Annotated in this window: 55 protein-coding genes (2 of these 55 only partly in view); 15 read left to right on the top strand and 40 right to left on the bottom strand. The window is 61.0% G+C overall.

Annotated elements, in window-relative coordinates; translation table 11 throughout:
* The 27 genes from fliL to INT12_RS03935 all read right to left on the bottom strand — a co-directional run.
* Positions 1–232, bottom strand: partial view of a flagellar basal body-associated protein FliL gene (gene fliL / locus INT12_RS04065; protein ID WP_017845386.1) — the 5' portion only. 269 nt of this gene lie to the left of the window's left edge; 232 of the gene's 501 nt are visible here — the first part of the coding sequence; its start codon is at positions 230–232; its stop codon lies beyond the left edge, outside the window.
* A gap of 290 nt (positions 233–522) precedes the next feature.
* The gene (locus INT12_RS04060) at positions 523–1,872 is read right to left on the bottom strand and encodes a flagellar hook-length control protein FliK (protein WP_193040764.1); all 1,350 of its coding nucleotides are present in this window, start codon (positions 1,870–1,872) and stop codon (positions 523–525) included.
* 98 nt (positions 1,873–1,970) lie between these two features.
* Entirely contained in the window at positions 1,971–2,315 is a 345-nt protein-coding gene (locus tag INT12_RS04055; protein ID WP_017845384.1) for an Hpt domain-containing protein, read from the bottom strand.
* Between the two features lie 30 nt (positions 2,316–2,345).
* Entirely contained in the window at positions 2,346–4,064 is a 1,719-nt protein-coding gene (locus INT12_RS04050; protein WP_193058766.1) for a fused response regulator/phosphatase, read from the bottom strand.
* Positions 4,061–4,366, bottom strand: coding sequence for an STAS domain-containing protein (locus INT12_RS04045; RefSeq protein WP_017845382.1), 306 nt, complete (start codon positions 4,364–4,366; stop codon positions 4,061–4,063). The genes INT12_RS04050 and INT12_RS04045 overlap by 4 nt, the downstream gene beginning before the upstream one ends.
* A 118-nt stretch (positions 4,367–4,484) precedes the next feature.
* Positions 4,485–4,934 carry a flagellar export protein FliJ gene (gene fliJ, locus INT12_RS04040; protein ID WP_017845381.1) on the bottom strand — a complete coding sequence of 150 codons (450 nt, stop codon included), beginning with the start codon at positions 4,932–4,934 and terminating at the stop codon, positions 4,485–4,487.
* A gap of 3 nt (positions 4,935–4,937) precedes the next feature.
* Positions 4,938–6,296 carry a flagellar protein export ATPase FliI gene (fliI, locus tag INT12_RS04035; RefSeq protein ID WP_017845380.1) on the bottom strand — a complete coding sequence of 453 codons (1,359 nt, stop codon included), beginning with the start codon at positions 6,294–6,296 and terminating at the stop codon, positions 4,938–4,940.
* On the bottom strand, positions 6,286–7,050 hold the full coding sequence (fliH, locus tag INT12_RS04030) for a flagellar assembly protein FliH (RefSeq protein ID WP_017845379.1): 765 nt from the start codon (positions 7,048–7,050) through the stop codon (positions 6,286–6,288). Before fliH ends, fliI begins: the two co-directional genes overlap by 11 nt.
* A 10-nt stretch (positions 7,051–7,060) precedes the next feature.
* Positions 7,061–8,080 carry a flagellar motor switch protein FliG gene (gene fliG / locus INT12_RS04025; RefSeq protein WP_010563975.1) on the bottom strand — a complete coding sequence of 340 codons (1,020 nt, stop codon included), beginning with the start codon at positions 8,078–8,080 and terminating at the stop codon, positions 7,061–7,063.
* A complete protein-coding gene (fliF, locus tag INT12_RS04020) occupies positions 8,073–9,851 on the bottom strand; it encodes a flagellar basal-body MS-ring/collar protein FliF (RefSeq protein ID WP_017845378.1) in 1,779 nt (592 codons plus the stop codon). The genes fliG and fliF overlap by 8 nt, the downstream gene beginning before the upstream one ends.
* Before the next feature lie 16 nt (positions 9,852–9,867).
* Positions 9,868–10,197: a flagellar hook-basal body complex protein FliE gene (gene fliE / locus INT12_RS04015; RefSeq protein ID WP_046382518.1), complete on the bottom strand. Its 330-nt coding sequence runs from the start codon at positions 10,195–10,197 to the stop codon at positions 9,868–9,870.
* A gap of 131 nt (positions 10,198–10,328) precedes the next feature.
* The gene (locus tag INT12_RS04010) at positions 10,329–11,705 is read right to left on the bottom strand and encodes a sigma-54-dependent transcriptional regulator (RefSeq protein WP_046488262.1); all 1,377 of its coding nucleotides are present in this window, start codon (positions 11,703–11,705) and stop codon (positions 10,329–10,331) included.
* A gap of 6 nt (positions 11,706–11,711) precedes the next feature.
* Entirely contained in the window at positions 11,712–12,923 is a 1,212-nt protein-coding gene (locus INT12_RS04005; RefSeq protein WP_076963048.1) for a sensor histidine kinase, read from the bottom strand.
* A gap of 111 nt (positions 12,924–13,034) precedes the next feature.
* On the bottom strand, positions 13,035–14,510 hold the full coding sequence (locus INT12_RS04000; protein ID WP_017845374.1) for a sigma-54 dependent transcriptional regulator: 1,476 nt from the start codon (positions 14,508–14,510) through the stop codon (positions 13,035–13,037).
* A 169-nt stretch (positions 14,511–14,679) separates the two neighbouring features.
* Positions 14,680–14,976 carry a flagellar protein FliT gene (gene fliT / locus INT12_RS03995; RefSeq protein WP_193040475.1) on the bottom strand — a complete coding sequence of 99 codons (297 nt, stop codon included), beginning with the start codon at positions 14,974–14,976 and terminating at the stop codon, positions 14,680–14,682.
* A gap of 41 nt (positions 14,977–15,017) precedes the next feature.
* Entirely contained in the window at positions 15,018–15,422 is a 405-nt protein-coding gene (fliS, locus tag INT12_RS03990; protein WP_076963044.1) for a flagellar export chaperone FliS, read from the bottom strand.
* 138 nt (positions 15,423–15,560) lie between these two features.
* Complete coding sequence (gene fliD / locus INT12_RS03985; RefSeq protein WP_193040476.1) at positions 15,561–16,964, bottom strand: flagellar filament capping protein FliD; 1,404 nt, start codon at positions 16,962–16,964, stop codon at positions 15,561–15,563.
* An 80-nt stretch (positions 16,965–17,044) separates the two neighbouring features.
* Positions 17,045–17,395, bottom strand: coding sequence for a flagellar protein FlaG (locus tag INT12_RS03980; protein ID WP_076963042.1), 351 nt, complete (start codon positions 17,393–17,395; stop codon positions 17,045–17,047).
* 73 nt (positions 17,396–17,468) lie between these two features.
* Positions 17,469–18,893 carry a flagellin gene (locus tag INT12_RS03975; RefSeq protein ID WP_193040483.1) on the bottom strand — a complete coding sequence of 475 codons (1,425 nt, stop codon included), beginning with the start codon at positions 18,891–18,893 and terminating at the stop codon, positions 17,469–17,471.
* 306 nt (positions 18,894–19,199) lie between these two features.
* Positions 19,200–20,129 (bottom strand): ketoacyl-ACP synthase III, encoded by a 930-nt coding sequence (locus tag INT12_RS03970; protein WP_076963040.1) that lies wholly within the window; start codon positions 20,127–20,129, stop codon positions 19,200–19,202.
* A 276-nt stretch (positions 20,130–20,405) separates the two neighbouring features.
* Entirely contained in the window at positions 20,406–22,037 is a 1,632-nt protein-coding gene (locus tag INT12_RS03965; protein ID WP_193040477.1) for a flagellar hook-associated protein 3, read from the bottom strand.
* 14 nt (positions 22,038–22,051) lie between these two features.
* Positions 22,052–24,100, bottom strand: coding sequence for a flagellar hook-associated protein FlgK (gene flgK / locus INT12_RS03960; protein WP_193040478.1), 2,049 nt, complete (start codon positions 24,098–24,100; stop codon positions 22,052–22,054).
* Positions 24,101–24,110: 10 nt separating this feature from the next.
* Entirely contained in the window at positions 24,111–25,376 is a 1,266-nt protein-coding gene (gene flgJ, locus INT12_RS03955) for a flagellar assembly peptidoglycan hydrolase FlgJ (protein WP_193040479.1), read from the bottom strand.
* Positions 25,377–25,380: 4 nt separating this feature from the next.
* Positions 25,381–26,469: a flagellar basal body P-ring protein FlgI gene (locus INT12_RS03950; RefSeq protein WP_193040484.1), complete on the bottom strand. Its 1,089-nt coding sequence runs from the start codon at positions 26,467–26,469 to the stop codon at positions 25,381–25,383.
* Between the two features lie 27 nt (positions 26,470–26,496).
* Complete coding sequence (flgH, locus tag INT12_RS03945; RefSeq protein WP_017845363.1) at positions 26,497–27,192, bottom strand: flagellar basal body L-ring protein FlgH; 696 nt, start codon at positions 27,190–27,192, stop codon at positions 26,497–26,499.
* A gap of 53 nt (positions 27,193–27,245) precedes the next feature.
* Positions 27,246–28,031 carry a flagellar basal-body rod protein FlgG gene (gene flgG / locus INT12_RS03940; protein WP_017845362.1) on the bottom strand — a complete coding sequence of 262 codons (786 nt, stop codon included), beginning with the start codon at positions 28,029–28,031 and terminating at the stop codon, positions 27,246–27,248.
* A 67-nt stretch (positions 28,032–28,098) separates the two neighbouring features.
* Entirely contained in the window at positions 28,099–28,839 is a 741-nt protein-coding gene (locus INT12_RS03935) for a flagellar basal body rod protein FlgF (protein ID WP_026139820.1), read from the bottom strand.
* 597 nt (positions 28,840–29,436) lie between these two features.
* On the opposite strand from INT12_RS03935, the gene INT12_RS03930 reads away from it, so the two are divergent.
* Complete coding sequence (locus tag INT12_RS03930; protein WP_193040480.1) at positions 29,437–30,225, top strand: hypothetical protein; 789 nt, start codon at positions 29,437–29,439, stop codon at positions 30,223–30,225.
* Positions 30,226–30,268: 43 nt separating this feature from the next.
* On the opposite strand, the gene INT12_RS03925 is transcribed toward INT12_RS03930, so the two are convergent.
* The gene (locus INT12_RS03925; RefSeq protein WP_017845359.1) at positions 30,269–31,852 is read right to left on the bottom strand and encodes a sigma-54-dependent phenylalanine hydroxylase transcriptional regulator PhhR; all 1,584 of its coding nucleotides are present in this window, start codon (positions 31,850–31,852) and stop codon (positions 30,269–30,271) included.
* Between the two features lie 256 nt (positions 31,853–32,108).
* Between INT12_RS03925 and phhA the strand changes: the two genes are divergently transcribed.
* From phhA to INT12_RS03910, 3 genes are all read left to right on the top strand, one after another.
* Positions 32,109–32,900: a phenylalanine 4-monooxygenase gene (gene phhA / locus INT12_RS03920; protein ID WP_046382503.1), complete on the top strand. Its 792-nt coding sequence runs from the start codon at positions 32,109–32,111 to the stop codon at positions 32,898–32,900.
* 105 nt (positions 32,901–33,005) lie between these two features.
* Positions 33,006–33,362, top strand: coding sequence for a 4a-hydroxytetrahydrobiopterin dehydratase (locus INT12_RS03915; RefSeq protein WP_017845357.1), 357 nt, complete (start codon positions 33,006–33,008; stop codon positions 33,360–33,362).
* Positions 33,362–34,558, top strand: coding sequence for an amino acid aminotransferase (locus INT12_RS03910; protein WP_126585475.1), 1,197 nt, complete (start codon positions 33,362–33,364; stop codon positions 34,556–34,558). Before INT12_RS03915 ends, INT12_RS03910 begins: the two co-directional genes overlap by 1 nt.
* A gap of 130 nt (positions 34,559–34,688) precedes the next feature.
* Here INT12_RS03910 and INT12_RS03905 read toward each other — a convergent pair whose 3' ends face one another.
* Entirely contained in the window at positions 34,689–35,498 is an 810-nt protein-coding gene (locus INT12_RS03905) for a UDP-2,3-diacylglucosamine diphosphatase (RefSeq protein WP_017845355.1), read from the bottom strand.
* A 137-nt stretch (positions 35,499–35,635) separates the two neighbouring features.
* Between INT12_RS03905 and INT12_RS03900 the strand changes: the two genes are divergently transcribed.
* From INT12_RS03900 to INT12_RS03890, 3 genes are all read left to right on the top strand, one after another.
* A complete protein-coding gene (locus INT12_RS03900) occupies positions 35,636–36,388 on the top strand; it encodes an AraC family transcriptional regulator (protein WP_193040481.1) in 753 nt (250 codons plus the stop codon).
* A 96-nt stretch (positions 36,389–36,484) separates the two neighbouring features.
* Positions 36,485–37,369 (top strand): DMT family transporter, encoded by an 885-nt coding sequence (locus INT12_RS03895; protein WP_126585477.1) that lies wholly within the window; start codon positions 36,485–36,487, stop codon positions 37,367–37,369.
* A 127-nt stretch (positions 37,370–37,496) separates the two neighbouring features.
* A complete protein-coding gene (locus INT12_RS03890; protein WP_017845352.1) occupies positions 37,497–37,778 on the top strand; it encodes a hypothetical protein in 282 nt (93 codons plus the stop codon).
* A 41-nt stretch (positions 37,779–37,819) separates the two neighbouring features.
* Here INT12_RS03890 and INT12_RS03885 read toward each other — a convergent pair whose 3' ends face one another.
* Entirely contained in the window at positions 37,820–38,107 is a 288-nt protein-coding gene (locus INT12_RS03885) for a SelT/SelW/SelH family protein (RefSeq protein WP_017845351.1), read from the bottom strand.
* Positions 38,108–38,191: 84 nt separating this feature from the next.
* Here INT12_RS03885 and INT12_RS03880 point away from each other — a divergent pair, with 84 nt between their 5' ends.
* Complete coding sequence (locus INT12_RS03880) at positions 38,192–40,381, top strand: patatin-like phospholipase family protein (RefSeq protein ID WP_104902702.1); 2,190 nt, start codon at positions 38,192–38,194, stop codon at positions 40,379–40,381.
* Between the two features lie 136 nt (positions 40,382–40,517).
* On the opposite strand, the gene INT12_RS03875 is transcribed toward INT12_RS03880, so the two are convergent.
* Both INT12_RS03875 and recQ read right to left on the bottom strand, forming a co-directional pair.
* A complete protein-coding gene (locus INT12_RS03875; protein ID WP_017845349.1) occupies positions 40,518–40,952 on the bottom strand; it encodes a MarR family transcriptional regulator in 435 nt (144 codons plus the stop codon).
* A gap of 121 nt (positions 40,953–41,073) precedes the next feature.
* A complete protein-coding gene (recQ, locus tag INT12_RS03870; RefSeq protein WP_104902701.1) occupies positions 41,074–43,200 on the bottom strand; it encodes a DNA helicase RecQ in 2,127 nt (708 codons plus the stop codon).
* 275 nt (positions 43,201–43,475) lie between these two features.
* On the opposite strand from recQ, the gene INT12_RS03865 reads away from it, so the two are divergent.
* The 3 genes from INT12_RS03865 (at position 43,476) to INT12_RS03855 (ending at position 48,070) form a co-directional block, all read left to right on the top strand.
* The gene (locus INT12_RS03865; protein WP_017845347.1) at positions 43,476–44,063 is read left to right on the top strand and encodes a YecA family protein; all 588 of its coding nucleotides are present in this window, start codon (positions 43,476–43,478) and stop codon (positions 44,061–44,063) included.
* 20 nt (positions 44,064–44,083) lie between these two features.
* Positions 44,084–44,467: a YbaN family protein gene (locus tag INT12_RS03860; protein WP_026139819.1), complete on the top strand. Its 384-nt coding sequence runs from the start codon at positions 44,084–44,086 to the stop codon at positions 44,465–44,467.
* 132 nt (positions 44,468–44,599) lie between these two features.
* Positions 44,600–48,070, top strand: a complete 3,471-nt coding sequence (locus INT12_RS03855; RefSeq protein ID WP_193058765.1) for a PAS domain-containing hybrid sensor histidine kinase/response regulator — start codon at positions 44,600–44,602, stop codon at positions 48,068–48,070.
* 8 nt (positions 48,071–48,078) lie between these two features.
* On the opposite strand, the gene rmuC is transcribed toward INT12_RS03855, so the two are convergent.
* Positions 48,079–49,443, bottom strand: a complete 1,365-nt coding sequence (gene rmuC / locus INT12_RS03850) for a DNA recombination protein RmuC (RefSeq protein ID WP_164887036.1) — start codon at positions 49,441–49,443, stop codon at positions 48,079–48,081.
* A gap of 175 nt (positions 49,444–49,618) precedes the next feature.
* On the bottom strand, positions 49,619–49,942 hold the full coding sequence (locus INT12_RS03845; protein ID WP_193058764.1) for a sel1 repeat family protein: 324 nt from the start codon (positions 49,940–49,942) through the stop codon (positions 49,619–49,621).
* Positions 49,943–50,399: 457 nt separating this feature from the next.
* Between INT12_RS03845 and INT12_RS03840 the strand changes: the two genes are divergently transcribed.
* The 4 genes from INT12_RS03840 (at position 50,400) to INT12_RS03825 (ending at position 53,568) form a co-directional block, all read left to right on the top strand.
* Positions 50,400–50,705 carry a hypothetical protein gene (locus INT12_RS03840; protein WP_102618102.1) on the top strand — a complete coding sequence of 102 codons (306 nt, stop codon included), beginning with the start codon at positions 50,400–50,402 and terminating at the stop codon, positions 50,703–50,705.
* Between the two features lie 443 nt (positions 50,706–51,148).
* A complete protein-coding gene (locus INT12_RS03835; RefSeq protein ID WP_017845341.1) occupies positions 51,149–51,373 on the top strand; it encodes a hypothetical protein in 225 nt (74 codons plus the stop codon).
* 280 nt (positions 51,374–51,653) lie between these two features.
* Positions 51,654–52,136, top strand: a complete 483-nt coding sequence (locus INT12_RS03830) for a hypothetical protein (RefSeq protein WP_017845340.1) — start codon at positions 51,654–51,656, stop codon at positions 52,134–52,136.
* A gap of 145 nt (positions 52,137–52,281) precedes the next feature.
* A complete protein-coding gene (locus INT12_RS03825) occupies positions 52,282–53,568 on the top strand; it encodes an OmpP1/FadL family transporter (protein WP_193040614.1) in 1,287 nt (428 codons plus the stop codon).
* A gap of 64 nt (positions 53,569–53,632) precedes the next feature.
* Here the strand turns inward: INT12_RS03825 and INT12_RS03820 are convergent, their stop codons facing one another.
* The 6 genes from INT12_RS03820 to cobC all read right to left on the bottom strand — a co-directional run.
* On the bottom strand, positions 53,633–54,184 hold the full coding sequence (locus INT12_RS03820; RefSeq protein WP_046488295.1) for a glutathione peroxidase: 552 nt from the start codon (positions 54,182–54,184) through the stop codon (positions 53,633–53,635).
* Between the two features lie 34 nt (positions 54,185–54,218).
* Entirely contained in the window at positions 54,219–54,341 is a 123-nt protein-coding gene (locus INT12_RS31615; protein ID WP_017845337.1) for a hypothetical protein, read from the bottom strand.
* Entirely contained in the window at positions 54,338–55,537 is a 1,200-nt protein-coding gene (locus INT12_RS03815) for an MFS transporter (protein ID WP_162231515.1), read from the bottom strand. The genes INT12_RS31615 and INT12_RS03815 overlap by 4 nt, the downstream gene beginning before the upstream one ends.
* Before the next feature lie 63 nt (positions 55,538–55,600).
* Positions 55,601–56,005 (bottom strand): MarR family winged helix-turn-helix transcriptional regulator, encoded by a 405-nt coding sequence (locus INT12_RS03810; RefSeq protein WP_017845335.1) that lies wholly within the window; start codon positions 56,003–56,005, stop codon positions 55,601–55,603.
* Between the two features lie 42 nt (positions 56,006–56,047).
* Positions 56,048–56,776, bottom strand: a complete 729-nt coding sequence (locus INT12_RS03805) for an adenosylcobinamide-GDP ribazoletransferase (protein WP_017845334.1) — start codon at positions 56,774–56,776, stop codon at positions 56,048–56,050.
* 2 nt (positions 56,777–56,778) lie between these two features.
* On the bottom strand, positions 56,779–56,815 hold the 3' portion of the coding sequence (cobC, locus tag INT12_RS03800; protein WP_193040615.1) for an alpha-ribazole phosphatase family protein. Its footprint extends 539 nt past the window's final position; the window shows 37 of its 576 coding nt (coding positions 540–576); the start codon falls outside the window, past its right edge; its stop codon occupies positions 56,779–56,781.

Here is a 56,815-nt window from a genome sequence, read left to right as displayed (position 1 = left end):
GGTTGAAGTTGGCGACAAAGGCCGGAAGCATCGGTTCGAAGATTGCCGGTTGCTTGACGTTACTGGCAGTTTCGGCGGCGGGCGCCGGTTTGCTCGCACTGCTGTGCATGATGTACCAAGTGCCGCCCACAGAGGCGCCGATGGCCAGGACCAGGGCCAGGACAATCAACAGGATAAGCTTGAGCTTACCCTTGCCTGCAGGTGCTTTTGCTGCGTCGTCGCTCTTCGCCATGCCAATAATCCGTCACTATTCGGGGATTCATAGATCTACGGAAAGGCAAGAGCAAGTGTTATGCCAGAGTTGTCAGGCAGAGCAGGACAGCGGCCATGCCACAGATCCATTGTGGGAGGGGGCTTGCCCCGATGGCGGAGTTCCAGTCGACCGATCCGTTGACGGGCACACCGCCATCGGGGGCAAGCCCCCCTCCCACCTTTGGATTGCGATCGACTCAGGCCAGGCTTAATGGTCGTGATCATCAGGGGCAAGCCCCCTCCCACACTCAGGCCGGTGTTGGCCCTGAATCAGGCGTAGTAGTCGACGGCGCTGGAGCCGATCACGGTGGACGTCACCGGCGCGACGGCCGCTGCCACTTCGGCGTGATCGGCAACGTCGCCGTTGTCACCCCGACCGCCACGGCCACTGACACCGTTCGCCTGGTTCTGTTGCTGTTGGCCCTGACCCTGGCCCTGCCAGCCGCGGGATTGGTCGGACACGTTGACGTCGACCTGCCCCATGCCCTGCTGGGCGAACATCTCGCGCAACCGGCCGGACTGGCTTTCCAGCGCGTCACGCACCACGGCGTGACCGCTCATGAACGTGACCTGGGCCTGCTGGTCCGCTGTCATGTTGACCTTGATATCCAGGCGCCCGAGTTCGGCCGGTTGCAGCTGGATCTCCGCCGACTTGAGGTTGGCGCTGGACAGGTACATCACGCGGTTGACGATTTCCTCGGTCCAGCCGCTCTGGTGCATGGCCAGCGGTGCGTTGGTCACCGGCGGCAACGCGTTGGCGGTTTTCGGCGTGGCGGCCTGGGTCAGCGCGGCCAGGCGGTTGGCGAAGTCATCGACACGGGTGTCGCTGCTGGCGCCCTTCAAATCCTTGAGGCCTTCTTCGATCAACCCGCCAAAGGCTTTGTCGCCACCCCGGTCGGTGCTGTCCTTGCTGGCTTGCTGATCCACCATGTTAGCCAGGCCCGTGGCGAAGTTCTGCGCGACAGTCGGCTGGTCCTGGGACGTCGGCGCGGCTTTCTGCGGCGTCTGGCTGCTAGCCGACACATGGCCGCCCTGCTCCATCGCCAGGCGTACCGCCGGCAGGGCGTCCAGAGGGTCGGCCGCGGGATCGAAGGCTGGCTTGGCCGCATCGGTCGCTGCCAACGGCGTCGTGACCAGCGGCTGGGCCTTGTCATCCTTGGCGGCGGCCGGGGCTGGCGTTTCCACCGGCACAGCAACTGGCGCGACCGTGACAATCAACGCAGGGTCAACCACCGGCGCAACCGTCGGGTCTGCCGCAGGCTGCTGCGCCAGGGCCGGGTCGGCGGGCGGAGTTTGATCACTGCTGGCGCTGTCGGCCGGCTTGGCCGGCGGCTCGGCAGGCAAGGGTTTGCCGCTATCGGCAACCGCTGGCGTACCGGCGGCAGGTTTATCGTTGTTCGCGACAGGCTTGGCGCTCGCGTCGGCAGGCTTGTCGCGCGTGGGTTTGGCCGAGTTGTCGTCGGCCTTGGCCGAGGGCTTCGAACCTTGGCTGGCGAACACCTGAGCAAAGCCAGGGCCCTTATCCCGTGGCTCCGCAGCCGCCGCCGGTGGATTGGCGGCAGGCGCTTGAGGCTTGGCCGCGGAGGCAGCCTGAAGGAGCGAATTAGGGGCGACTGGCATAGGTAAGGTCTCCACTGCATGGGGATCGGGGATGCAGTATCAGGAGATAGAGCAAGAGTCGGGCCAGCTCCTATCGAAAAGCCGTCCCGCGCCTGAAATTAAAGCTGGAAGCGCTGGCGCTCCGACTCATACAGCGGCTTGACCAGCGCAAACTCATGATCAATCTGATCGACCAAGGCCCCCAGGTCCGCCGCCGCCTCGACGGACTCAACCTCCAGGCGCTGGCACAAGTGCGCCAACCGCACCGCCCCGAGGTTGCCACTGCTGCCCTTGAAACTATGGGCGATAAGCGCCAATGCCTTGGCATCGTCGCGCGCCTTGCGCAGCGCTTCGACGCGCTTTTGCGAATCATCGAGAAAGGTATCGAGCAACTTGGGGTACTCGCCTTCCATGACTTCCTGCAAACCCGATAACACGTCCGGGTCCAGATGAACCTCAACCACTTGTTCGCTCCTTGATCAAGAATCGGCGGATTATGCCAGAGCCTCCCAGCAAACCTCCACGCAGACACTACGCCCGCCGTCGGACCAGCGTACATCGCTGCTCAGTTGCCGTACCAGGCTCAAGCCGCGACCGGACAGACGGTCGACATCCAGCGGGCGCGCCAGTACCTGTTCCACATCGAACCCGGGGCCGCTGTCTTCGATGCGCAAGCTCATCCTGCCGCCGGTAACGGTGGGCGCCACCTGCACCTGCACGCGCACATAACCGCTGTTGAGCTGCATCAGCCGTTCGTTGCGCTCGCGGTAATACTGCGCGAACCCTTTGGCATCGCGCTTGAGCCGCGAGTCCAGGCCCAGCACGCCATGCTCGAGGGCGTTGGAATACAGCTCGGCCATCACGCTGTAGAGCGCCCCGCTCTGCTCGCGCAGGCCGTGGATCTCGAGCAGCAGTTGCAACAGATAGGGCAGCGGGTTGTAACGCTTGAGGGTCTCGGCGCGGAATTCAAAACCCACCGACCAATCCAACGGGCACGACTGGCCGCTGTCGGCGTACAACGGCCCCGTCGCGCGCATCGACTGGCCGGCCTGCAGGGTGATTTCGACCATGCTCACATCATCCCGCACCTCACCGCGAAACGCCGCCAGAGCCTGCTCGATATCCTCGAACAGGCGGTCGGGCTCGCGATTGGCGGCAAACACCTGCTGCAAGCGCTCGGCGCCGAACAGCTGTTCGTTGGCGTCGGCGGTGTCCAGTACGCCGTCGGAGAGCAGAAACACGCGGTCGCCCAGGGCCATCGGCCAGACTTCGGTATGGTCCTCGAACGCCTGCGCCGACAGCACACCCAACGGCAAATGCCGTGACACCAACGGTGTCCGCTTGCCGGTGGCGACTTCATGTACATAGCCATCAGGCATGCCGCCATTCCAGACCTCCACCACGCGCCGCTGCGTGCTCAGGCACAACAGCGCGGCGCAGCAGAACATGTCCACCGGCAGGATGCGTTTGAGCTTGGCGTTCATCTCCCGCAGGATCTGCGTCAGCCCGTAGCCCTTGGCCGTCATGCCGTAGAACACTTCCGCCAACGGCATCGCGCCGACCGCCGCCGGCAGGCCATGCCCGGTGAAATCGCCGAGCAGCACATGCATATCACCCGCCGGCGTGTAGGCCGCCAACAACAAGTCACCGTTGAACAGCGCATACGGCGATTGCAGGTAACGGATGTTCGGCGCTGCGTTGATACAGCCGGAATGGGCAACCTTGTCGAACACCGCCTTGGCCACGCGTTGCTCATGCAGCAGGTAGTCGTGGTGCTTGGCGATCAGGTCGCGCTGCTGCAATACCGTGGCCTGCAGGCGGCGCAGGCGGTCCATCGCATTGATCTTGGCCGCGAGGATCAGCGGGTTGTAGGGCTTGGGCAAGAAGTCATCGCCACCGGCATCCAGGCATTCGGCCAGGGCTTCGCTTTGGCGCAGGGAGGTGAGGAAGATGATCGGCACCAGGGCTTCGCCCGCCAGTTGCTTGATCCGGCGCGCAGCCTCAAAGCCATCCATCACCGGCATCAGGGCGTCCATCAACACCAGTTGCGGGCGTTCGCGGGCGAACAGGTCGACCGCTTCCACACCGTTGCTGGCGGTGAGCACTTGGTGGCCCTGGCGCCGGATGATGGTCGACAGCAACAGCAAGTCGGTGGCGCTGTCTTCGGCGATCAGGACGGTCAGCGGTTCGAGGACCGGAGCCAGAGCGCTCAATTGATATCGAACAGTTTATCGAAGTTGGATATCGCGAGGATCTTGCGCACGTCGGAGCTGATGTTGATCACCTGGACTTCCGCATCATCACCCCCGGCATGATCGCGCAGCAGCAGGAGCATGCCCAGGGCGGAACTGTCCATGTAGGTGGTTTCCTTCAGGTCGACCACATACACGTCCGGCACCTTGTAGAAACGCTCGTAGGCTTCACGAAAGATCTGGTGGCTGCCGAAATCGAACCGGCCTTTGATTGCAATCGTCAACTTCGTCCCATCCAGGGATACTTCTGACACGACTGACATGTGACTGCTTCCTTGTCATGGGTCTAGATAGAAGGTGTAGCAGGCGAATGGGCTATGGGCAACACGACGAATCAAATATGGGAAAGCCCCCCTCCCACATTGAACAGCGGGTCTGGCGCTAGTAGGGATTCTGCCGCGGCAGGCGCTGGGACAACTCGTCGAGCAGCTTCTGCTCGCGCTTATCCTCGATCGCCCGCGCTTCGTCGATATAGCGCTGCACCAGCTTGCGCAAGCCTTCGACCCGGGCATACGCCTGCTGCCAGCTCTCGCGGGCCTTGTCGAGGTTGTTCTGGTGCCAGGCCAGGCTCTGGCGCTGCTGGCCGACGGCAGTCTCAAGTTGGTTGAGAAAGCCCTGGTAGCCCATCAGCCACTGGCCGGACACGCCTTTGGTGCCGCGCTCGATCCACTGCTGCTGGTACTCGCCGCGAAAGCGCTCCAGGTCGCCGAGCTTGCTTTCTGCCAGGCGCACCTGGCCCTGGAAGTAACCCAGGCGCTGGACCGCGGTTTTTTCGGCCTTTTCGGCCATGTCCACCACCGGGGCCAGGCGTGAGGAGCGGCTGCTGGCCATGGCTTAGCCGCCTGGCGCGGGGGCGAAGATGGACTGCAGGTGTGCTTCGCTTTCGCCCATGCTGATGTTGTCGTTGAGGCCCTGGCGCAGGTAGGTGACCAATTGCGGTTGCAGGGCAATCGCCAGGTCGGTCTCACGATCGCCACCGGCCACATAGGCGCCGACGCTGATCAGGTCGCGACTCTGCTGGTAGCGCGACCACAGCTGCTTGAACTGCTGGGCGCGGGCCATATGCTCGGGCGTGACCACCGATGGCATCACCCGGCTGATGGAGGCTTCGATGTCGATCGCCGGGTAGTGCCCCTCTTCCGCCAGGCGCCGCGACAGCACGATGTGACCGTCGAGCACGCCGCGCGCCGAGTCGGCGATCGGGTCCTGCTGGTCATCGCCTTCAGACAACACGGTGTAGAACGCGGTGATCGAGCCCCCGCCCGCCTCGGCATTACCGGCGCGCTCGACCAGCTTGGGCAGCTTGGCGAACACCGACGGCGGATACCCCTTGGTGGCCGGCGGCTCGCCGATGGCCAGGGCGATTTCCCGCTGGGCCTGGGCGAAACGCGTGAGGGAGTCCATCAGCAACAGGACGTTCTTGCCCTTATCGCGAAAATATTCGGCGATGCGCGTGCAGTACATGGCCGCGCGCAAACGCATCAGCGGCGCATCGTCCGCCGGGGAGGCCACCACCACCGAACGCTTGAGGCCTTCTTCACCGAGGCTGTGCTCGATGAACTCCTTCACTTCCCGGCCCCGTTCGCCGATCAGCCCCACCACAATGATGTCGGCCTCGGTAAAGCGGGTCATCATGCCGAGCAACACCGACTTACCCACGCCGGTACCGGCGAACAGGCCCAGACGCTGGCCGCGGCCGACCGTCAATAAACCGTTGATGCTGCGAATGCCCACGTCCAGCGGCTGGCTGATCGGGTTGCGCTTGAGCGGGTTGATGGTGGGGCCGTCCATCGGCACCCAGTCTTCGGCCTTCATGCCGCCCTTGCCGTCCAGCGCGCGCCCGGCGCCGTCCAGCACGCGGCCGAGCATGCTCATGCCCATGGGCAGGCGGCCGGTATCGGCCAGCGGCACCACGCGGGCACCGGGAGCGATGCCCGCCAGGCTGCCAACGGGCATGAGGAAAATCTTGCTGCCGGAAAAGCCCATGACTTCGGCTTCGACCTGCACCGGGTGGTAGCTGTCGTCGTTGATCACCAGGCAGCGGCTGCCCATGGCGGCGCGCAGGCCTTCGGCTTCGAGGGTCAGGCCGACCATGCGCAGCAGGCGCCCTTCGAGAATCGGCTGGCCGGGCAACCCGGTGGCCTCGATGTAACCGCCCAGGCGCTTGGCGAAGCTGGTGCGATCAAGGCGCATCGGCGGCGTCCAGGTCCACGCTCATGTCCGGTTCGGCCGGGTTCAGGAGCTGCTCGTGGACCTGATCCAGCAGTTGGGCCATGATCTGGCTGATGCGCGTTTCCACGGTGGCGTCGATGCGGCTGTATTCGGTCTCGACGCGGCAACCACCGGGCTGCAGATCAGCGTCTTCGACGATGCGCCAGGTTTCTTCATGGCGCTCGCGCAGGGCTTTGACCTGTTCGAAATCCTGCGGGTTGATGTGCAGCCGCACATTGCCGACGCCCAGGGGCAGCAGCTTGAGGGCTTCGCGCATGACGCTTTCGATCTGGCTGGAGTCCAGCACCAGCTCACGCTGGATCACCTGACGGGCGATGTGCTCGACCAGCCCGACCATGGCTTTTTCGATCTGCGAATCCTGCTCGGCGATGGGCTCGAACAGGCTGCCCATCAGGCGTTCGAGGCTGGCCAGCTTGACGCTCAAGGCGACCTCGGCTTCCTGGCGGACCTTGAGCGTGGCGCTGCGAAAACCATCTTTTTCGCCAGCGGCAAACCCTTCGTTGTAGGCCTCCTGGCGGATGCTTTCCAACTCTTCCAGGGTCAGCGGCTGGACTTCCTCCAGCGGCACTTCTTCCATTTCCGCCGGCAGTTCTTCCACAGGCTCGGGTTCGGGCTCCGGCACATGCGGATCGAAGCTGGGCAACGACCAGATGTCGAACCCGCCCACGTCCCGCGCGCGAATCAGATCGCTGGGCGTCTCATCTTTGTTCGACATGCGAGGCGCCTTAAATCATTTCTTCGCCGCCCTTCCCGCCGAGAACGATTTCTCCGGCTTCGGCCATACGGCGGGCAATGGTGAGGATTTCCTTCTGGGCAGTTTCCACGTCGCTGACGCGCACCGGGCCTTTGGCTTCCAGGTCGTCGCGCAACAGTTCCGAGGCGCGCTTGGACATGTTCTTGAAGATCTTCTCCTTGACGCCTTCGTCCGAGCCCTTGAGGGCCAGTACCAGCACGTCGGAGGAGACTTCGCGCAACAGCGCCTGGATGCCGCGGTCGTCGACATCGGAGAGGTTGTTGAACACGAACATGAGGTCTTCGATCTGGCCGGACAGGGTGTCGTCGATCTCGCGGATCGAGTCCATCAACTGGCCTTCGACCGAGCTGTCGAGGAAGTTCATGATGTCGGCGGCGCGCTTGATACCACCCAAGGTGGTGCGCGAAGCATTCGAGTTGCCCGAGAACTGCTTCTCGAGAATCGTGTTGAGTTCTTTCAGGGCCGCCGGCTGCACGGTGTTCAGCGACGATACGCGCAGGATGATGTCCAGGCGCACTTTATGGTCGAAGTGGCCGAGCACTTCGCCGGCCTGGTCCGGGTCGAGGTACGCCACCACGATCGCCTGGATCTGCGGGTGTTCGTAGCGGATCACGTCGGCGACGGCGCGCGGTTCCATCCATTTGAGGCTGTCGAGGCCGCTGGTGTTGCCGCCCAGCAGGATGCGATCGATCAGGCCGTTGGCTTTGTCTTCGCCGAGGGCCGAGGTGAGCATCTTGCGGATGTAGCTGTCGGAGCCGACGCCCAGGCTGGTCTGGTCGCCGACGATCTCGACGAACTCGCTCATCACCTGTTCGACCTGCTCACGGTGAACGTTGCGCATTTGCGCCATGGCCACGCCGACCCGCTGAACCTCTTTGGGGCCCATATGGCGCAGCACTTGGGCGGCGTCGGTTTCACCCAGGGACAGCAGCAGGACTGCGGCTTTGTCGACCTTGGTGAGTTTGGCAACAGCGGCTCGATTATCACTCATCTGCGTTAATCCACTCTTTCACGACCTGGGCCACACGGCCCGGGTCTTCTGCCACCAGACTCTTGATTGCGTTCAACTGAGCGTCATAGCCTTCGCTCGGGCTTGGCAACAGGATGCTTTGCGGGCCGCCGAGGCTGACGCGGTCGTTGGCCAGTTCACCGTCCAGGCCGCCCATGCCACCCAACTCGACGTCGCCGCCAGCGAAGGCCGCCAGTTGTTTCTTGCCATTGCCGGTGATGTTGTTGAGCACCGGACGCAGTACGCCGAACACCAGCACCAGGATGAACAACACGCCCAGCACTTGCTTGACGATGTCCCAGAACCACGGCTGGGTGTAGAACGCCGCTTCGGCGATCACTTCGCCGCGCTCGGCGGAGAACGGCATGTTGATCACGCTGACGCTGTCGCCACGGCTGGCGTCGAAACCGACGGCATCCTGCACCAGGCGGGTGAAGCGCGCCAATTCGTCGGCGCTCCACGGTGCGCGGGTGACGGCGCCGTCAGCGGCGTTGACCTTGACCTGGTCATCGACCACCACCGACACCGACAGGCGGTTGATCCGGCCCTGTTGCTGCTTGGTGTGGCTGATGGAACGGTCGAGTTCGAAGTTCTTGGTCGACTGGTTACGCTTGTCCGCCGGGTACGGAGCGAGCATCGGCTGGCCGGTGGCCGGGTCCATGATCTGTTGACCGTTGGCGTCCAACAGTGGCTGGCCGGGAGCGATGGCGCCCGCGGTCGCGGCGGCGCCGCCAGTGGTTTGCGGTGCCGAGGCCGGGGCCGGCGGCTGGTTGCTCAGGGCACCCGGTACGCCTTGCGGGCCGTTGCTGGCGGTGCGTTGTTCGCTGGTGGACTGCTCGCTGCGCAGGGCCGGCTGGTCCGGGTTGAATTGCTCGGAGGTCGACTCGACGGCACTGAAATCCACGTCAGCGGACACTTCAGCCTTGTAGCGGTCGTTGCCCAGCACCGGTTGCAGGATGTTGTGGACACGCTGGGTGAGCATGCTTTCCATGCGGCGACTGTAGTCGAACTGCTTGCCGGCCTGGGTCAGCGCTGAGTTTTCGGCCATGTCGGACAACAGGTTGCCCTTCTGGTCGACCACGGTGATTTGCGACTTGCTCAATTCGGGAACGCTGGTGGCCACCAGGTTGATGATCGCCAGTACCTGGCCAGGCTCCAGGGAGCGGCCGGAAAACAGTTCGACCAATACCGAGGCACTTGGCTTGCGCTCGTCGCGCACAAACACCGAACTCTTCGGAATCGCCAGGTGGACCCGCGCGCCCTTGACGTTATTGAGGCTGGAGATGGTGCGCGCCAGTTCGCCTTCCAGGCCACGACGGTAGCGGGTGGCTTCCATGAACTGGCTGGTGCCCAGGCCCTGATCCTTGTCGAGGATCTCGAAACCGATGTTGCTGTCGGACGGGGTCACGCCGGCGGCGGCCAGCTTCATGCGCGCCCGGGCGACGTCATCGGCCTTGACCAGCAGCGCCCCGGAGTTGGGCTCCACAGTGTAGGCGATGTCGGCGGCGGCCAGGGTTTCCATGATCTGCTTGGAGTCCATACCGGCCAGGCTGCCGTACAGCGGCCGGTAATCGGGTTGCTGCGACCACAGCACCACAGCAAAACCAATCGCCACGCTGGCCGCCAGGCCGACCATCAGGCCCACCTGACGCAGCATGGTCATTTCCGAGAGGTTTTCCAGGAACGACAGGCCAAACAGCGGCGGCTTGCCGTCTGTCTTGGCGGGTACGTTGTCCACGACTGCTTCTGCCATGACTTAAATCTCGTCCTTAAACCGGCATCTGCATGATGTCTTGATAAGCCTGGACCAGTTTGTTGCGCACTTGGGTCAAGGCTTGAAAGGACACACTGGCTTTCTGCGAAGCGACCATCACGTCGGTCAGGTCCACGCCGCTCTTGCCGATTTCGAACGCGGTCGCCAACTGGTTGGAGGCTTGCTGGGTGTCACTGACTTTGTTGATGGCCTGGCCGAGCATGTCGGCGAAACTGCTTTGGCCCAATTCCGGCGCTTGTGCGACGGATTTCGGTTGAGCCATGGCGTCCATTTGCATGGAGCGCATATCCAACATCAACCGATTGAACTCAATACCCTGGCTCATGACCTTCTCTCTCCGACGACCCGCAATTTTTTGACACTACGCAGCGGTTACTAGGGGTGGTAGCAACAAGGGTGCCAGCTCTGTATCAACCTGTAAGAAAAGGCGACAAAACTTGTCGGCCTTGTTACCGCTCAGATAGCAAACAGATAAGCCTCCACGTCCATCCCCGCATCCCGCATCTGCGCCAACTTGTAGCGCAGGGTGCGTGGGCTGATGCCCAGGCGCTCGGCCGCTTCTTTACGGCGGCCGCGTTCGGCGCGCAGGGTGTCGATGATCATCTGGAATTCGCGGCGGCGCAGATCGTCGCCCAGGGCCCCGGCGGATTCGGCTTCGGCGACCAGCGGCGCGGGCGCCAGGCTCGGTAACGGCGCGGCGCCGCTGCCCATGGCCAGGCAGAAGTCCTGAGGCTGGATCAAGCCGCCCTGCTGCAGAATCAACGCGCGCTGAATGGCGTTGTCCAGTTCCCGCACGTTGCCGGGCCATGGGTAGCCGATCAGGCATGCCTGGGCTTCGGCCGACAGCCGCGCCTGGGCGTGCTTCATTTTTTTGACGTGGTTGTTCAGCAGGCGCTCGGCCAGCGGGATGATGTCCGCCGGACGTTCGCGCAGCGGGCGCCAGGCCAGGGGGAATACCGAGAGGCGGTAGAACAAGTCTTCACGAAAGCGCCCCGCCGCCACTTCACCCGCCAGGTCGCGGTTGGTGGTGGCGACCACGCGGATATCCAGCTGGATCGGCTTGCGCGCACCGACCCGCTCCACTTCACGCTCCTGCAGCACCCGCAGCAGTTTGGCTTGCAGACCCAGGGGCATTTCCGAAATTTCGTCGAGCAGGATGGTACCGCCGTCGGCCTGCTCGAACTTGCCCGCCTGGGCCGCGATGGCGCCGGTGAAGGAGCCTTTTTCGTGGCCGAACAGCGTGGCTTCGAGCATGTTGTCGGGGATCGCCGCGCAATTGATCGCGATAAAGGGCTGCTGGGCGCGCCCCGATTGCTGGTGGATATAGCGCGCCAGCACTTCCTTGCCGGTGCCCGACTCGCCGGAAATCAACACGGTGGAGTCACTGCGCGCCACGCGGGCCGCGAGCTCCAGCAATTGTGCGCTGGCCGGCTCAAAAGCAATCGGGCCGTCTGCCTCGCCGGCTGGAATCACCCCCAGGGCATGCCGCGCCACCAGCTCGATCAACGCCTTGGGCTCGAACGGTTTGACCAGGTAATCCGCCGCGCCCTGGCGCATGGCATCCACTGCGCGCTCGACGGCGCCATGGGCGGTCATCAGCAGCACCGGCAACTGCGGCTGGCGTGCGCGCAGCAGCGCGAGCAACTGATGGCCGTCCATGCCAGGCATGTTCACGTCGCTGACCACCAGGCTGAAGGCCTCTTGCTCCACCGCCGCCAAGGCGTCCTCGGCAGAACCGACCGCCCGATAGTCATGGCCCGCCAGCAGCAGCGTGTCAGCCAATGCCTCACGCAGGGCACGATCGTCTTCCACCAACAGAACCTTGATAGCCATAGCCTTTTACTCCGCGCTTGCCGCGCATGAAAACAGCGGCAAGGTCATCAATGCACAAGTGCCACGCCCCAAGCGGGAACGCAGTTGCAATTCTCCCTGATGGGCGCGCGCCACGGCCTTGACCACCGTCAGGCCGAGGCCCGTACCGTTGGTCTTGGTGGTGAAAAACGGTTCGCCCAGGCGCTGCAGCACTTGCGGCTCGATACCGCTGCCGCTGTCGCTGATGCACAGGCGCAGGGTTTGCGCACGGGCGTACACATGCACCTTGAGCCGCGCACCGGGGCCGCTGGCCTGGGTCGCGTTTTCGATCAGGTTGAGCAGCGCGCCCACCAGGGTGTCGCGGTTGCACAGCAATTCGCCTTGGTGACTGTCGCACTGCCAGCGCACATTGGCGTCCTGCACATGGGTGGCGGCCGCCGCTTGCAACGCCTGCATCAGGCCGGACGGCGTGATGCGGTCGGTCAGCGGCAATTCGCCGCGGGCAAACACCAGCATGTCGCGCACCTGGTGCTCCAACTCATGCAAGCGCTCCTTGAGGCGTCCGGCAAAACGCTGGTGGGTGTCGGCGGGCAATTGCTCATCAGTCAAATGACTGGCGTAGATCAACGCTGCCGACAACGGCGTGCGGATCTGATGCGCCAAAGAAGCGACCATCCTACCCAGCGACGACAAGCGCTCATGGCGCGCCAGTTGGTCTTGCAGGTGACGGGTTTCAGTCAGGTCGTTGAGCAGCACCAGTTGACCGGGCTCCGCGTCCAGGGAGCGAGTGGCGATGGACAAGCGGCGCCCATCCTTGAGGGAGATTTCATGGCCGTCATCTTCACGCGGCGCGAAGCAGCGGCTGATCACATGGCGCCACAGTTCGCCCTCCAACGGCAGCCCGAGCAGGTCGCAGGCGGCCGGGTTGGCTTCGCGCACACGGCCCTGGTCGTCGATGACGATCACACCGCCAGGCAACAGATCGAGCAGGTTCTGCAGACGGTTGGCCAGGCGCTCTTTCTCGGCCAGCTCTTCCATGCGCTGGGCACTGACCACCGCCAACTCGCCCTTGAGCTCGGAGACCCGCGCTTCCAGCAGGCTGTAGGAGTCGGTCAACTGGCTGGACATCTGACTGAACAGCGAGAACGCCTGCTCAAGGCCATGCCGGCTGAGCTGTTCGGCGGACGGGACAGGCCCCTGGAGTTCAGGGGCCAAAGGTAGTTGGGCGGCGTGGGGCATCATGCTCTCTCGCTTGGCTGACCGTCAGTTAAACGGAACGTTGCGAGGGCTGTAGCAATACCCGTGCCTAAAAAAAATACGCTTATTTTTCAGTTAGTTGAAAAACAGGCGTCAATCATCTGCCTGTTCATCACCGTCTCGGCGGCTCATCCCGTACTTGCGCATCTTTTCCACCAGGGTGGTTCGACGGATACGCAGGCGCTCGGCCGCACGGGCGACGATGCCGTTGGCGTCGTCCAGGGCCTGCTGGATCAGCCCTTGCTCGAGGTTGCCGAGGTAGTCTTTGAGGTCCAGGCCTTCCGGCGGCAGCATCGCGTTGGCACCGAAGTCCGGGGTATGGCCGTTGAAGGCGATCCGCTCTTCCATGTCGCTGCGCAGGCTGTCCACCAGATGCTCGTCTTCTTCGTCGACGTAGCGGAATTTCTTCGGCAGCTCGACCACGCCGATCACACCGTAGGGATGCATGATCGCCATGCGCTCCACCAGGTTGGCCAGCTCGCGGACGTTGCCCGGCCAGCCGTGACGGCACAGGGACATGATCGCTGCCGAATTGAAGCGAATCGAACCGCGCTTTTCGTGCTCCATGCGCGAGATCAGTTCGTTCATCAGCAGCGGGATGTCTTCCACGCGCTCACGCAGCGGGGCCATCTCGATCGGGAACACGTTGAGGCGGTAATAGAGGTCTTCGCGGAAGCTGCCGACCTCGATCATGCTTTCGAGGTTCTTGTGGGTGGCCGCAATGATCCGCACGTCGACGCTCTGGGTCTTGTTGCTGCCCACGCGTTCGAAGGTGCGCTCCTGCAACACGCGCAACAGCTTGACCTGCATCGGCAGCGGCATGTCGCCGATTTCGTCGAGGAACAGGGTGCCGCCGTTGGCCAGCTCGAAACGCCCGGCACGGCTGGTGATTGCCCCGGTAAAGGCGCCCTTCTCGTGACCGAACAATTCGCTTTCGAGCAGCTCTGCCGGGATCGCCCCGCAATTGACCGGCACAAAGGGCCCGTCGCGGCGCTTGGAGTGATAGTGCAGGTTGCGCGCGACCACTTCCTTGCCGGTGCCCGACTCGCCGAGGATCAGCACACTGGCGTCGGTATCGGCCACTTGCTGCATCATCTGGCGCACGTGCTGGATCGCCCGGCTGGTGCCGACGAGGCTGCGGAACAGGTTGGGTTCGCGGTGACGACCGCGCTCACGGGCCTGGTCGTACATCTCGCGATAGACCTGGGCGCGGTGCAGGGAGTCGAGCAATTTGCTGTAGCTGGGCGGCATTTCCAGGGCGGACAACACCCGGCGGCGCTGGTCTTCCGGCAGGTCGAGCGAAGAAATATCGCCCATCAGCAACACCGGAAGGAACTCATCCCAGGTTGACAGTGTCTTTAACAAGCCCAGAACTGCGCCAGGAGCGTTTACCGTCCCGATCAGCACACAAATGATTTCACGGCTCGAGGACAACGAGCTGACCGCCTGCTGCCAATCATGGCTACCGCAGGGCAGATTTTCTTCGCCAAGAAAATTTAAAATCACCGCTAAATCGCGGCGGCGGACGCTATCGTCATCAATCAGCAGAATTTTGGTTTCACGCCACATGCAATAGCAACTTCCCTAGTAAAACGCTCTGCCCAGAGTGTGGGCTATCTAGATGCCTGTAAGACTTCTTACCTTACTAGACGTCTGAAATCTGAAAACAGCACTAGTTAAGTCAAAAATGCTGGCACAGTCAAATATATGACGCGCCGTTCGGATTAACTGCGCCCGTTCAACCGAACAGATGGTAAACCTTTGACGCATTTTTCGCTTGGTTGATCTGCGACATCTCTTCGAAAATTGCCTGGCGCTCGCCCATCGTTACTTCAAGCAATTGCTGATACACCGCCAGCAGGCTCTCCAGCTTCTCCCGCAGCGCATCCTCATCCACCGGCGCTTCACTGAGTACCTGATCAATCACTGCGCGACAGCCCAGGTCCAGTTCGCCAACGGCTTCCCAGTTGCGCTCCGCCAGCGCGCCGATCAGGGCTTCGCGGGTTTCATCGATGCGTTGCAGTGCTTGGCTCATGACATATTCCTCAAGGCCTTCAGGCCCTTCTCTGCTGCGCCTTACTCGGTTACAGCCTGTGGCGCAGCGATGGCATCCCAGCCCTCTTTTACGGTAATCAGCAAACGTGCGACTTCGTCGATCATGTCGGCATCGTTATGCAGGTTCGCTTCCATCAGACGGTTGGTCATGTAGGCGTACAGACTTTCCAACTGCTGGACGTAAGCTGGGTTATCGCTCTTTTGCGCATCCAGGCCGTCACGCAGGCCAATCACGATATCGATGGCCTTGCCGAGCATCAGGCCCTTCTGGGCGATGTCGCCACGCGCCAGCGCGCCCTTGGCTTGGGCCATACGGTCAAGCCCGCCTTCCATCAGCATCTGCACCAGGCGATGCGGGCTGGCTTCGGAGATCTGAGCATGGGAATTGACCTTCTGATACTGGCGAAGGGCTCTCATGGGATTCATGTTTCTACCTCGTGACAGGCGACAGCAAAAAGGATTTCAGTAACCAATATGTCGACTGGGTCGCAAAAAGCTTTAGCCCCAGTCATCCCGCGATAAAAAAGCCAGGCAGGTTGCCTGGCCCTTTCTATCACATAGGGATCAACTATCGGACTTGACGTTGTTCAACGCATTGAGCGTGGTCATGACACTGGTGCTTTGCTGGCGCAATTGAGCGACCAGAGTATCCATGGCGTTGTATTTGGCCGACAGGCTATTGGTGAGCAGAGTCATGCGCTCATCCAGGGAAGACTGTTGCTTGGTCAGGTCCTTCAACGTGTCGGACAGCGAGCTTGAGCGCGTCGCCAGAATACCGGTGCTCGCCTTGGCGTAATCATCAGTGGCGTTTTTCATGCGCGCCAATATGCCGGTCGAGCCGCTGAACATACTGTTGATATCGGCCGCGTTGGTTTTAACCGCCGCATCCCACTTCTTGTCATCGATTGTCAGCAGGCCCGTGCTCGAATTGGTGACCACACCAAATTGAGCCAATGACTTGAATGTACCGGTCCCCGAGAGCGTGTTGAACTCATTGCGGATCGCGCTCTGCAACGAACGCATAGTCGAGTCACCTGTCAGTGTCGCCGCCGTGGTGCTGCCATCCAGGTTCGTAGTGACCTTGGTTTCCGCACTCATCGCGCTAATCAACGCGTTGTAGGTATCAAGAAACCCCTTGACCCCAGACTTCAGGGCAGTGGTGTTGGTACTGACGGTAATAAGCGTGGCGGATCGCTCAGGGTTGGTGTTCGTATCGCCTGCTGTCTTGAGAGCGGACACCGACACCAGCTTGATGTTCACACCGCTCAAGGCGCCTTCGATACTGTTGGTCTTTGACACAGATGCGACACCATCGATGCTGTACAGCGCATCCTTCGGCTCATCCACCACCGTGGCACCAACATCCAGCCCAGAATCGCCTGACAGCGTCAGATCGGACCCGGTCCCCATCGTGGTCGAGGTCAAGATAAGCCGTGAACCATTGGAGTCAGTCTGAATGTTGGCGCTCAACCCCGAGGTACCGAACTGGGTATTTATCGAGTCCCGCACCTGCTGCAGGGTGGCGCCGACAGGAATACTGACAGCGTAGTCTTTGCCAGACTGGCTGATCGTAAGCGTCGTCGGTTTGTCAGTTGCATTCACCACCGACGAAGTACCACCGGAGAAATTGGTACTCGACAACTTTGAAGCCTGGGCCAACTGACTGACAATCAACCGGAAACTACCCGTTGACGCGGTGTTACTGGAGGTCATGGTGGCGACCTTTTCATCCGAAGATGAACCGGTCAGGCCGGTGAAACTACTGTCCTTGGACATGGTGTCCAGCGCACCACGAAACGCATCCAGTGCCGCCTGAATCTTGCCGATCGAAGACAGCGTGGTGGTCGCCTTCTGGGACGCGGTATTGATCTGCGTTTGCTTGGGCACCTTCTCGGCGTTGACCAAGGATGTCACGATCGATTGCGTATCGATGTTTGAACCGATACCACTTACCGTTGAACCCGCCATCATCTATCTCCTGTTCGGTGGCTGCCGTTATCTTGACTGGTTACGCTTCAAGTCATGACAGCAACAAGTTTCATGCCAGCTCAGGCCTTGTCGTCAAACAATACGTGACTTGCGCTGGATAGGCTCTGAGCCAGTTTCAATGCCGTTTCCGACGGAATCTGGCGAATCACTTCACCATTGTCGGTATTGATGACCTTGACCACCACGCGATGGGTGGAGTCATCAATGGAAAAATCCAGGCTGCGCTGGGCAGCTTGTACGAATTCGCGAATATCGGTTACCGCTTTTTCCAGGTCCGCACGCTCAGGCTGCTTGCCTATGGCCGGGGTTTCCTGGACTTTGGTGGCGCTTTTGTCGGTCGCCACTTGAGCAGGTGCGCTTTGAGGTGCAACCGGCGGATAAGACTGGTTCAGCTTTACACTCAGGTCCATGTCCAATCTCCTCGAAACCGAAAAACGGAAGGGCACGTAAACGCGCCCTTCCGTTAGTTACCAAGCGCGCTGATTACTGAAGCAGTTTCAGTACAGCGGATGGCAGTTGGTTAGCCTGCGACAGGATCGCAGTGGAAGCCGACTGCAGGGTTTGTTGCTTGGTCAGTTCGGCGGTTTCGGAAGCGAAGTCGACGTCCTGAACGGTGGAACGTGCAGCGGTGGAGTTCTTCTGAATGTTCTGCAGGTTGTCTGCAGTGGTAGTCAGACGGTTCTGGGTAGCACCCAGGCCCGAACGAACGCCGTCGATGGTACCGATGGCCTTGTCGATGACAGCCAGCGCGTTTTGGGCGTTGGTGGCGTCGGTGACGTCGGTGTTACTGATGGTGGTCTTGGTCGACGAAACGGTTGCGGCCGAGAACAAGTCCGAAACACCGGCAGCCGCGTCGCTCAGGGAGTAGCCTTTAGCCGAATCCAGGGAAACCTGACCGGTTACAACGATTGCAGCAGCACCCAGAGCGACTGGGGTGGCGAATGCGCCAGCGCCGTCTTTTGCGCCAACCAGGATGTTCGTCTGGGCGTTACCATCAGCACTCGAGAACTTCAGGTTTTCACCGGAATCCGACTTAACCGACAGGGTTTTGTTGGATTCGTCGTAGTTAACGCTGATGCCCAGTTTGGCAGCGTTGGACTTCAGTTGGTCAGCCAGGCCAGCCAGATCGGTCACACCGACGAAATCGACAGCAGTACCACTGCCTACAGCCAGCTTGAAGTTCGACGGCGTTGCAGCGCCTACTTCCAGCTTGACTTCAGTGCTGGCGGTAGCGGTCAGACCACCGATCGAACCGTTCAGGCCCGCAGCGATGTCTTTAGCAGAAGCACCGGCAGCATAAGTAACGGTTTTTGTTTGACCGTTACCGGTTACAGTGATGTCGCCGCCAGCCAAGCCAGTTGCGCTAGGCACGATGGCCTTGGTTTTGATCTGCTGCGAACCAATGTTGTTAGCTGCAACGTTTTCCAGGCTCAGGTTGATGGTTTCGTTGGCGTTGGCGCCAACCTGGATAGCTTTGGTACCGTACGAACCGTCCAGCAGCTTCTGGCCACCGAAAGTAGTGGTTTGCGAGATACGGGTCAATTCCGAAGTAAGAGCCTGGTATTCGTCGTTGTTCGACTTACGGTCGTCAGCGCTGAGGGAACCGGTAGCGGAAGACAGAGCCAGGGTACGCATTTTTTGCAGGATGTCGGTCGAAGCCTGCATCGCGCCTTCAGCGGTCTGAGCGATGGAGATACCGTCGTTCACGTTCTTGACTGCTTGGCCCAGGCCGTTGATTTGGCTGGTCAGGCGGTTGGCGATCTGCAGGCCAGCAGCGTCGTCTTTAGCGCTGTTGATACGCAGGCCGGAAGACAGGCGCTGCATGGAAGTGGCCAGGGCGCCGCCGGCTTTGTTCAGGTTGCCCTGAGTAGTGATCGAAGCAATGTTGGTGTTTACTGTTAAAGCCATGACGAAATCCTCGTTGGATGGATACTGCGGCTTCCGGCCCTGGCAACCGCCGGGTGTGGCCTGAGAACCTACGTAATAGTTATCGTCGTGGTCGCCGGTTGCTTGAGGATTTTTTTTGATTTTTTTAATGGCGCCGTGCCACCCCTTGGATTTCAAGGGTTTGCGGCACCGTAAAGGCTTGTTTTTTTGGGGAGAGAGGCAGAAGGTCGCCGCGCAGTCCAACGCGAGGGCAAGCCCGCTCTCCACAATGCAAAACGCCGGTGATCGTTCGATCATCGGCGTTTTGTTTTGCTGGCTATCGAAGCGTCACGGGCGATAGAGAATCGCCGACCCCCAAGACAGCCCCACACCGAAGCCGCTGATGGCCACACGAGTCCAGGCGGTGCCCATCACGTGCTTTTCCAGTAGCAACGGAATGCTCGACGACACGGTGTTGCCGGTCTCGACCATGTCCTTGAGAAACTTGTCCACCGGCGCGTCTTCGAAACGACGGGCCACGGCATCGACAATCGCCGCACTGCCCTGGTGGATGCAAAACGCATCGATATCGTCGGCGTTGAGATCCGACTCATTGAGCAGTTCGTGCAAATGCGCCGGCACCTTGAGCAAGGCGAAGTTGAACACCTGACGACCGTTCATAAAGAACACACCGTTGCTGACCTTCAGGTGCGGCGCGCCGGAACCATCGGTGCCAAACTTGGATTTACCCAGCAACCACGATGCGTCCTCACCCATCCAGGTGGCTGTGGCGGCGTCGCCGAACAGCATAGTGGTGTTGCGGTCTTCCGGATCGACGATCTTTGAATACGGGTCGGCGGTGACCAGCAGACCGTTCTTCAGGCCGGTGGCTTCCATGAAGCCCTTCATCGCGTAGATGCCGTAGACGTAACCGGAACACCCCAGAGAAATATCGAACGCCGCCACATGGGTAGGCAGACCCAGTTTGTCCTGGACGATCGCAGCGGTGTGGGGCAAACCCTCTTCATCGCCGTTCTGGGTGACGACGATCAGCGCGTCGATGGATTCGCGCTTCAAGTCCGGGTTGTTGGCAAACAAAGCGTTGACCGCCTCGACACACAAATCGGAAGTTTCCTGCGCGGCTTCCTTGCGCGGCAGGAACGCCGAACCGATCTTGCCAATGATGAATTCTTCATCCTTGGCGAATTTGGCACCCTGGGCGTAGTTATCGATCCCGTCTGCCGGCACGTAACTGGCGATGCTTTTTATGCCAATCATTGTGGCTTCCCAATACTAAATAGCTGGAGAACACCCTGCGGACAATGCCCGGGGCGCTGACAATAAAGGGGGTAACCCCATAAAAATCTCGCTGAAAGCCGCCTCGCAAGGACCCTGTGACGACTTATCCTTTTCACACGATACAGTGAAGATGCGCTTTATGACTCACAGGTCACCTAATTTTGTGTGCTTTGTGCAAAACCTTCAAACAATTAAGCCTCAGAAACGATAACGGCCCAGCCTGTTTCCAGGATGGGCCGCTTGACACCAGGCTGCTTACATCTTGTTGAACAGGCTCAACTGTGAAACTTTCACGAACGCCAGCTGTGAGGCTTCCAGCATGGTTTGCTGCAAGGTCAGGTTGATGGCCGCCTCGCCCATGTCGACGTTTGCCAGGGCGCTCATGGTACTAGTGTTGGCCAGACCGACACTGGTGTTTTCGCTCTCCTGCACTTCCAGAGCGTTCTGCCGCGCACCGATGGAGCCTCGCACATTGTCGACTTGGGTAAGCGAGTTGGTAAGGTTGCTGACCGCGGCATTCAGCGCGTCCTGAAGCTTGCCCCGTGCGCCCGGGATACCGTCCGCCGGCTGCTCCAAGGCCTGGCGCAGCTGACTCAGGGTGTCAAGGGCATTCTGGGTTTTCTGGGTCGTATTGCCGACCGAAAACTGATCGCCGACTTGTGGAGTGCCGCTCAGTTCAAAAGTGACCCCCGCCGAGGTGATCGTATTCGGCGTGGTGCTGCTGTCGATCACACCATTGTCGACAATCGGCTTGCTGTTGGCGGTATACGGCTGGGCGTACACCTTGTAAGCCGTCGGGTCGGTGTCGTCGAACTTGATCAATATCCCGCTGTTGCCCGGAAAGGTGCTGGCATAGTCGGCTGAACTGCTGACCTGGGCATTGGTCAATTGCGCCGTCGATGTGTTGCTCGCGGTTCGGGCAACATTGAACGAGTCCGGCTTGGTGGTCAGGTTGAACTCGCGCCCCTTGACCAGCGCATCGGCGTCAGGCCCGGTGGCGGTGTTGGTGAGGTCGACCGTGATATCGAACTTGACCCCGCGCAGGTTGACGCTGGCGCTGCCCTCCTTGGTGGAATCGAACGTCCCGTTACCTGCAATTTCCGAGGTGATGTCGTTGTTGTTTTTATCCGTCACGACGTACTGGGTGCTGCTGGTGAAGGTCAGCTTGTACGGCTGGCCATCGGAAAACTGCTTGGTGTAATCGGTGCCCGAGGTCACGAGGCCGGCCGAGACGGCGACCTTGTTGTCATCGACCAGCGGCGGAGAAATCGCAGGCGGCACAGGCGCAACTGTCGGCGCGATATAGGTCGACTGGGTACGGCTGGTGTTGACCGCACCTTCCAGGATGCTCTTGGCCGTATCGCCGGCACTGACGTTCAGTGTTTCGGACACCTGCAGGCTCAGGGCATTTTCGTCACCCTGGTAGCTGTAAGTGCCATCGCTGTTGCGCGAATACGGTGGCGTCTGGGTCTTGGAACCGGAGAACAAATAGTTGCCTGCCGCATCCTTGCTGTTGAGCAGCCCCATTAATTGCTCCTCAAGAGCGCCGACCTCGACCGCGATGGACTTGCGGTCGGCATCACTGGTCACACCACCGGCGCGCAACGCCAACTGACTGCCGGCCTGCACCGCCGCACTGATCGATTGCAGGATGCTTTCTTCGTTGGTCAGCGAGCTTTTCAGGCTGGTGATGTTGCCACTGTACTGGGACAGCATGTCTTTCTGCTGTTGCAGCATCAGCAAACGCTGAGCGGCCACAGGATCATCGGCGGCGGTCTGCACACGCACACCGGAACTGGCCTGCTGCTGGGCCTGTACCACGCTGGAATAGTTGCTCTGATACTTGCTGGAGCTGGTGTCGAAATATTGCTGTGTAGAAATGCGCATCGGCCCAGACTCCCTTAAAGACTATTGATCAGCGTACTGAAGGTTTCTTGCGCAGCCTTGATGATCTGCGACGACGCAGTGTAGTACTGCTGGAACTTGATCATGTCGCCCGCCTCTTCATCCAGGTTGACCTGGGACACCGAGTTGCGCGCGTTCTTGTTGGCCGTCAACAGCGCGTTGGTGGCCGTGGTGTCGGTCGTGGCCGCTGCGGCCTTGGCGCCGACGGTCGAGACCAGCTTGCTGTTGGCCCCGACCAGGCTGGTGCCGCCCGTGCCGTCTGAAGCCACGCCCACGGTTGCCTTGGTCTGCAGGCTCAGCAGTTGCTGGGCGTTACGGTTGTCGGACACGCCGGTGGCATTGAACGAAAACGAGGTGCTGTCGCCATCGGATGGCGAACCCGCCACCGTGGTGTCGAAACTGAAGCTCTTGGCCGGAACCACCAGCGCACCGCTGGCATCGCGCATCGGCACATTGATGGTGATCTTGTTGTCCTGCCCCGGGATGATGCTGCCGGAACCGAGCGACTCACCCTTGGCATTATTGAGGGTGTAGGTCTGGGTACCATCGGCCGCTGGCGCGCCAAACACCATTTTCACCGGCAAGGAGTTCTGAATCCCGGCACGCAGTTGGGCGGTGTCGGCGCCGCCCTGGATATCGATGGGCACCGTCAAGGTTGGCGGCGTGAACGTACCGGTCCCCTGATTGGTCTTGCCGGCTTCGCCCTGCAATGGCGCGGCGAAGGCGACCTTGCTCGGGTCGGCGAGCACGGTGCCGATCTCTTTGGCGCCGTTGGCGGTCGGGCTGACCTTGAAGCTGTCCCCTGCCTGCATCGGGCCGCCAGTGAGGGCCAGGGTGAAACCGTCGATCACCGACGGCGGCGTGGCCGTGATGTCGAAGGCGCCCATGGCCTTGCCGTCGGAACGCAGCACGGTCACTTTGCTCGGGTCGGTGGCGTCGCTGAAGGTCACCTTGTAATCGAAGTTGGTCAGTTGGCTGCTGTCCTCGATCGTCACCCCCAAGCTGCCGGAGCCCTGGTTGCCTTGCGCGGCCAGGCTGCGCAGCGCGACGGAAGCTGCACTGTTGATGTCCTTGAACATCGAGGCACCGAACTCGCCGTTCAGGTCGATACCCTGACCCAGCTGGCTGTTGATCGTGTCGGCGGTGACAATGGCAATGCGCCCCAAATCGTTGATCGCCGGCATCAATACATCGCTGCGATAACGCAACAGCCCACCGATGCTGCCACCGCTGACCACATTGCCGATGTCCACCGCGGTGTTGCCGGGCATGTTGATCTGGATGGTGTACTGGCTGGTGTCGGCCTTGCTCGGCACAGCGGAAATAGTGTTGGACTGATCCCCCAGCACCAGGGATTGACCAGTACCGGTGCTGACGCTGAACACGCCGTTTTTCTCGACGGCGGTCACACCGATCAACTCGTTGAGCGAGCGCACGGCTTCGGCACGCGAGTCCAGCAGGTTGGCCGGGGTGGTGTTGGTGGAACCCTGCACCTGGGCAATCTGCTTGTTGAGGGACGCAATCGACGAGGTCAGTTGGTTGACCTGATCACTCATGGAGGTCAACTGGCTGTTGATGGTTTCTTTCTGCTGGCTCAACTGCGTGGAGATCGCATTGAACCGGTTACTCAACGTCTGGGCGCTGGTGAGCAGGATCTGGCGAGCCGACGTGTCGCTCGGCGTGGCCGACGCGGTCTGCACGGCGGCGAAAAACGAACTGAGTACAGCCGACATGCCGGTGGTCTTATCCGACAGAGTCTTGTCGACGGCGCTGACCTGGTCCAGATACGCCGCCGCATCGCTGTTGAGCGAGGTGCTGTTCTGGTAAGCCGTGTCCAGGTACTCGTTGTACACCCGGCGCACGTCGGCCAGGGTCGTGCCGCTGCCGATGAACACGCCGCCGTACTGGTTCGACGCGTTCGCGCTCTGAGTGGTCTGCTGACGCGAGTAGCCTGCGGTATTGGCGTTGGCGATGTTGTTACTTAAGACCGACAACGATCCTTGAGCGGCGTTTAGCCCCGACATCCCGATATTGAGCAAACTCATGGTTCAGACCTTATAAATGAGTGGTCGCGCCCGCGACAGCGTAGTTCTGGTAACTGTTCATCGTTTTTGCGATCTGCGAAATCTTGCTGGCGTAATCCGGATCGGTGGCATAGCCGGCTTTTTGCAACTCGCGCACAAACTGTTCCGGGTTGTCGGCTGACTTCACAACTTCTTTATAGCGATCATTGCTTTGCAACAACGTCACCAGGTCATGGAAGCTGTCCTGGTAGGAATCGTAGGAACGGAACTGCGCCGTTTCCTTGACCATCGCGCCATCGCGAAACTCGCTGGTGATCGCGCGGGCCTGGCCGCCCTGCCAGCTCTGGCCGGCCTTGATACCGAACAGGTTGTGGCTGCTGCTGCCGTCGTCGGCACGCATCACCGACTTGCCCCAACCGGTTTCCAGGGCGGCCTGGGCCACCAGGTACTTCGGATCGACACCGATACGCGCCGCGGCGGCCTTGGCCATCGGCAACATGGTGGCGACAAATTCGTCCTGGGAACTGAAGGCTTTCTTCGCCGGGGCCAACGGCGGCTGGGCCACGGCGCGGCCGTAGACCTGCATGCGGCCGCTGGGCACGGCAAAACTGCGTGCGCTGCTGTTGATCACGTTGTCATCGGCGGCGCTGTTACGCAGTGGCGCGCGATTGGCATCGATCGCGACCGGCGCGCTCGGCACGATGCCGGCGAGCAGTCGATCGGTCAGTTTGCTCGGCAAGGCGAGACGGCGCTGGTTCATCAGTGCCACGTCGTTGGTGTGAGCGCTGGCGCCTTCGGGGACAGCCACGCGGTAGGCCCACAGTGGGCGCTGGCCATTGGAGCGGCCCAGCGGCCCGGTCGCCTGGGTGCCGGCGGCGATTTCCGTCGGTACGTCGACTTTCTTCACCAGCTCAGCCGCCGCCGGGCCCTGCAAGGTGGCCGCCTGGGCGTCCACCGGCTTGTTCTTCTGCATCTGACGCATCAGCACGTCGGCCAGGCCGATACCCCCGCCTTCGCGGGACATCGAGACAGCCAACTGCTGGTCGTACATTTCCTGGTACTGCTTGGCGGCCGGAGTGTTCAGCGGATTGTCTTTGCCCAGGGCGTCGGTGGCCGAGCGCATCGACTTGAGCATCTCGCTGAGGAACAGCGACTCGAACTCCTGCGCCACTTTGCGCATGTTGCCGTCGCTGTTCTTGTCGGCGCCGACCTTGAGCTGGTTAAGCCGGTTCAGGTCGGAATAAGACCCCGAGTCCGCCGTGCTGCTGATCCCGCTGTTGCGCATATCCATGGCCATGGCCTCAGATCACAATCAGGTCGGCTTGCAAGGCGCCGGCCTGTTTCAATGCTTCGAGGATCGCCATCAAGTCGCCGGGCGCCGCGCCCACTTGGTTCACCGCGCGGACAATCTCGTCCAGGGTGGTGCCGGGGCCGAACTTGAACATTGGCTTGGCTTCTTGCTGGGCGTTCACCCGCGAGCGCGGTACCACGGCGGTCTGGCCATTGGACAACGGCCCAGGCTGGCTGACGATCGGGTCTTCGGTAATGGTCACGGTCAGGCTGCCGTGGGTCACCGCGGCCGGCGACACTTTGACGTTCTGGCCGATCACGATAGTGCCGGTGCGCGAGTTGATAATGACTTTGGCCACCGCCTGGCCGGGGTCGACCTCGAGGTTTTCCAGGATCGACAGGTAATCCACGCGCTGGCTTGGGTCCAGCGGCGCGGTGACCCGGACCGAGCCACCGTCGATAGCCTGGGCGACGCCAGGGCCGAGCATGTCGTTGATCTTGTCGACCACACGCTTGGCGGTGGTGAAGTCGGAACGGTTGAGGTTCAGGGTCAGGCTGTTGCCCTGGTTGAAGCCACTGGGCACGGTGCGTTCAACCGTGGCGCCGCCAGGGATGCGCCCGGCCGATGGCACGTTCACCGTAATCTTCGAACCGTCGCGGCCTTCAGCGTCAAACCCGCCCACCACCAGGTTGCCCTGGGCGATGGCGTAGACGTTGCCGTCAATACCTTTGAGCGGCGTCATCAACAGGGTACCGCCGCGCAGGCTTTTCGAGTTACCGATGGACGACACGGTAATGTCCACCACCTGACCCGGCTTGGAGAACGCCGGCAAGTCGGCACTGATGGACACAGCCGCGACGTTTTTCAGTTGCACGGTGCCCGAGCCCGACGGCACCTTGATGCCGAACTGCGAGAGCATGTTGTTGAAGGTCTGCAGGGTGAACGGGGTCTGGGTGGTCTGGTCACCCGTACCGTTAAGCCCGACCACCAGGCCGTAGCCGATCAACTGGTTAGAACGCACGCCGGAAATGCTGGCGATGTCTTTCAGGCGTTCAGCCTGGGCGACTGCGCTCAGGGACAGCAACACTGCCGCCGCCATCAGCTGTTTGAATTTCAAAGTGGCCACCTAGAAAGGGAACAGCGGGCTAAGGAAGAAACGGTCGAACCAGCCCGGCTGACTCGCATCAGCAAACGAACCCGTACCCGAGTAGGTAATGCGCGCATCGGCAATACGCGTCGAAGGCACCGTGTTGTCGGTGGCAATGTCATCGGCACGGACCATGCCGGCGATGCGTACCAGCTCGTCACCACTGTTGAGGGTCATCCACTTCTCACCGCGCACGGCGATGATGCCGTTGGGCAATACATCGGCCACCGTCACGGTGATCGAACCGGTCAGGCTGTTGTTCTGTCCAGAGGAGCTCTTGCCGTTGGTGGCGCGGTCACCGCTGTAGCCTGCGCTCAAGCTCAAGTCACCGCTGCCCAAGGGGTTGTTGGTGTTCGGCACGGCACCAAACAACGAGGTCAGGCCGATACCGGTCTTGCTGGTCTTGCCCACCTGCGAGTTGGCGTTCTTGCTGGCCGTGGTCTTCTCGTTGAGGGTGATGGTGATGATGTCACCGACCCGGAACGCCTTGCGGTCGCTGTACAGGTTCTGTTCGAAACCGGCCTGGTAGATCGAGCCATTGTTGGCCGCCGCCGGCAGCGGCGTGCGTGGCAACACCGGCGCGTAGTACGGGTCATTGGGTTTTGGCGTCGGGGCGACACAGCCCGCGAGCACGGCAATCCCACTCAATGCCAGAACGGAAACATAGCGATTCATGACCCTAACCTCACGGTGTTGCAGGCGCCCTCAGGAGCGCCCCATAGACTTGATTACAGATTCTGCGTAACGAACGAAAGCATCTGGTCGGCGGTGGAAATCACCTTGGAGTTCATCTCGTAGGCGCGCTGAGTGGTGATCATGTTGACCATCTCTTCCACTGTGCTGACGTTGGAGGTTTCCAGGGTGCTTTGCAGCGTGGTACCAAAACCGTTCAGGCCCGGGGTGCCGATTTGCGGCGCGCCACTGGAGGCGGTTTCCAGGAACAGGTTGCCGCCGATGGCTTGCAGGCCGGCCGGGTTGATGAAGTCGGCGGTTTGCAGGTTGCCGATCACTTGCGACGCCGGGTTGCCCGCCACGGTGATGGACACGGTGCCATCGTTGCCGACGGTGAAGGTCTGGGCATTGGCCGGCACGATAATGGCCGGCTCCAGGGAGAAACCGTTGGACGTGACGATCTGGCCGTTGGAGTCCAGGTGGAAAGAACCATCACGAGAGTAGGACGTCGTCCCGTCTGGTTGCAGGATCTGGAAGAACCCTTTGCCGTTGATCGCCATATCCAGAGGCTGACCGGTTTGCTGCAGGTTACCGGCCGTGAAGTTCTTCTGGGTGCCGACGATCTTCACACCGGTACCCAATTGCAGGCCCGACGGCAGTTCGCTGTCCTGGGTCGACTGGGCGCCTGGCTGGCGCTTGATCTGATAGAGCAAGTCCTGGAACTCGGCGCGATCACGCTTGAAGCCCGTGGTCGAAACGTTCGCCAGGTTGTTGGAGATGGTGGTCAGGTTGGTGTCCTGGGCGGACAGACCTGTTTTGGCAACCCATAGAGCCGGAAGCATGCTGTTCTCCTTCGTGCGCCTGTTTGTTGGCGCTGCGCCGCAAAATTAGTATTCAGTGAAACCGCTATCAGCTCATCGCCAGAACGCGGGTCATGGCCTGGTCGTCTTCTTTAGCGCTGTTCATCATCTTGATGTGCAGCTCGAACTGCTTGGAAAGCGCCAGCACCGCGGTCATTTCTTCCACCGCATTGACGTTGCTCGCCTGCAGGAACCCCGAGGTCAGCTTGACGTTCGCGTCGGCCTGGGCCGGCTGGCCGTCCTTGGTGTGGATGGTGCCGTCCAGGCCTTTGGTCATGTTCTTGAGGTCGGGCTGAACCAACTTGATCCGGTCCACTTCAGCCATCACCCGCGGGCCTTCACCCATTGCGCGGATGCTGACGGTGCCGTCGGCGCCTACTTCGATCTTCTGCTGCGGCGGCACGGCGATCGGACCACCGTTGCCCATGATCGGCATGCCATTGCCGGCCCGCAGCACGCCGAGCGCATCCACATTCATGCTGGCGCTGCGCACGTAGGCTTCGCCGCCATCGGGGGTTTGCACGGCCATCCAACCGTCACCACTGACCGCCACATCGAGGTCACGACCGGTTTCGATCATGGCACCCGGAGAGAAGTCGGTGGCAGGCCGCTCGGTCATGGCAAACGCCCGCGCCGGAAAGCTGTCACCGAACACCGGCATCGAGCGCGCCTGCTCAAGGTCACGCTGGAAGCCGTTGGTGGAAATGTTCGCCAGATTGTTGGCATGGGCCTTCTGCGCCAGAGCATTCTGGCTGGCGCCGGTCATTGCCACGTAAAGGTACTTGTCCACGCTCTATCCTCTTTCTGACGGACGTTTGCCGCCCACCGCTGTACTGATGAGGCTTAAGCAATTTGCGAACCAACTTTCAAAAAGTGCAGAAAGCCCAAGCGGGGCAAGGGTTTGCGGCAAGGCGTGAAAAAAGGCAGGCCCAGGCGGAGTCGAAAAAACGGCGGAGTTATGCCGCAGACGGCAACGGTTGGTGTCCCGCAGGCTTTTCCCGGCGCTCAAGCGCTACGCATGGGTGGAGCACGGAGCACGCCGAACCGCTGAAACACTTGGCAAGCCACTGGGCACTTGCCCTCCCCGTTGGCCACCTCGAAACGACGGGGCCGAGGTTTTGTTGTCCGACCATTACAAGCGCCAAAAAAACCATATGCCTGACGGCCCCGTAAATGCGTGAGTACATATGTAGCTGGCTTGTTTTTTATAAAACCCCGACAAAGCCAGCTCCAAACAAGAATAGTCCGATAGCTTTTTACATTTACTGATCAAAACCCACTTGGCGTTCAAATACAGCACCCGTAACTTCGGTGCGACGCAAAGCGGTCACGACTACTTTTCGATCACTCGCACCTTATCAACTTATTATTTCCCAAGGATACTGAAATGCCCGGCATTGATAATGCACCCCATACGCACATGACGACAACTTGGCAAAAACAATTTTCTTATAACGAAATTCTAGACCGGTTCGAGCCATTAAGCAGCCTATCACCCGAACAACGACGCGAGTTGGAGATACACCCGGAGCTGAATCCTAACAATAAAGAATACTGGGAAAGCCGAGCTGGGGAGTACGATGCCGGGACACTGCCGCCCTGTTGCGACCTAGACCCGACGACCTCGGCGTTCCTGGAGCTGCTGGACAACATCCCCGGCAGGACCATCGAGACCGGCCTGGGCGTGTCCGCCAACGATGTACGCAGCGGCAAGTTTGGAGCGTTATCGCACAGCGCACTCAGGGAACTGGAAAAACTGGATAAGAACCAAAACTACCAATTGGTCTCCCGTATTAAAGAGGAGAATGACTCAATGAGCGGATCATTGGCATGGTTCCCTGAAAACGGCGGCAGCCCCATTGAAATCGAAAGTTCTACAGAGGGAACGGTATTTCCGCCCAATGGCTCAGCGTTGCTTGAACATATCGACTTATCAATGCTTATACCCACCTATAACAACGAAGGGGTTTCTGCCAACGAACTGAGATCCGGAAAGTACGGGCGCCTTCCCCCGGAGATCAATCAGAGCCTTGAAAAACTGCAGAACCATAAAGACTACGCACTGACCACACTCTTTTCCCCCCCACCCAATGAAGCGCCTTACATGGCCTGGGTTGAGAAAAAAACAGATGACACCGTGCTCATCCATCAAGATCCAAGCTACGCGATGTATTGACGCCGCCGTGTCACCCCTCGCAGAAAAACCCTGGACATGGCGTCTATCGAGCAGCGTGTTCAGGGGTTTTGCCCTCTTTGCCCAAACCATAATCCCGCAACTTGTTGGCAATCGTTGTATGGGAAACGCCCAAGCGCTTGCCCAACTGCCGACTGCTGGGATGTTCGGCATACAGACTTTCCAGCACGGCCTTTTCAAACCGGCCGACGATGGCTTCCAGGCCGCCCTCCAGAGAGAAATCGCCAAGCGGCTGACGCACGCCATAGTCCGGCAGACGAATGTGTTCAGCCTTGACCGTCCCGCCCTCACACAGCGACACCGCCTGGAACAGGACGTTTTCCAGTTGCCGTACATTGCCCGGCCAGTGGTAATGGCTGAGCCGCTCCATGGCCGCCGAAGCCAGTTTGGGCAACGGGCAGCCGATCTGCCGGCTGGCTTGATCGAGGAAGTGTTCCACCAGCGGCGCCAGGCCATCGAGGCATTCGCGCAGCGGCGGGATATGCAGCGACAGCACGTTCAGGCGGTGATAAAGGTCCTGACGGAATTCGCCCCGCGCGCAGAGTTCCGAGAGGTCCACCTGGGTTGCGCAGATCACCCGCACATCCAGGTACACCTCTTCATCGCTGCCGACTCGGCGAAAGCAACCGTCCTGCAGGAACCGCAGCAACTTCACCTGCAGGCGCGCGCTCATTTCCCCGACGCCATCAAGAAATAGCGTACCGCCCGCCGTCAGCTCCAGCAGCCCCAGCTTGCCCTCGGCCCGTGCCCCTTCAAAAGCGCCGGGGCCGTAGCCGAACAGCTCGGTCTCGGCCATCGACTCCGGCAAGCCGGCACAATTGAGCGCCATCAACGGCGATTGGCCACGAGGGCTGGCCAAGTGACAGGCGCGGGCAAGCAGCTCCTTGCCGGTGCCCGTTTCGCCTTCTATTAAGAGCGGCGCATCCAGCGGCGCCATGCGTCGGGCCTCACGGACCACGGCAGCCATGACCTTGGAACTCTGGAAGATGCTGTCGAAGCCACGCAGCTCCTGCTTGCGCACATTGTAGATGCGCTCACCGACGCGGTCGGCACGGTGCAGGGTCAACACTGCGCCGGCCATGGCTTCGCTGTCGTCGTGTTCGGCGGATTGCAGCGGCGCGATGTCCGCCAGGAATACGTCACCCTTGACCTTGACCCGCAGGCCATTGATCCGCGATTTGCTCGCGCGCACCAGTTCCGGCAAGTCGAAATCCTCGGCGTAACGCGACAGCGGGATGCCCGGCACCTCGTCCACCCGCACCCCGAGCAACTGCGCGGCCGCGCGGTTAGCGGCAACGATCGAGCCCCCCATGTCGATGGACAGCACCGGAAACTCCAGGGCCCCGAGCAATGCATTGAGTTCCATGTGCCGACGTTCGCTGGGCATGAGCCCCACACGCTTTACGCCAAACACCCCGGCAATCGCCTCGAACTGCGGGCGCAAGGCCTGGAATTGCATGTTCACCAGATTCGGACAGAACAGGTAGATGGCATTGCCATGCTCACCGCCGACCTCGCCCTTGGCGACGTTGACGCCGTACTCCACCAACAGGTTGAGAATGTCCCGCAGGATGCCGATGCGGTTCTGGCAATGCACTTTGATACGCATGAAAAGGCCCGAAGAAGGGTAGGCGCCGCGTCTTTTTGTCGCTGGGCGCAGATAGTCGTCAAGATTATGTGACAGTCAGCCGTCTTTTCACAGCCCAACGCATCAATGAACGGCCAATCCGTAACGAATACTTTACGAATATCGGTAAACTTTCCTACAGCACCCTTGCGCAGGCCGCTGGAATCTCGCCCCAATCGGGTTATCAATACGTACATCGCAGGACATAACAAGAACGAATGCCTAGCAGGAGAGCCGTATGAAGCAGACGCACTACGTGGCCCGCGAGCCCGATGCGCAAGGTTTTATCCACTACCCGCCGGAAGAACACGCGGTGTGGAACACCCTGATCACACGCCAGTTGAAGGTGATCGAGGGCCGGGCCTGCCAGGAATACCTGGACGGCATCGACAAGCTCGGCCTGCCCCTGGACCGCATCCCGCAACTGAGCGAAATCAACACGGTGCTGGCCGAGACCACCGGCTGGCAAGTCGCCCGCGTGCCGGCGCTGATCCCCTTCCAGACGTTCTTTGAATTACTCGCCAACAAGCAGTTTCCGGTGGCGACTTTTATTCGCACCCGCGAAGAACTGGACTACCTGCAAGAGCCGGATATTTTCCACGAGATCTTCGGCCACTGCCCGCTGCTGACCAATCCCTGGTTCGCCGAATTCACCCACACCTACGGCAAGCTCGGCCTCGCGGCCACCAAAGAGCAGCGCGTGTACCTGGCGCGCCTGTACTGGATGACCATCGAGTTTGGCCTGGTGGATACGCCCGCAGGCCGGCGCATCTACGGTGGCGGTATTTTGTCGTCGCCCAAGGAAACGGTGTACAGCCTGTCGTCCGAACCCGAGCACCAGGCCTTCGACCCGCTGGAGGCGATGCGTACACCGTATCGCATCGACATCCTGCAACCGCTATATTTTGTCTTGCCCGAGCTCAAGCGCCTGTTCGATGTCGCCCAGGAAGACATCATGGGCATGGTCGAGCGCGGCATGCAGTTGGGTCTGCACGCACCGAAGTTCCCACCCAAACCCAAAGCGGCGTGAACCGTAGGTTTTGATACCAGGTGAATCTGTTCCCTGGCCCCGCGTTGCTTTAGGGTGACGCCACTGACGACCGTTTTCCAGACACTCGAATTCAGGACACCCCACATGACCACCTTGAACCAAGCCCACTGCGAAGCCTGCCGCGCCGATGCCCCGCAAGTCAGCGATGAAGAACTGCCGGTGCTGCTCAAGCAGATCCCCGACTGGAACATCGAAGTCCGCGATGGCGTCATGCAACTGGAAAAGGTTTTCCTGTTCAAGAACTTCAAGTTCGCCCTGGCCTTTACCAACGCCATGGGCGCCATCTCCGAAGCCGAAGGTCACCATCCTGGCCTGCTCACCGAGTGGGGCAAGGTCACGGTGACCTGGTGGAGCCACTCCATCAAAGGCCTGCATCGCAACGACTTCATCATGGCCGCGCGCACCGACGAAGTGGCCAAGGATGCCGAGGGCCGCAAATAATGCACTTCGATGCGATTGGCCGCGTGCCCGGCGACCCGATCCTCGGGCTGATGGACCTGTATGCCCAGGATGCCAACCCGAACAAGTTCGACCTCGGCGTGGGCGTGTACAAGGACGACCAGGGGCTGACACCGATCCTCCCTTCCGTGAAACTCGCCGAGCAGCGCCTGGTGGAGCAGCAAACCACCAAGACCTACATTGGCGGCCACGGCGACGCTGCGTTCGGCAGATTGATCAGCGAACTGGTGCTCGGCGCCGAGTCCACGCTGCTGCGCGCACACCGTGCCGGTGCGACCCAGACTCCAGGCGGCACCGGCGCCCTGCGCCTGAGCGCCGACTTTATCGCCCACAGCCTGCCCGGCCGCGGTGTATGGCTGAGCAACCCGACCTGGCCGATCCACGAAAGCATCTTCGCCAAGGCCGGGATCAAGGTCAGTCACTACCCTTACGTCGGCGCGGACAATCACCTGGATGTGAGCGCGATGCTGGCGACCTTGTCCACGGTGCCCGAGGGCGACGTGGTGCTGCTGCACGCCTGCTGCCATAACCCAACCGGTTTCGACCTGTCCCAGGCTGACTGGCGCCAGGTCCTGCAGATCGTGCGCGAGCGCCACCTGCTGCCGCTGATCGACTTCGCCTACCAGGGCTTTGGCGACGGCCTGGAGCAGGATGCCTGGGCGGTGCGCCTGTTCGCGAGCGAGCTGCCGGAAGTGCTGATCACCAGCTCCTGCTCGAAAAACTTCGGCCTGTATAGCGACCGTGTCGGCGCGCTGATCGTGTGTGCGGCGGATGCCGAAAAGCTGACGGATGTGCGCAGCCAGTTGGCGAATATCGCGCGCAACCTGTGGTCGACTCCGCCGGATCACGGCGCAGCAGTCGTCGCGACGATCCTCGGCGATGCCAAGCTGAAGGCACAGTGGAGCGACGAAGTCGAAGCCATGCGCTCGCGCATCGCACAGTTACGCGCCGGGCTCGTGGAGGCGCTCACGCCACACGGGCTGGCCGAACGCTTTGCACATATCGGCGCACAGCGTGGGATGTTTTCCTATACCGGCTTGAGCGCCGAACAGGTCAAGCAACTGCGCGAGAAACACAGCGTGTATATGGTCAGTTCGGGGCGGGCCAACGTCGCGGGGATCGATGCGACGCGATTGACGCTGCTGGCGCAAGCCATTGCAGACGTTTCGCACACTTAACCGAAGAAATGCAAAGCCCAATGTGGGAGGGGACTTGCTCCCGATAGCAATGGATCAGTCGCCAAATACAGTGACTGACACTGCGCGATCGCGAGCAAGCCCGCTCCCACTTGTTGGGCCGAGCAAGGCCTTAACCCGCGACCATCTCCGATTTCAGCAGCGCCTCTTTGGCCTGCGCATCCGCCAATCGATACAACTCGATATGCCCATCCCAGTGCTCGATCAACGCCGAGCACGACTCCACCCAATCCCCGCAGTTGAGGTAATCCACCTCGCCCACCTTGCGAATCTCCGCATGGTGAATATGCCCGCACACCACCCCATGCAATTCGCGCCGGGTCACTTCATGGGCGATGGCTTCTTCGAAATCGCTGATAAAGCTCACCGCCGTCTTCACCTTGTGCTTCAGATACGCCGACAGCGACCAGTAACCGTAGCCATACCGCGCACGCCAGTGATTCAACCAACGGTTCAACGTCAGGGTGAACTCGTAGGCCGAGTCGCCGAGGAACGCCAGCCAGCGGTGATAACGCGTGATCACATCGAACTGGTCGCCGTGGATCACCAGGAGGTGGCGGCCATCGGCGGTGACATGGATGGCTTCGTCCACCAACTGGATGTTGCCCAGGATCAGCTTGGAGTAGCGACGCAGGAACTCGTCGTGGTTGCCGGTGACATAGATCACCTCGGTGCCGCGCTTGGCCATGGTCAACAGGCGGCGGATCACGTTGGTATGGGCCTGGGGCCAATACATGCCGCCGCGCAGCTTCCAGCCGTCGATGATATCGCCCACCAGGTACACCTTGTCGGCGTGGTAGCCCTTGAGGAATTGCGCCAAGTGTTCGGCCTGGCAATCCCGAGTGCCCAGATGTACATCGGAAATCCACAGGGTACGAACCCGTTGCTTGCGGCTGGGTGTAGCGAATTCGGCACGGGTCATGGGCATCCCTCGACGGTGTTTTCGCGAGCTTGCGCCCTGGCGATTAATAGCCCATGACAGCTGTGCGTCAGTCTGATGACAGCGTCCGCCGACGGCGAAGCGTTGTAGACTGGCAACCTGCTGCCCAGGAGACCGCGATGAGAGCGTCCCTCACGCTACGCCACTACATCGAAGCACCCATTGCCCACAGCCATGACCATGCGCAGTTGGTCTTCGGCCTGTCCGGGCACCTGGACCTTGAAGTGGAGGGGCGCGGCAGCCAGGTCCGCGAGAGCAGCGTGATGGTGTTGCCCTTCTCGGCCCACCACACGTGCGGCAGTCGCGATGGCAGCCGATGCCTGGTGCTGGACGTGCCCACCGAACACTGGGTGCTGCAATCGTTGGGCGAGCATGCCGATGCCAGCCGCCGCCTGCTCGACCAACCGGCGCGCCTGGCCCTGGATTCGCGGCAAAGCCAGTTGGTGCAATGGCTGGCGCACAGCCCGGTGGATGACCCGCTGATCGTCCAGCAAGGCGCGGTACTGCTGCTGGCCAGCCTCAATCATCCGCTGGCCCCCAGCGCGCCGGGCCGCCGCCTGCCCTATGCCGCGTTCAATGCACATATCGAACGGCACGCCGCCCACCCTCTGCAAGTCGCGGACCTGGCACGCCTCGCCGACCTGTCGGTGGCGCGCCTGCATGCCCGCTTCATCGCCGAGTGCGGGCAGACGCCCATGGACTTCATCCGCAGTCGCCGCCTGCATAAGGCCTTGGGCCTGTTAAGGGAAACGCCGTTGCCCATCGGCGAAATTGCCGAACGCGTCGGCTATGCCTCGCAAAGCGCGTTTGCCGCTGCGATGCTGCGCGAATTCGGCGCCGCGCCCAGAGCGCTGCGGCGCACCACAAAATAGCGAGTCCTGCGCTAAAAATCGCCAGTCGGGCGACAGACACTCACGCCCCCAGCCTCTAGACTGCGCGCCTGTCACCCCGTTGGTTCAAGGATCGCAATGACTCCCCGCTCAGCCCTCGGCGCCCTGCATATCGGCGCATTGATGTTTGGCCTCACCGGCGTATTCGGCAAACTGGCGGCCGCCTCGCCGGCCATCATCGTGTTCGGCCGTGCCGCGTTTGCGGTGATTGCCCTGGCGATCTTTGCGCGGTTCGCCAGCAATGCGCCGTGGAAACAGCTGCAGATGCGCGACTGGCGCCGGCTGATGATCAGCGGTGTATTGCTGGCGGCGCACTGGGTAACGTTCTTCATCGCGGTCAAGGTCGCCGGCGTGGCCGTCGCCACCCTGGGGTTTACCGCGTTCCCGGCGTTTACCGTGATCCTCGAAGGCTTGATCTTCCGCGAGCGCATCCGCGCCAACGAAGTGCTGCTGGTGGCCCTGGTCACGGTGGGCCTGGTGCTGGTGACACCGGACTTCAACCTCGCCAGCCAAGCCACGGGCGGCCTGCTCTGGGGCATCGCCTCGGGGTTGCTGTTCTCCCTGCTGTCACTGAATAACCGCGCCAGCTCCGGGCGGGTTCCAGCGGTACAGGCGGCGCTGTGCCAGAACGTGGTAGTCGCGCTGTGCCTGCTGCCCGTGGCGGCGCCGGGGCTGGCGGATGTACGCGCGCTCGACTGGCTGTGGATCGGCCTGCTCGGCGTGTTCTGTACCGGCCTGGCCCACAGCCTGTTTGTCGCCAGCCTCGCGGTGATCAAGGCCCGCACCGCGTCGGTGGTGTTCGCCATGGAACCGGTCTACGGCATCACCGTCGCCTGGCTGCTGTTTGCCGAAACCCCGACCTTGCGCATGCTGCTGGGCGGCGCGCTGATCATCGTCGCCATCGTGCTTTCCGGCCTGCTGGGCAGCGCCAGCCAGGCCAAACAGCCGGCTGCAACGGCCTGATCTATACTCTGCCCATCCGCAACAGTGTGTCGTCGTCGACGGATAAAGACTTCTCGACGACAGCCAGGGTGTTTAACAGTGCTGCAAGCGAGTGGTCACGCCATTAACGCTATGCAGGAGTTGCATCATGGAAATTCTTATCAGCTTGCTGGTTCAGATCATCAGCGGTGCCGTCGGCGGTAATCTGGCGGGGATGACCAAGCAGAGCCTGGGCACCGGGCTCAATACCTTCCTCGGCGGTGTCGGCGGCCTGGTGCTGGGCCAGATCGTCTCGGCGCTGACGGGCACATCCGGCGGCGAAGCCATGGATGTGGCGACGGTCGGCAGCAACATCGTCGGCGGTGGCGTCGGCGGCCTGGTGCTGACGTGGGTCGTCGGTTTCATCAAGAGCAAGATGGCCGCCAAGTAGGGGCACATCGCCCGGTCACCGCCCCTGTGCGGCGGTGACCTTCACGCCTTGCGATCGTTGTGCCCCAGGTCGCGCTGCGGGTCGATCTGGTCGCGCACGCGCTGCTTGAGCACCTTGGCCTCCGGAAAGCCGCCGTCAGCCTTGCGCTCCCAGATCTGCACACCGTCGCAGGTGATGCGAAAAGCGCCGCCGGTAGCCGGCTCCAGCGCCACTTTGCCCAGGTCGTCGGCAAAGGTACTCAACAGTTCCTGGGCCAACCACGCGGCGCGCAACAGCCACTGGCACTGGGTGCAATAGGTGATGACGATCTCGGGTTTGTTCGGCGACATAATTTGACAGGTTCCTGGCGTAACGGGCTGGGAGGGTCGGGTGGCTATAATACCGGCCTTTATCGTCCAGCCCTGAGATTCATGATGCGCCGCCTGTTGTCCTGCCTGTTGCTGTGCCTGCTGCCCCTTCTTGCCGAGGCGATTGAAACTCCACGCCCGAAAATCGGCCTGGTGCTGTCCGGCGGCGCCGCGCGCGGGCTGGCCCACATCGGCGTGCTCAAGGCCCTGGAGGAACAGGGGATTCATATCGATGCAATTGCCGGTACCAGCATGGGCGCGGTGATCGGCGGGCTGTACGCGTCGGGCTACAAGATCGATGAACTGGAAAAGCTCGCACTGGGTATCGATTGGCAGCAGGCACTCTCCGATGCGCCACCCCGGGAGGACGTACCGTTTCGCCGCAAGCAGGATGACCGGGACTTCCTGGTCAAGCAGAAACTCAGTTTCCGCGACGATGGCAGCCTCGGCCTGCCGCTGGGCGTCATCCAGGGCCAGAACCTCGCGCTGCTGCTGGAAAGCATGTTTGCCCACAGCAGCAACACGCGAAATTTCGACAAGCTGCCGATCCCCTTTCGCGCCGTCGCAACCGATATCACCACCGGCGAAAAAGTGGTGTTCAGCAAAGGCCACCTGCCCCAGGTGATCCGCGCCAGCATGTCGATCCCGGCCGTGTTCGCGCCAGTGGAACTCGACGGCCGACTGCTGGTGGACGGCGGCATGACCGATAACATCCCGCTGGACGTGGCGCGGGAGATGGGCGTCGACATCGCCATCGTGGTGGACATCGGCACGCCGCTGCGCTCGCGCAAGCAACTGGCCACGGTGGTGGACGTGCTCAACCAGTCCATCACCCTGATGACCCGGCGCAATTCCGAAGAACAACTCAAGGCCCTGCACCCCAAGGATGTGCTGATCCAGCCGCCTCTGGCCGCCTACGGCGTCACCGACTTCGGCCGCGCCAAGGACATGATCGACGCCGGCTACCGCGCCACCCGCGCCCTCGATGTGCGCCTGGCCCACCTGCGTCCCGCCGAGCCGATCGACCCGGAACTGGTGGCCGCGCGCGCGCCGGGCGAACGGACCCCGATCATCACTGCGATCAGCGTGGAGAACGACTCGAAAGTCAGCGAAGACGTGATCCGCTACTACATCCGCCAAACCCTCGGCGAGCCGCTGAACCTGAGCCGCCTGCAAGTGGACATGGGCACCTTGTATGGCCTGGATTACTTTGAACAGGTGCAATACCGCGTGGTGAAAAAAGGCCACGACAACACCCTGGTGATCAGCGCACGCGGCAAACGCAGCGGCACCGACTACCTGCGCCTGGGCCTGAACCTGTCGGACGACATGCGTGGCGACAGCGCCTTCAACCTCGGCGCCAGCTACCGCATGAATGGCATCAACCGCCTCGGCGCGGAATGGCTGACGCGGGTGCAGATCGGCGATCGGCAAGAACTGTACAGCGAGTTCTACCAACCGATGGACACCGGCTCGCGCTATTTCGTCGCGCCTTACCTCAAGGCCCAGGCGCAGAACGTCGAACTGATTCTGGACAACGACCCCATCTCCGAATACCGCCTGGAACGCTACGGTTTCGGCCTGAACGTCGGGCGCCAGATCGGCAACAGTGGCGAGCTGCGTTTCGGCGTCGGCGAAGCCTGGGGCAAGGCGGATGTACGCATCGGCGACCGCGACCTGCCAAGCATGAGCTTCAGCGAAGGCTTCTACGAACTGAAGTACTCCTTCGACTCCCTGGACAACGTGTACTTCCCCCACACCGGCGAAGACATCGGCCTGGCTTGGCGCGAATTCGAACCAGGGCTGGGGTCCGATCAACGCTACCGGCAATGGGAATTCAAGCTGGACAAGGCCATGAGCCACGGCCCGGACACACTCGTACTGGGTGGCCGTTACGGACGCACCATGGATAATACGGACGTGGTGATATCCAGCTTCCTACTGGGCGGCGCACGGCAGCTGTCGGGCTTCCGCCAGGACGCGATCTCGGGGCAGAACGTCAGCTTGATGCGCGCCGTGTACTACCGCCGCCTGACGCCGCGCTCATACTTGCCGCTGGATTTCCCGCTGTACCTGGGCGCGTCGCTGGAACGCGGACGGGCGTGGAACAACGACAATGAGTTCGACAGCGGTTATATCAACGCCGCGAGTATTTTCCTGGGCTTCGACACACCGTTGGGGCCGCTGAATTTCAGCTACGGGTTCAACGACGACAATCAGCAGGCGGTGTACCTGAACCTCGGCCAGACCTTCTGAAACGCTGACCGTAAAAACCAAGATGGGAGCTGGCTGGCTTGCAATGGCGGTATTTCAGTCGCCAGATCAATTGACTGAATGTCCGTTATCGCAGGCAAACCAACTCCCACCTATTCGATCTCTGTTGCGCCTGACGTCAGGACTTTTCCAGATTCGCCAGAATGTGCCCATGCACGCGCATGCACACCCGCAGGTCCTCTTCATTCACGCCCACGAACAACTCATGGCGCAATGCAGTGGCGATGGTTTCAATCTGCTCGATCAACGGTCGGGCGCTGTCACACAGCAGGATGCGCTTGGCGCGCCGGTCTTCCACCACCGCCTGGCGCTGCACCAGCCCTTGGCTTTCCAGGCTGTCGAGCAAGCGTGCCAGTGTCGGCCCTTCGACGCCGACACTTTGTGCCAACTCACGCTGCGTCGGCGCTTCTTCGAAACGCGCCAAGTGCAGCAGCACCAGCCAGCGTGCCTGAGACAAGCCCAGCCCCGCCAAACGGCGGTCCAGCTCAGCGCGCCAACCTCGGGACATTTGCGCCAACTGCATGCCAAAACGGTGTTGATCGGTTAACGGCATAAAAAACTCATGGTTTAGACTGAAAACAAAGTATGACTAATTATTAGTCAGCTAAGCATGAGCCATGTCAGTAGGCAAGCGCTCGTCTGTACTGATTCGTTTCATCGTCGCAATTGGCACACTAAATTTCGAACTCAGACTGCAACGCGGCACGAACACAGTACAAAACACCCTCGGGAACCCGCCCCGTGAACAACGGTGCAATCTCCGCAACTGGTGGCAGTTCGCCTTCACCGTCCAGGAAGGCATCCTGGATTTCACTGAGCAAATCTTCTGGCAAATCAAGGGCCTGCTCTAACGACAACTGTTGCTTACCGATGGATTCGGCCAGCAGCGTGTAGACGTTTTTTTCCGAGCATTGCAACTGGCCAGCGATCTGGATCGGGGTCATGCCGGCTCGCGCCAGGCTGATCAATTCGTGGCGAATATCGGCAATTTCCTTCGGCGCTTCGGCCTGGCCGCCGAGCACTTCGAGGAAGGCCTGGCCATAACGTTCCAGCTTGCGCGCGCCCACGCCACTGACCCGGCCCATTTCGGCCAGGGTGGTCGGCTGCTCGCGCAACATCTCCAGCAAGGTCGAGTCGGGGAAAATAACGTAAGGCGGCACGCTGTGTTCCTGCGCCAGTTTGCGCCGCAGGGCGCGCAAGGCTTCCCACTGTTCACGCTCCTCGAAGCGCACCAGTTGGCTGGCCTGGCTGGTACTGCTCTTGGCGGTGGTCTGCGGCTTGAGGTCGCGGCGCAGTTCCAGGCTCACTTCCCCCTTGAGCAACGGCCGGCAACTGTCGTTCAGGCGCAGGCCGCCGTAGCCTTCGATGTCGATGTCCACCAGGCCGCGCGCGACCATCTGGCGGAACAGCGATCGCCATTCGCCTTCGGCACGGGCCTTGCCGACGCCGTAGACCGAGAGTTTCTCGTGGCCGAAGCTGCGCACCTTCTCGTTGTCCTTGCCCAGCAACACATCCACCAGATGGCCGACGCCATAACGCTGGCCGGTGCGGTAGATGGCGGACAAACCCTGGCGCGCCGGTTCAGTGGCATCCCAGGTTTGCACGCCGTCGACACAGTTGTCGCAATGGCCGCAGGGTTCGGGCATGTCTTCGTCGAAATACGCCAGCAAGGTCTGGCGGCGGCAACGCGTCTCTTCGCAGAGTGACAGCATGGCGTCGAGCTTGTGCTGTTCCAGGCGTTTGTGGCGCTCGTCACCTTCGGAGTTCTGCAGCATTTGCTTGAGCATCACCACGTCTTGCAGGCCGTAGACCATCCACGCATCGGCCGGCAGGCCATCACGCCCGGCGCGCCCGGTTTCCTGGTAATACGCCTCGAGGGACTTGGGCAGATCCATATGGGCCACGAAGCGCACGTTGGACTTGTCGATGCCCATGCCGAACGCGATGGTTGCCACCATGATCAGGCCTTCCTCGTTGAGGAAGCGCTTCTGATGATAGGCACGCAAGTCGTTGGGCAAGCCTGCATGGTAGGGCAACGCCGGATAACCCTGCTCGCACAGGAAGGCGGCCACTTCGTCGACCTTCTTGCGCGACAGGCAATAGACGATGCCCGCATCGCTGCGCCGCTCGGACAGGAACGCCAGCAACTGCTTGCGCGGCTGCTCCTTGGGCACGATGCGATAGAAAATATTCGGCCGGTCAAAGCTCGACAGGAAGCGCTCGGCGTTCTGCAAATGCAGGCGCTCGACGATTTCTTCGCGAGTGCGCTTGTCGGCGGTGGCGGTCAGGGCGATACGCGGGACGTCGGGGAACAGTTCCGCCAACTGCCCCAACTGCAAATATTCGCGACGGAAATCATGCCCCCATTGCGATACGCAGTGCGCTTCATCGATGGCGAACAGGGCGATTTCCAGGCTCTGCAAGAAGGCCAGCATGCGCGGCTGCACCAAGCGCTCGGGGGCCAGGTAAAGCATTTTCACTTCGCCGCGCTTGATACGCGCGGCCAGGTCGCGCTGCTGCTCGGCGCTGAGCGTGGAGTTCAATGCGGCGGCAGCAACGCCGAGTTCCTCAAGGGTCGCCACCTGATCGTCCATCAGCGCGATCAACGGCGAGACCACCACGGCAAGGCCGTTACGCAGCAACGCCGGCACCTGGAAACACAACGACTTGCCACCGCCGGTCGGCATCAGGACGAGGGCATCACCGCCATTGGCCACGCGCTCAATGATCGCACCCTGGCGGCCACGAAAACTGTCGTAGCCGAAGATGTCCTTGAGGACGCGTTGAGCCTGCTCGAGCATGTAAAACTCCAAATATCGCCGAAATCCCTCCATACAGGCTGGCCGAAAAAGCGCGTATCTACGGAAAATAATCCGTAAGCGAAGTTTTCTCGGATTGGCGCTGGCCTGCAGGGGGCATCACAAAACGCGGCAGTATACCCGAGCGTCGGCCGGCAAAGGGCGCGGCTGACGAACAGCGGCCGCTATCTAAAACCGGCCAAATATGCAGTGTGGCTGGCCTGGGCGCTCAAGAAAGCCTAGAATTCAGCATCGTTTATTCCCAAGGTAGTCCTTCAATGTCCTTCGCTGAGCAACTAACCCGCCTGCAAGCCTTCCTCGACGCCGATGAGCTGCATGACGAGGCGCTGGACTACGTGGCCGCCCACGGCTACCTGACCGCCCTGTCGATTTCTTCCGACATCGTGCCGGACCGTGAGTGGATCGACGCCTTGTTCGCCGAAGAGCCTCATTACGCTGACGCCGCCCAGCGCGAAGAGATCGAAGCCACCCTGCTCGCCCTCAAGGCCCACATCGGTCGCCAACTGGCCTCCGACGAGGAATTCGAGCTGCCGTGCGACCTCGACCTGGGCGAAGAGCCGGACGACTCCGACCTGCGCGGCTGGTGCATCGGCTTCATGGAAGGTGTGTTCCTGCGCGAAGCCGCCTGGTTCGAAACCGCCGAAGAAGAAGTCAGCGAAATGCTGCTGCCGATCATGGTCGGTTCGGGCCTGTTCGACGACCAGCCGGAGTTCTCCGACATCGCCGCCGACGCCAATCTGATGGACGACATGATCGTACAGATCCCGGAAGCCCTGACCGCCCTGTACCTGCTGTGCAACGCCCCCGACGAAAAACCGGCGCTCCTCAAGCCACGTCACCACTGAGTCGCACGCCCGTGATCGCCATGGGCAAGCGCTCGCCGCTCCTGCGTTACGCACTGCTGGCCATCGGCTGGCTGAGCGTAGCGCTGGGGGTGATCGGCATCTTCCTGCCGGTATTGCCCACCACCCCCTTCCTGCTTCTTGCCGCCGCCTGCTTCGCGCGCAGCTCCCCGCGTTTCTACGCCTGGCTGGTGGAACACCCGCGCCTGGGCCCATGGATTCGTGACTACCTGGACGGCAATGGCATCCCGCTCAAGGGTAAGGTCTACGCCATCGGCCTGATGTGGCTGAGTATCGGTTTTTCCTGCTACCTGGTGCCTCTGCCGTGGGCCCGCGGCTTCATGCTGACCAGCGCGGTACTGGTGACGATCTACATCCTGCGCCAGAAAACCCTGCCGCCGCGCTGAGCCTCTTTAACACCGTGCCCTGCGACATTAGTGCTCACAAGACCTTGGTCGACACTGACTAATCCCCAGGCATCATGCGAGACTGTCCAACCGGGCCCGAAATGCCTGGGCGTGTTTCTGTCCGGAGTTACCATGACGCTGTCCAGCGGGCTGATCGCCGCCGTTGCCTTGGCCTATATGGCCATTATGTTTTCCATCGCCTTTTACGGTGACCGCCGCCATGCGCCGTTGCCGCCGCGCATGCGTGCCTGGGTGTACAGCCTGTCGCTGGCCGTTTATTGCACCAGCTGGACCTTCTTCGGCGCCGTAGGCCAGGCGGCCGAACAACTGTGGGCGTTTATACCTATCTACCTGGGACCGGTGCTGTTACTGGTATTCGCCCCCTGGGTCCTGCAAAAGATGATTCTGATCAGCAAGCAGGAAAACATCACCTCCATCGCTGACTTTATCGCCGCACGCTACGGCAAATCCCAGTCGTTGGCGGTGGTGGTCGCGCTGATCTGCATGGTCGGCGTGTTGCCTTACATCGCCCTGCAACTGAAGGGCATCGTACTCGGGGTGAACCTGCTGATCGGCGCCGGCGCGGATACCACCGGCACCCGCGCCCAGGACACGGCGCTGATCGTATCGCTGGTGCTGGCGCTGTTCACCATTGTCTTCGGTACGCGCAACCTCGACGCCACCGAACACCACCGCGGCATGGTGCTGGCGATTGCCTTCGAGTCGCTGGTCAAGCTGTTCGCGTTTCTCGCAGTCGGCGTGTTTGTGACCTACGGCCTCTACGACGGTTTCGACGATTTATTCAGCCAGGCGATGTTGGCACCACGCCTGGAGGAATACTGGAACGAAACCGTCAACTGGCCAACGATGGTGGTACAGACCGGCGTCGCGATGATGGCGATCATCTGCCTGCCCCGGCAGTTTCACGTCACCGTCGTGGAAAACATCGACCCCCAGGATTTGCGCCTGGCCAAATGGGTTTTCCCTGCGTACCTGATCCTCGCCGCGCTGTTTGTCGTACCGATCGCCCTCGGCGGCAAAATGCTCTTGCCCGGCTCGGTGCTACCCGATTCCTACGTGATCAGCCTGCCCTTGGCTGAGGCCCATCCGATCCTCGCCCTGCTGGCGTTCATTGGCGGCGCGTCAGCCGCCACCGGCATGGTGATTGTGGCGAGCATCGCGTTGTCGACCATGGTGTCCAACGACATGCTGCTGCCTTGGCTGTTGCGCCGCTCCAGCGCAGAACGGCCGTTTGAAGTATTCCGCCACTGGATGCTCTCGGTACGCCGCGTCAGCATTGTGCTCATCCTGCTGCTGGCGTATGTCAGCTACCGATTGCTCGGCTCCAGCGCGAGCCTGGCGACGATCGGCCAGATTGCCTTCGCCGCGGTGACCCAACTGGCACCTGCCATGCTCGGCGCGCTGTATTGGAAACCGGCGAATCGACGCGGCGTGTTTGCCGGCTTGGCGGCAGGCACGTTCCTGTGGTTCTACACCTTGGTACTACCGGTTACCGCGAAAAGCCTGGGCTGGTCGCTCAGCCTTTTCCCCGGTCTGACCTGGTTGCATTCCCACCCGCTCGGCTTGCCCCTCACGTCGCTGACCCTGGGCACCGTGTTCTCCCTGGCGGGCAACTTCACACTGTTCGTCTGGGTTTCGATGCTTTCGCGTACCCGGGTGTCCGAACACTGGCAGGCCGGGCGCTTCATCGGCCAGGAAACCAGCCAACGCGCCAGCACTCGCTCCATGTTGTCGGTCCAGATCAGCGACCTGCTGAGCCTGGCCGCGCGCTTTGTCGGCGAAGAACGCGCGCAGCAGAGTTTTATCCGCTTCGCCTATCGCCAGGGCAAAGGCTTCAACCCCAACCAGAATGCCGATAACGATTGGATCGCGCATACCGAACGCCTGCTGGCGGGTGTACTCGGCGCCTCCTCGACTCGCGCAGTCGTAAAGGCCGCGATTGAAGGTCGGGACATGCTGCTGGAGGACGTAGTACGGATCGCCGACGAAGCCTCCGAAGTGCTGCAATTCAATCGAGCCCTGCTACAAGGCGCCATCGAAAACATCACCCAGGGCATCAGCGTGGTGGATCAGTCCCTCAAGCTGGTGGCGTGGAACCGCCGTTACCTGGAGCTGTTCAACTACCCCGAGGGATTGATCAGCGTCGGCCGGCCGATTGCCGACATCATTCGCTATAACGCCGAGCGCGGCTTGTGCGGACCGGGCGAAGCCGAAGTGCATGTGGCGCGACGCCTGCACTGGATGCGCCAAGGCCGCGCGCACACCTCCGAACGCCTGTTCCCGAATGGACGGGTGATTGAACTGATCGGCAACCCGATGCCCGGCGGCGGTTTCGTCATGAGCTTCACCGACATCACCGCGTTCCGCGAGGCCGAACACGCACTGACCGAGGCGAACGAGGGCTTGGAACGACGGGTCACCGAGCGGACACACGAGCTGTCGCAGCTCAACGTGGCGCTCACCGATGCCAAGGGCGTGGCCGAGTCCGCGAACCAATCGAAGACACGCTTTCTCGCAGCGGTCAGCCATGACCTGATGCAACCGCTGAACGCCGCACGCCTGTTCTCCGCCGCCCTCTCCCACCAGAACGACGGCCTGTCGAACGAAGCCCGGCAACTGGTGCAACACCTCGACAGCTCGCTACGTTCCGCCGAAGACCTGATCAGCGACCTGCTGGACATCTCGCGCCTGGAAAACGGCAAGATCAACCCGCAACGCCAGCCGTTCGTGCTCAACGAACTGTTCGACACCCTCGGCGCCGAATTCAAGGCCCTCGCCCAGGAACAAGGCCTGCGCTTCCGCTTGCGCGGCAGTCATTTGCGCGTGGACAGTGACATCAAGTTGCTGCGCCGGATTTTGCAGAACTTTCTGACGAACGCGTTCCGCTATGCCGACGGCCCAGTGCTGCTGGGTGTACGCCGACACCAGGGCGAGTTGAGCCTGGAGGTCTGGGATCGCGGCCCCGGCATTCCGCTGGATAAACAGAAGGTGATTTTCGAGGAATTCAAACGCCTGGACAGCCACCAGACCCGCGCCGAAAAGGGCCTCGGCCTGGGCTTGGCGATTGCCGATGGCCTGTGTCGCGTATTGGACCATCGCCTGAGCGTGCGCTCATGGCCGGGCAAGGGCAGCGTATTCAGCGTGCGCGTGCCGCTGGCTCGCAACCAGACCAGCATACCGATCAAGACCGCGCAGGAAACCGGTCTGCCCCTGAGCGGCGCGCGGGTGCTGTGTGTGGATAACGAAGAAAGCATCCTGATAGGCATGCGCAGCCTGCTGACGCGCTGGGGCTGCGAAGTATGGACCGCCACCGACCAGGCACAGTGCGCGGCGCTGCTGGCCGACGGCGTGCGCCCACAACTGGCGCTGGTGGATTACCACCTGGACCATGGCGAAACCGGCACGGAGTTGATGGGCTGGCTACGCACACAGTTGGCGGAGCCGATTCCCGGCGTGGTCATCAGCGCCGACGGTCGTCCGGAGATGGTGGCGCAAGTGCATGCGGCGGGGCTGGATTATCTGGCCAAACCGGTGAAGCCGGCGGCGTTGCGCGCCTTGCTCAGCCGGCATCTGCCCCTTTGATCAGCCACCTATTCGGGCAGGTGCGCCACCCCGTCGGAGTCGGTCATTGCCCGCTCCAGCAGGTCGGCGGGCAAGCTTTTGCTGGCGCGGGCGCCGAGCAACCTTAACTGTTCGGTGCGGCTGACCAGATTACCGCGACCATCTGTCAGCTTATTCCGCGCTGCGCTGTAAGCCTTATCCAATTGCTGCAGACGGTTACCCACTTCATCCAGGTCCTGGATAAACAGCACGAACTTGTCGTACAGCCAGCCGGCGCGCTCAGCGATTTCCCGGGCGTTCTGGCTCTGGCGTTCCTGCTTCCACAGGCTGTCGATGACCCGCAGGGTGGCGAGCAAGGTGGTGGGGCTGACGATGACGATATGACGGTCGAAGGCTTCTTGAAACAGGTTGGGCTCAGCCTGCAAGGCCGCCGAAAAAGCGGCTTCAATCGGCACGAACAACAACACGAAATCCAGGCTGTGCAAGCCCTCCAGGCGTTTGTAGTCCTTACCGGCCAAGCCTTTGACGTGATTGCGCAGAGACAGCACATGCTGTTTGAGCGCCGCCTGGCCGATCACCTCGTCGTCCGCCGCCACGTACTGCTGATAGGCCGTCAGGCTGACCTTGGAGTCCACCACCACCTGCTTGTCACCGGGCAACATGATCAGCACGTCCGGCTGGAAGCGCTCACCGTCCGGACCTTTCAGGCTGACCTGGGTCTGGTACTCGCGGCCCTTCTCCAGGCCGGCGTGTTCCAGCACGCGCTCAAGGATCAGTTCACCCCAGTTGCCCTGGGTCTTCTGGCCTTTCAGCGCACGGGTCAAATTCGTGGCTTCGTCCGACAGACGCAGGTTCAGTTGCTGCAGGCGTTCAAGCTCCTTGCCCAGGGAAAAGCGCTCGCGGGCTTCATTCTGATAGCTTTCTTCGACACGCTTTTCGAAGGACTGGATGCGTTCTTTCAAGGGATCGAGCAACTGTCCGAGGCGCTCCTGACTGGTTTCGGCGAAGCGCTGTTCGCGCTCGTCGAAAATCTTCCCGGCCAGTTCGGCGAACTGCGCCCGCAATTCGTCCCGCGAGCCCTGCAGGTCGGCGAGGCGTTGCTGATGGCTGTCCTGTTGCTCGCGCAGCTCCGCACGCAAGGCCGCCGACAACGCGTCAAGGCGACGCAGTTCGGCTTCCTTGGCGCTACGGTCGAGGTTCCAGGCGTGGGCGGCGTCGCGGGCATTGTCGCGATCGATCTGCAGCAATTCGACTTCGCGACGCACGGCGGCCAGGTCTGCCTGCTTGGCGGCGTTGGCCTGGCTGAGGTCGCTGATTTCGTCACGGCTGGCGTCCAGTTGGGCCGCCAACCCTTCCTGGGCCAGTTGCGCGGTGGTCAGGCGCTCTTCAAGCAATTCCCAGCCAGCCATGCGCGCGGCCAGACGGCGCTGGAGCTGCCAGCACACGGCCAATAACGGCACTGCCGCGCCAGCAAGTCCCAGGGCAATACTGGTCCAGTCAAAAGCCATAGCCATGTCTGCCATCACCGAAAAAGAGCAAGGTTAACCAAGCAAGGGGGTTGAGGACAGCTCAGTCTTCGACCTGGCCCAATTCACGCTGGGCGCGGCGGTCACCGGCACGGGCAGCCAGGCGCAGCAGTTCGTGACCGATGCGGCGGTCGCGGGCATTGTCGCATTCGCGGCACATCAATTGGCCGCGTCGGCTTTGCGCTGCGACCACGCCATCACGGGCCGGCTGTTTGAGCAAGCGCCCGGCAAAATGTTTGATGTTGGTGCTGTGACCGAGACGCGGGCTGTCGAGCAACCACAAGGCCACTTTCAAGGAGAAACGTTTGGGTGGGGTAACAACCGGAGGGGTGTCGGTAACAGAAGATGATACTGAGCGAAACTTCATAAAGCACTGCGGGACAGAACGGAAGGCGCGCCACTCTACTCTTTTTTTCGTACAGGTAAAGCCGAAAAAACCCTGCACGCCCGTGCTAGAGCAAGCGCTCGGGACAATCCACAGAAGCTGTGGATAACTCAGTGGACAACCCACCTTTAACTCGCGCAAAGCCCCATGGAATGGGGGCCGCAGTCAAACTGACGATTTTTTCACCAATAAAAAAAAGCGATATTTTTCATTGACTTAAATTTTCATTACAGGCAAATGGGGCCAGATGGAAACACTTGACAGAACGGTGACACATACCGTGAACAATGTGTACAAGTCCCTTTCCTCCGGTTATATCGCCACGGTTTTTTGATCCGACACGGCTTGAACATGTTACCGGCACGGCCAGGCAGGGACTTTTCAAATTCAATGCGGGTCGCCACACTGCCGCACCTACAACGCAACCATGTACGGGTCGATGAAAGGAATTCTGTTATTCACCGTGTTGCTGCTGGCCATTTGCGCGACCTCCCTGGGAATCAACGCCGCTCTGCCTTCACCGGACGGCGCATTGTTTGCGATCGCGATCCTGCTCTCCGCCGCGTTCACCGCCGCCAGCCTGTGCATCGAGTTGGGCGAGGGCCGGATCAATGACATGGGCGACGTCTTGAAAATGATCGAGACCGGCCAGTCCCTGCGCCTGACCCTGGCCGCGTATGCGCTGGGCTGCTCGCTGGCGGCAGCGGTCACGGTGCTGGTGTATCACGGGATGCTGGAGGGCTGACTGAAGTTTTTTTACCGATACGCTTCCATTCCCCGTTTCGATCCGTTACTATCCGCGGCGTTAGTACCAAGCTGAAAGTCAATTCTGGTCGAACAACTCCCCTGAACAACACGGGATCGACCACCTTGATGGTTTCCAGGTATCACTTGCGACGACACAGCCTTTGAACAAGCAAAGGGTGTCGCGAAGTCTCAATACTCTGACCGAACCAACCTGCCAATTGATCAGGATCTTCACCCCGGGCCCAGAACCTTAGCCCCTGTTGTGTTGCCTGCCCTCCTAAGTACCTACCTGCCAGCCCAAGCGCGCCTAAACTATTAGCGCTTCAAACTGGCTGCTTTGTTCCAGTCGGGTTCTTCGTTCGATCAATAGTGATCGACGTCACTGGAACGTTTTAACGTTGCGCGGTTCTTAACCGTGTCATTTGTAGGAACACCCATAATATGTCCACTCAAATCCATACTCAGGACGCCATTCGCGCCCTCACCAACGCTTTTGCACCAATGAACTGCCTGATCATGGCCGCTCGCAAAGGCTGCTTCAGCTTCACCCTGGTCAACGAACACGGTATCGCTCGTCACAGCGAACGCCTGTACCCCGATCAATACTCCAGCGCAGAGCCGCTGCAGGCCGTGATCGAGCGTACCCGTCAGGCACTGATTGCCTGATCGACCGAAGTCGCCGAAACCCAAAAACCCTGTTTAAAAAGCAGGGTTTTTTATTGCCCGGTATTCAGGTTTTGAATATTTGCACTCAGCACGAATAGATATAAACGTTATAACTGAATAAAGAAGATGTTTTTAAAACAGTCCTTTACACCACGAATATGACACTACACTTCAACTCAAGCGGCATGATCCGCTTCCGACGGGCCTGAGATCCGATCCACCGCTGCCAAGCCCCCACCCGCTCAGGCTTCGTCGACCACTTTCACGGATAGAGGCGAGTATGGGTATCGCTGCCAGCGAATTGTGTCGTTATGTGATCAGGCCGACGCTTGTTTACCTCGGGCGCCACAACCAGACCGCTGAATCCCTGCTGCTGGGCATTGCCGCCAGCCAGTCGGAACTTGGCTCCGCCTTGCACGACCGTCGCGGCCACGGCCTCTACAGCATCTCCGACCAGCGTCACCGCGCCCTATGGGACACCTACCTGGCGCTGGACCCCGAACGCGCCAGCCTGGTACGCGGCCTGGCCAGCCAGCACGCCTTCCTTGGCGCGCCCCAGCTTGAGTTGACCGTCAACCTGCGTTATGCCACCGCCATCGCCTGGTTACTGGTGGAACAACAGCGCCCCGCCTTGCCCGAACCGGGTGACGTATTGGCCATGGCGCGTATCTGGAAAGAAATATTCCACCCTCAAGGCCGTCTTCGCGATTTCACCCACGCCTGGAAAACCTGTGTTTCATCCATGAATCAGGTGACCTGCTGATCGGGCAATTTACAAAATCCGGCAAAATGCGGCGATTTTGGTAGGATTGTCCTACAAAACAGCTCTATCTCCTGTGTTACAGCCTATAGCGCGATATGTAATTTGTTGATACTTTCCGCTGCGGTGATCACACGGAGTTCTAATAATGAAAAAAGTAATGCTCAAGACCACACTTAGCCTCGCCGTTGCCATGGCCTCTTCCTACGTCTTCGCAAGTGGCTTTGCCCTTAACGAACAAGACGTCGCCGGGATGGGTACTGGCTTCGCAGGACGCTCTTCTACTGCCGAAAACGCAAGCACTGTCTACGGTAACCCAGCCGGTATGGCTCGCCTGGAAGGCCAACAAATTACCGGCGGTTTCGCGGTGATCGATGCCTCCACCGATATCAAAGATGCCGGCGGCCGTTCCAGCGGGACCAACAAAGGCGACATGGTGCCTTTCACTGGCGTGCCTTTCGGCTTCTACACCAACAAACTCAACGATCAATGGTCTATCGGCTTCGGTGTTTATGCACCGTTCGGCCTGAAAACCGACTACGAAAGTGGTTTCCAGGGTCGCGGGTTTGGCAACAAGAGCGAAGTATCGGTCATCACCTTCCAACCGACTGTCAGCTACGCGTTCAATGATCGCGTGTCCATCGGTTTTGGTCCGACCATCAACCGTATCGACGGCACCCTGGAATCGCGGCCGAGCCTGGCTGGCCTGGGGATGCCAGGCGACAACAAAGTCAAAGTCAAAGGCGACGACACCGCCCTGGGCTTTAACGCCGGTATCCTGGTTCAAGCCACCGATACCACTCGCGTCGGCCTGACCTATCACTCGAAAGTGAAGTACAAACTCGAAGGCCACACCGACGTCACCAAAGCGTCCACGGTTCCATCGGGAGTGCTGGCCAATAACCGCTACGACGCCTCATTGAAAGTCGACACGCCTGAATCCTGGGACCTGTCGGTGACTCAAGACCTCAACGACGCCTGGAAACTGTATGCGGGTGCGACCTGGACTCGTTGGAGTCGCTTGAAAGACATCATCATCAAAAACGAAGGTGTGACAGCGACTAACGGAGGCGCACTGGCACCTGCGCTTGTCGGCACTATCACTGAACCGCAGAACTGGCACGACACCTGGGCTTACGCCTTGGGTACCTCGTATCAGCTCACCAAGCAGGTGGTACTGCGTACCGGCCTGTCCTTCGACCAGTCGCCAACCAACAACACCGATCGTTCGCCGCGCATTCCTACCGGTGACCGGACCATCTTCAGTGTCGGTATGGGTTACGCAGTGATGGATAACATGACCGTTGACCTGGCTTACTCCTACCTCAAGGAAGAGTCGGTCAAAGTCAACAAATCCAACGCGCTGGGTTCCTACAGCTCCAAATACGAAAACAGCGCCAACGGTTTCGGCCTGGGCGTGACTTACAAGTTCTGACCTGCTCGCGCATAAAAAGCCCCGCTCTCCGGTAAAGGAGGCGGGGCTTTTCAATGGGTAACGATCAGGGTTTCGACGCCAACGCTGCCTCTACCGCCTTGAGCAAGTCCGGGCTGTCCGGCTTGGTCAGGCTGGAAAAATTGGCAATCACCTTGCCCTGGCGATCCACCACGTACTTGTAGAAATTCCACTTCGGCGCGCTGCTCTGCTGCGCCAGCACCTTGAACAGATGCACTGCGTCCGGCCCCTTGACCGCCTGCGGCTCGGTCATGGTGAAGGTGACGCCATAATTCACGTAGCAGACCTTGGCGGTTTCCTCGCCGGTCTTGGCTTCCTGCTTGAAGTCATCGGACGGCACACCAATCACTTCCAGCCCCTGGTCCTTATAGCGCTGGTACAGAGCCTCAAGGCCTTTGAATTGCGGCGCAAAGCCGCAGAAGCTGGCGGTATTGACGATCACCAAAGGCTTGCCGGCAAAGCGTTGGCACAGGTCGATGGATTCCTTGGCGCGCAACTTGGGCAACTGCCCCTCCAGCAACGGCGGGCAACCGGCGGCCATCGCCGCACCGCTAAAAGCAGCCATCAGGACGGGTACTGCAAGCCAGCGCATCTGCATGTCGTGTGTCCTTCAAAATAGTCAGACCACGAACTTAACAGATCGACATACCCAGTTGCATCAACGCCAGCCCACCGCGCTGCCAGCCCCACCACGCCAGAAGCAGCAGCAGCGTTGCCGCCGCTGCCCCAACGAACCAATACCCATTGGAACTCATGCCGCCTCCATCTGCGTCTGCAACCGCGCCACCGGCCGCTCGCGCACCGGCCAGTTCAGGGCGGCGGCGAGCAGGCTCAAGAGAATCGCCACTTGCCAGATCAAATCGTAGTTGCCGGTTCGATCATAGACCACCCCGCCCAACCAGCCACCGAGGAACGAACCGAGCTGGTGGAACAGGAACACGATCCCACCGAGCATCGAGAGGTTTCGCACACCAAACAGCGTGGCGACCGTGCCGTTGGTCAGCGGCACCGTGGACAGCCAAAGGAAGCCCATCGCCATACCGAACAGGTAGGCCGTGACTTCAGTCACCGGCGCCCACAGGAACAGCACGATCACCACCGCGCGCAACAGATACAAAGCGGTCAGCAGGCGCGGCTTGGACATGCGCCCGCCAAGCCAGCCGGCGGTGTAGGTGCCGGCGATATTAAACAGGCCAATCAAGGCCAATACGGTGGTGCCGGTAGTCGCCGGCAAATGCTGATCGACCAGGTAGGCCGGCAGATGCACGCCGATAAACACCACTTGGAAACCGCAGACGAAAAAACCGAACGCCAGCAACCAGAACCCGGAGTGAGAACAGGCCTCCTTCAGTGCTTCACGCAAGGTTTGCTGGCCAGCCATCACAGGCAGCGGCCGATCCTTGAGCATGCTCACCAGCGGCAGAATCAGCGCCACCATCAAGCCCAACGCCAGCAGCGCCGCCGACCAGCCCAACCAACTGATCAAACCCAGGGTGCCCGGCACCATGGCGAACTGGCCGAAAGAACCGGCGGCGCTGGCAATGCCCATGGCGATGCTGCGTTTTTCTGGCGGCACCGCACGGCCGACCACACCCAGGATCACCGAGAATGAAGTGCCGGACAGGCCGATACCAATCAACAAACCGGCGCTCAACGACAGTGACCAGGCCGAGTCGGACATGCCCATCAATACCAGGCCGACGGCGTACAACACCCCGCCAACCAGCACGGCCTTGCTCGCCCCAAAACGGTCGGCCAGGGCGCCGGTGAACGGCTGCGCCAGGCCCCAGATCAGGTTCTGCAGGGCGATAGCGAAGGCAAACGTCTCACGGCCCCAGCCGAATTCGGCGCTCATCGGTGCCAGGAACAGACCGAAGCCATGCCGTACACCCAGCGACAACGCCAGGATCAGCGCACTTCCCACAAGAATCCAGCCACTGGTGCGCCACATCGAGGTCATTTCTTATTCTCCATTTACGGGTATATACCCGCTTGTAGTCGGACAAACCCGCGCTCAGGCAAGTTCATCCAGCAAGGCCAACAGGGTTTCGCGTTTTTCCGCGCCCAGCCGATCAATCAATTTCTGCTGCGCCGCTTCCCACGCTGGCAACGCTGCAGCCAGTCGTTCTGCACCGGCTTCGGTCAACAGCACCAGGCGGTTGCGCAGATCGTCGCCTTCGACCAACCGCACCAGGCCTTCGCCTTCCAGCACGCGCAGGTTGCGCCCCAAGGTACTGCGATCCAGGCCCATGGCGTCGGCCAGGCTGGAAATGCTCGGTTGATCGAGACGCTGCAAATTGCACAGCAGAGAATACTGGGCGACGTTGATCCCGAAGCCGTCGAGAGCGCCGTCGTAATGCCTGCTGACGCCACGGGCGGCACGTCGCAGGTTGGTGCATAAACATTGGGAGGCAAGCATGGAACGTGTATATACCCGCGATTAAGGAAATGCAAGCAAGTGTTACAGCGCCAATCCGACCACAACCGCCACTTCCAGCAGCTCCAGCAGGGCGCCAGCGGTGTCCCCGGTGGTGCCGCCGAGACGCCTGACCATCAACTGACGCAAGCCGATAAAACACAGCGCCGCGAGCAGGACCGCGATCCCACCGCTGAAACCACCGATCAGCAGGCAGGCCAGGCCGCTGAGGATCAGCACCTGCTGGCCGACAATCCTTGGTAAGTGATCCGACAATGCCTGGCCCAATCCTCCGGCACGCACATAGCGCGTGGTGAGAAACAGCGCGAGCATCGACGCACGCCCGATCAGCGGCGCGAGGATCAGTGCCGCGCCGTTGTGCTGCTCGATCAGCGCCACCAAGGCGGTGAACTTGAGCAGCAATACCAGGCCGAGGGTGACCACGGCGATCGGCCCGCTGCGCGGGTCCTTCATGATGGTCAGGGTGCGTTCGCGATCGCCGAACCCACCGAGCCAGGCGTCGGCGCTGTCCGCCAGCCCGTCCAGGTGCAAGCCGCCGCTGAGCAACACCCAGGCCGTCAGTAACAACGCGGCGTGCAGCAACAACGGCGCGCCCGCCAACGCGAGGTTCAGGCCCCACAACAGCAGGCCGAACAACAGGCCCACCAGCGGATAAAACAGCAGTGAGCGCCCCAGTTCCTGCGGTTGCGGCATGCCCGGCAGACGAATCGGCAGGCTGCTCAGGAACTGCAGGGCGATCCAGAACGGCAGCATGTTCAGCGCCCTTCCTTCAACGCGCCGTCGGCCGCAACC

The sequence above is a fragment of the Pseudomonas sp. K8 genome, assembly GCF_014889455.1.
GTDB lineage: Bacteria > Pseudomonadota > Gammaproteobacteria > Pseudomonadales > Pseudomonadaceae > Aquipseudomonas > Aquipseudomonas veronii.
This window is presented reverse-complemented; position numbering and strand designations above follow the sequence as displayed.

Coding starts and splice junctions, on each gene's coding strand:
- INT12_RS04060 (WP_193040764.1), bottom strand. CDS start 1,872: ATGCCAGTCGCCCCTAATTCGCTCCTTCAGGCTGCCTCCGCGGCCAAG.
- INT12_RS04045 (WP_017845382.1), bottom strand. CDS start 4,366: ATGTCAGTCGTGTCAGAAGTATCCCTGGATGGGACGAAGTTGACGATT.
- fliJ (WP_017845381.1), bottom strand. CDS start 4,934: ATGGCCAGCAGCCGCTCCTCACGCCTGGCCCCGGTGGTGGACATGGCC.
- fliI (WP_017845380.1), bottom strand. CDS start 6,296: ATGCGCCTTGATCGCACCAGCTTCGCCAAGCGCCTGGGCGGTTACATC.
- fliH (WP_017845379.1), bottom strand. CDS start 7,050: ATGTCGAACAAAGATGAGACGCCCAGCGATCTGATTCGCGCGCGGGAC.
- fliG (WP_010563975.1), bottom strand. CDS start 8,080: ATGAGTGATAATCGAGCCGCTGTTGCCAAACTCACCAAGGTCGACAAA.
- fliF (WP_017845378.1), bottom strand. CDS start 9,851: ATGGCAGAAGCAGTCGTGGACAACGTACCCGCCAAGACAGACGGCAAG.
- fliE (WP_046382518.1), bottom strand. CDS start 10,197: ATGAGCCAGGGTATTGAGTTCAATCGGTTGATGTTGGATATGCGCTCC.
- INT12_RS04010 (WP_046488262.1), bottom strand. CDS start 11,705: ATGGCTATCAAGGTTCTGTTGGTGGAAGACGATCGTGCCCTGCGTGAG.
- INT12_RS04005 (WP_076963048.1), bottom strand. CDS start 12,923: ATGCCCCACGCCGCCCAACTACCTTTGGCCCCTGAACTCCAGGGGCCT.
- INT12_RS04000 (WP_017845374.1), bottom strand. CDS start 14,510: ATGTGGCGTGAAACCAAAATTCTGCTGATTGATGACGATAGCGTCCGC.
- fliT (WP_193040475.1), bottom strand. CDS start 14,976: ATGAGCCAAGCACTGCAACGCATCGATGAAACCCGCGAAGCCCTGATC.
- fliS (WP_076963044.1), bottom strand. CDS start 15,422: ATGAATCCCATGAGAGCCCTTCGCCAGTATCAGAAGGTCAATTCCCAT.
- fliD (WP_193040476.1), bottom strand. CDS start 16,964: ATGGCGGGTTCAACGGTAAGTGGTATCGGTTCAAACATCGATACGCAA.
- INT12_RS03980 (WP_076963042.1), bottom strand. CDS start 17,395: ATGGACCTGAGTGTAAAGCTGAACCAGTCTTATCCGCCGGTTGCACCT.
- INT12_RS03975 (WP_193040483.1), bottom strand. CDS start 18,893: ATGGCTTTAACAGTAAACACCAACATTGCTTCGATCACTACTCAGGGC.
- INT12_RS03970 (WP_076963040.1), bottom strand. CDS start 20,129: ATGATTGGCATAAAAAGCATCGCCAGTTACGTGCCGGCAGACGGGATC.
- INT12_RS03965 (WP_193040477.1), bottom strand. CDS start 22,037: ATGCGCATTTCTACACAGCAATATTTCGACACCAGCTCCAGCAAGTAT.
- flgK (WP_193040478.1), bottom strand. CDS start 24,100: ATGAGTTTGCTCAATATCGGGATGTCGGGGCTAAACGCCGCTCAAGGA.
- flgJ (WP_193040479.1), bottom strand. CDS start 25,376: ATGGCCATGGATATGCGCAACAGCGGGATCAGCAGCACGGCGGACTCG.
- INT12_RS03950 (WP_193040484.1), bottom strand. CDS start 26,469: ATGGCGGCGGCAGTGTTGCTGTCCCTGAGCGCAGTCGCCCAGGCTGAA.
- flgH (WP_017845363.1), bottom strand. CDS start 27,192: ATGAATCGCTATGTTTCCGTTCTGGCATTGAGTGGGATTGCCGTGCTC.
- flgG (WP_017845362.1), bottom strand. CDS start 28,031: ATGCTTCCGGCTCTATGGGTTGCCAAAACAGGTCTGTCCGCCCAGGAC.
- INT12_RS03930 (WP_193040480.1), top strand. CDS start 29,437: ATGCCCGGCATTGATAATGCACCCCATACGCACATGACGACAACTTGG.
- INT12_RS03925 (WP_017845359.1), bottom strand. CDS start 31,852: ATGCGTATCAAAGTGCATTGCCAGAACCGCATCGGCATCCTGCGGGAC.
- phhA (WP_046382503.1), top strand. CDS start 32,109: ATGAAGCAGACGCACTACGTGGCCCGCGAGCCCGATGCGCAAGGTTTT.
- INT12_RS03915 (WP_017845357.1), top strand. CDS start 33,006: ATGACCACCTTGAACCAAGCCCACTGCGAAGCCTGCCGCGCCGATGCC.
- INT12_RS03910 (WP_126585475.1), top strand. CDS start 33,362: ATGCACTTCGATGCGATTGGCCGCGTGCCCGGCGACCCGATCCTCGGG.
- INT12_RS03905 (WP_017845355.1), bottom strand. CDS start 35,498: ATGACCCGTGCCGAATTCGCTACACCCAGCCGCAAGCAACGGGTTCGT.
- INT12_RS03900 (WP_193040481.1), top strand. CDS start 35,636: ATGAGAGCGTCCCTCACGCTACGCCACTACATCGAAGCACCCATTGCC.
- INT12_RS03895 (WP_126585477.1), top strand. CDS start 36,485: ATGACTCCCCGCTCAGCCCTCGGCGCCCTGCATATCGGCGCATTGATG.
- INT12_RS03890 (WP_017845352.1), top strand. CDS start 37,497: ATGGAAATTCTTATCAGCTTGCTGGTTCAGATCATCAGCGGTGCCGTC.
- INT12_RS03885 (WP_017845351.1), bottom strand. CDS start 38,107: ATGTCGCCGAACAAACCCGAGATCGTCATCACCTATTGCACCCAGTGC.
- INT12_RS03880 (WP_104902702.1), top strand. CDS start 38,192: ATGCGCCGCCTGTTGTCCTGCCTGTTGCTGTGCCTGCTGCCCCTTCTT.
- INT12_RS03875 (WP_017845349.1), bottom strand. CDS start 40,952: ATGCCGTTAACCGATCAACACCGTTTTGGCATGCAGTTGGCGCAAATG.
- recQ (WP_104902701.1), bottom strand. CDS start 43,200: ATGCTCGAGCAGGCTCAACGCGTCCTCAAGGACATCTTCGGCTACGAC.
- INT12_RS03865 (WP_017845347.1), top strand. CDS start 43,476: ATGTCCTTCGCTGAGCAACTAACCCGCCTGCAAGCCTTCCTCGACGCC.
- INT12_RS03860 (WP_026139819.1), top strand. CDS start 44,084: ATGGGCAAGCGCTCGCCGCTCCTGCGTTACGCACTGCTGGCCATCGGC.
- INT12_RS03855 (WP_193058765.1), top strand. CDS start 44,600: ATGACGCTGTCCAGCGGGCTGATCGCCGCCGTTGCCTTGGCCTATATG.
- INT12_RS03845 (WP_193058764.1), bottom strand. CDS start 49,942: ATGAAGTTTCGCTCAGTATCATCTTCTGTTACCGACACCCCTCCGGTT.
- INT12_RS03840 (WP_102618102.1), top strand. CDS start 50,400: ATGAAAGGAATTCTGTTATTCACCGTGTTGCTGCTGGCCATTTGCGCG.
- INT12_RS03835 (WP_017845341.1), top strand. CDS start 51,149: ATGTCCACTCAAATCCATACTCAGGACGCCATTCGCGCCCTCACCAAC.
- INT12_RS03830 (WP_017845340.1), top strand. CDS start 51,654: ATGGGTATCGCTGCCAGCGAATTGTGTCGTTATGTGATCAGGCCGACG.
- INT12_RS03825 (WP_193040614.1), top strand. CDS start 52,282: ATGAAAAAAGTAATGCTCAAGACCACACTTAGCCTCGCCGTTGCCATG.
- INT12_RS03820 (WP_046488295.1), bottom strand. CDS start 54,184: ATGCAGATGCGCTGGCTTGCAGTACCCGTCCTGATGGCTGCTTTTAGC.
- INT12_RS31615 (WP_017845337.1), bottom strand. CDS start 54,341: ATGAGTTCCAATGGGTATTGGTTCGTTGGGGCAGCGGCGGCAACGCTG.
- INT12_RS03815 (WP_162231515.1), bottom strand. CDS start 55,537: ATGTGGCGCACCAGTGGCTGGATTCTTGTGGGAAGTGCGCTGATCCTG.
- INT12_RS03810 (WP_017845335.1), bottom strand. CDS start 56,005: ATGCTTGCCTCCCAATGTTTATGCACCAACCTGCGACGTGCCGCCCGT.
- INT12_RS03805 (WP_017845334.1), bottom strand. CDS start 56,776: ATGCTGCCGTTCTGGATCGCCCTGCAGTTCCTGAGCAGCCTGCCGATT.